This window comes from Microbispora siamensis, from assembly GCF_016863095.1.
GTDB classification, from domain to species: domain Bacteria; phylum Actinomycetota; class Actinomycetes; order Streptosporangiales; family Streptosporangiaceae; genus Microbispora; species Microbispora siamensis.
In genome coordinates, this window is record NZ_BOOF01000070.1 from 1 (window position 1) to 42,574 (window position 42,574).

A 42,574-nucleotide genomic window follows, 5' to 3' on the forward strand; every position below is an offset into this window, starting at 1 on the left:
ATGGGCCCACACCAGCACCCTCACCACCAACCTGACCTCGGTGGACCACGCGCGGATCAAGCGGACCGGGCTCAGCCCGCTCAGCGCCGCGCACGCACTCGCCCTGTTCGACGCCGTCGCCTTCCGCGACCCGGGCCTGCCCCTGGTCGTCCCTGCCGCCCTCACGGCCACGGCCGAGACCCCGCCGCCGCTGCTGCGCGGGCTCGTACGGCAGGCCCGCCCCGCCGTACGCGGCGCGGCGGCCGGAGGACCATCCCTCGCCGCCCGGCTCGCCGGGCTCACTCCGGACCAGCGGACCGAGGCCCTGCTCGACCTGGTCCGCACCGAAGTCGCCACCGTCCTCACCCACCCCAACCCCACCGCCATCCCCGCCGACCGACCCCTCATCGAACTCGGCCTCGACTCCCTCACCGCCGTCGAACTGCGCAACCGCCTCACCACCACAATCACACTCCGCCTCCCCGCCACCCTCACCTTCGACCACCCCACCCCCCAAGCCATCGCGGCGTACCTCGACCGGGAGCTGCCCGGTCCGGCGAGCGGCCCGGCCGGACCGGCCCGCCGTACGGACGCGGGGTCCGGCGGGGGTCTGGCCGCCCTGCACCGGCGGATGCACGAGACGGGCAAGCACGACGAGGCGGCACAGCTCCTGGTGGCGGCGTCGCACGCGCGGAGCCACTTCGGCGCGCAGGACCGGGACCGGTACGCGCTGCCGCCGGTGAGGCTGGCGACGGGACCTGGCCGGGTCTCCGTGGTCTGCTTCCCCGCGCTCAGCGCCATCTCCGGGCCGCACGAGTACTCCCGGTTCGGCCAGGCGTTCCGCGACGACCGGAACGTGTACGTGGTGCCGTCGCCGGGATTCACCGACGGGGAGGACGACGCGCTGCCCGACTCGCTGGAGACGCTGATCCACATGAACGTCGAGGGCCTGCGCGAGTGCGTGGGCGACGAGCCGTTCGTCGTCGTGGGCCGCTCCATGGGCGGCTGCGTGGCGCACGCCGTCACGGTGGCCCTGGAGGAGCAGGGCCTGCGGCCGGCCGGGCTGGCGCTGATCGACAGCTACCCGATCGACGCCTCCGCCCAGGACGGCATGGACTGGTGGCAGGGCGCGATGATCGGCGGCATGCTCGAACGCATCGACCGGTTCGACATGACGCTCCACGACACGAGGCTGACGACGATGGGCGTCTACAACCGGTTGTTCATCGGCTGGCAGCCGAAGCCGGTCGACACCCCGATCCTGCTGCTGCGTGCCGTCGAGCCGCTGCGCGGCACCACGATCGAGGCGGACGACCCGGCCCGCTGGCAGGCGTACTGGCCGGTGCCCCACGAGGCCGTGGACATCCCTGGCGACCACTTCACCACGCTGGAGGAGCACGCGGGCACGACCGCGGAGGCGATCCGCGCCTGGATCGGCACGCTCCGGATCGAGGAGCCCGAGGAGACCGAGGAGACCGCAGCGTGACACGGCCTGCGGCCGTCGTCACCGGCGCGGCGGCGGGCATCGGGCGGGCGGTCGCGGAGCTGTTCGCCGAGCGCGGCTACGGCGTGGTCGCGGTCGACCTCGCCGAGCCGCCGCTCGCCCACCTCGCACGGAACCCCGGGATCGTGCCGCTGGCCGGGGACGTGGCGGAAGAGGCCGTCAACGAGGCGGCCGTCCGCCTCGCGCTCGACCGCTTCGGGAGCCTCGACACAGTGGTGCTCAACGCGGGCGTCGGCGGCACGCCTCCCCTGGAGGCTCCCGGCGCGGTGGAGGGGGAACCTCCATCGACTACGCCGCCCACGGTGTCCGGATCAACGCCGTCGCGCCCGGACTCACCGACACCCCGCGTACGGCGGTGCACCACGACGACCCGGGCCTGGTGGCCGAGCTGACCAGGCGCATCCCGATGGGCCGCTGGGCACGGCCCCGGGAGCAGGCCGAGGCCATCTGGTTCCTCGCCTCGCCGGCCGCGTCCTACATCACCGGAGTGACCCTGCCGGTGGACGGCGGGCTGACCGCGAGCACCGGTTTGCTGCCGCCGCCCCACCGACCTGACGCGCTCCAGCGCCGGGTCAGATGAGAGCCGAGGCCAGGGTTCGCCACCGGCTCAGGGGAAGGGCGCGACAAACGGCGTCGAGGTAGTCGCGCAATACAAGGAGCATCGCTCCGGCTCCGCGACGGGTGTGCCCGGCGGCCGCGGACATCGCAGGCCCGTCTCGCGGCCATCGAGCCGCTGGGCCCGCCGAGCCGGTCCGCGCCGCCCGCGGCGGCGTGAAAGTTTCCGGTCGTCCGGGGGCGGCGGGCGGCCGGTGCCGAGGTCACTCCGGGTGGACCGGCAGTCGGGGTGAGCCGGGCATTGCCCGGGGCCACGGACCATGGCTATGGTCCGGAGGCGCCCGAAGCCGGACGCCGGCGTTACGTCCCCCGCGGGCCGTGTGATGCCACAGCTTCTCCCCTCGACGCGGCATCCCGGGCCGGGGCGGTGTGGCGGCGGCGACCGTGACCCCGCCCCTTCCACCCCGATGAGGCGCCCATGAGACGAATGCTCGCGTGGTTCACGGCGCTCGGCACGGCCGTTCTGACGATGGCCGGGCTGTTCACGCCCACTCCCGGGTTCGCCGCAGCCGCGACGCTACGTCCCGGCGTCCTGTGGTACGACACGGCGGGCAACCGGCTGCAGGCGCACGGCGCCGGCGTGTTCAAGGTCGGTTCGACCTACTACATGGTCGGCGAGGACAAGACCGCCGGAGCCACGTTCACGGCGGTCGCCTGCTACTCCTCCACCGACCTGGCCACCTGGACCCGGGTGGGCAACGCACTGAGCCGGCAGAGCAGCGGCGACCTCGCCGCCGGGCGCATCGTGGAGCGGCCGAAGGTGCTCTACAACTCCGCGACCGGCCAGTACGTCATGTGGGTGCACATCGACAACTCGTCCTACAGCGACGCGCGGGCCGGGGTGGCCACCAGCCCGACGCCGTGCGGGCCGTACACCTACCGCGGCTCCTCGCGTCCGCTCGGGTACGAGAGCCGGGATCTGGGTCTGTTCAAGGACGACGACGGCACCGCGTATCTGCTGACCGAGGATCGCAGCCACGGCCTGCGCATCGATCGGCTCTCGAGCGACTACACCCAGGCCGTGAGCTCGATCGCGGTGCTCGCCGACCTGGAGTCCCCGGCGATGGTCAAGGTGAACGGACGGTACTTCCTGTTCGCCTCGCACCTGACGGGCTGGTCCACCAACGACAACGTCTACGCCACCGCGAGTTCCCTGTCCGGGCCGTGGAGCGGATTCACCACCTTCGCCCCCGCCGGCAGTCGCACGTTCGACTCCCAGACCTCCTCCGTGGTGCCCGTCTCGGGTTCGTCGGGCACCACGTACCTCTACATCGGCGACCGTTGGAACCCCAGCGACCTCAACAGCTCCACCCCCGTCTGGCTGCCGCTGACGATCAGCGGCGCCACCGCGTCGATGAGCGCGTTCTACGACTCCTGGACCATCGACACGGCCACCGGCACGTGGGCCGCCCCGCCGGCCCCGCAGAGCTTCACGCTCGTCGGCGGCCAGTCGGGCCGCTGCCTCGACGTCGCCGGCGGCGCCCCCGCCAACGGCTCGACCGCCCAGATCTACGACTGCAACGGCGGCGCGGGCCAGAAGTGGTCCCTCACCTCCTCGGGCGAACTGCGCACGTTCGGCGCCACCAAGTGCCTCGACGTGTTCGACCAGAAGACCACGGCCGGCGCCACGGTGGGCATCTGGGACTGCAACGGCGGCGCCAACCAGAAGTGGACACTCAATTCCACCGGCACCATCGTCGGCGTCCAGTCGGGCTTGTGCCTGGACGTGAACGGCAACCAGACGGCCAACGGCGCCAAGGTGCAGATCTGGACCTGCAACGGCGGCGCGAACCAGAGGTGGACCCGCGCCTGAGGCCCGGCCGCCGTCTGCCCGCCGGCCGGGCGCGGGACGCTCGCGCGTGCCGTCTGGAGCGCTCGATCAAAGGGATCAGCAGGCGCATGCTCACCCTCACGTTGCGCAAGCTGGAGCGGGACGGCTTGCTCACACGCACCGTCCACCCGGTCGTTCCGCCCATGGTCGAGTACACGTTGACGGAGATGGCCCAGGAACTCCACAAGTCGCTGCTGGAGCTCACCGACTGGGCCAATCGACACGGCGACGCGGTCGCCGCCGCCCAGGCCGACTATGACCGCGAACACAACTGCTGACGGTGACGCGCCGCGGCCGCTGACGCCTTCCTTACCACTCAGCCCGCGCACGTTCACACGACCATCCGGCCGAGCACACCTCCGGTGGCCGCCATCGGCCCGCGGTCCACGAGAACAGGAGACAGTCGTGTCCGGCTTGGACGCGTTCCCCGTCCGCGGGGAGAAGGGAGCGCCCGCACCCCCCTTCTCACCGCGACGTCACGCGTCAGGCGGTGAGCTGCTGCACGATGCCCAGCCGGTCGGGGAGGACCTCGTACTCGACGATCCGCCCGGCGCGGAACCGGATCGTGCTGATGCTCTGGCCGGTGAAGCGGCGGCCGCTCGGCGGAGCGCCGAACACCTCGCCGCGCTGGACCCCCTCGATGGTCCAGTAGACGACGACCCGGTCGCCCTCGGCGACGGTGTCCGTCACAGTCGCGGTCACGCCCTCGACCGCCGAGCGCAGCCAGGTGATGTGCTGCACGAACCCGGCACGCCCCAGGTTGCCCCCGGCGGGCCCGGCCGCGTCCGACGCGTCGTCGGCGACGATCTCGTCGAGGACGTCGAGCCGGCCCTGCGAGACGACCTCCTCGTAGAAGCGTCTGGCCACCGCGCGGTTGATCTCCGTGGTGCTCGTCTCCGTCGTGCTCATGAACGGTCTCCTTCTCTGTGCGAGGGTCACCGGCGTACGGCCGGCAGCGGGAGGATTCCGAGGCTCGCGTCGAGGCCGCCGTCGACGACCAGCGTGGTCCCGGTGACGTACGAGGCGGCGGGCGAGGTGAGGAACCAGACGGCCTCGGCCTGCTCGCGGGGCTCGGCGAACCGCTGAAGCGGCACGCGGCGCTCGATCTCGGCGGTGAGCACCGGGTCCTGGCGGACGCCGGCGTTGATCCGCGTCCAGGTGAGCCCGGGGGCGAGAGCGTTGACCCGGATGCCGTCGGGCGCGTGGTCGATGGCCGCGGCACGGACGAGATTGATCACCGCGCCCTTCGAGGCGTTGTAGGCCCAGTTGCCGGGGTCGGCGCGCAGGCCGGCGACGGAGGCGGTGACGACGATCGCGCCGCCGCCCGCCGCCCGGAGCGCGGGCGCGGCGGCCCGGATGCCCAGGATCGGCCCCCGGAGGTTGACGGCGAGGATGCGGTCGGCGGCCTCCACCGCGCCGGGCGACTCCCAGGGCCGCGTGCCGCCGATGCCGGCGTTGAGCACGACCGCGTCGAGCCGGCCGAACTCCCGCTCCGCCAGCGCGACCGCGGCCACGTTGGTCTCCTCCAGGGACACGTCGCCGGCCAGCGTCACCACGCGGTCGAGCGTGGCGAGCTCCTTGAGCGCGTGCTCGTCGTGGTCCACGGCGAGCACGGCGACGCCGCGCTCGGCGTACAGCTCGGCGGTCGCCCGGCCGATGCCCGAGCCCGCGCCGGTCACGAGGACGGCGCGCGGGCCGGTGGTGGGTGAGGTCATGGGAGGCCCTCCAGATTCATAGCGGGTGCGGCTCGTCCCGCCGTCCGCCCCACGTCGATCCTCGGGACGGCGGCGAGCAGTTCGGCGGTGTAGGCGGCACGCGGGGCGCGGAAGACGTCCGCGACGTCGCCGGTCTCGACCAGGGCCCCGTCCTTCATCACCGCCACCCGGTCGCAGACCTGGCGGACGACGCCCAGGTCGTGGGAGATGAACAGCAGCGCCACCCCGGCCTCGCGCCGCAGCCGGGCGAGCAGGGCCAGGATCTGCGCCTGGACGGTGACGTCGAGCGCCGAGACCGGTTCGTCGCAGACGATCACCTCAGGTCCCGGGGCGAGCGCCCGCGCGATCGCCACCCGCTGGCGCTGGCCGCCGCTCAACTGGGCGGGGCGCCGGTCCAGCAGGGCGTCGTCCAGCCCGACCTCGGCGAGCAGCCCGGCGACCCGGTCGCGCCGCAGGCGGCGCGGCATCCTTCCCGGCACCGCCTCCCCGACGACCCGCTCGACCGTGAACCGGGGGTCGAAGGAGCTGAGCGGGTCCTGGTCGACGAGCTGGATGCGAGAGCGGCGGGCGCGCCGGGCGCGCTCCCGCGGCGCGCTCCACGCCTCGCCGTCGAGCAGCACGGTCCCGGCGTCGGGGGCGATCTCGGCGAGCACGATCCGGGCGGTGGTGCTCTTGCCCGACCCCGACTCGCCGACCAGGCCCAGCGCCTCGCCCGCGCGCAGGTCGAACGAGACGTCGTCCACCGCCGTACGCCACGAGCCGCCCGGGGAGCGGTACCGCTTGGTTATCCCCCGCACCGAGACGACCGCGTGGTCCTTCACCCGGGGCGGCGCCGCCGCACCGGAAGCAGGTGCGGGCCGTTCCCGGCCCGCGTGGAAGCAGCGGACCTCCCGGCCCGGCCCGTACGGCACGGGCGGCGGCGGCTCGGCACGGCAGCGGTCGTCGGCCAGCGCGCAGCGCGGCGCGTACGGGCAGCCGCCGGCGGCGGGAGGGCCGGTGCGGGCGAGGGGCAGCTCCCGCGCCGGACCGTCCACGGCGGGCACGGCGGCCAGCAGGTCGGCGGTGTAGGGGTGGGCGGGAGCCCGCAGCAGCGCGTCCGCCGGTCCCCGTTCCACGACGAGCCCCGCGTAGAGGACGGCGACGTGGTCGGCGAGCCTGGCCACGACCGCCAGGTCGTGGCTGATGAGCAGCACCGCCGTGCCCGCCCGCGCGCGTGCCCTGAGCAGGTCGAGCACCTGCGCCTGCACGGTGACGTCGAGGGCCGTGGTGGGCTCGTCGGCGATCAGCAGCGACGGCCGGGCGGCGATCGCGGAGGCGATCAGCGCCCGCTGCCGCAGCCCGCCGGACAGCTCGTGCGGATACTGCAGGAACCGCACGTCGGGGTCGGGCACGCCCGCCTCCGCGAGCAGCCCGATCACCTGGTCGTCGAGGTCGTCGCGGCCCGCCAGGCCGTGCACCTCCAGCGCCTCCGCCACCTCGTGCCCGACCCGGCGGAGCGGGTCGAGCGAGGTCAGCGCGTCCTGCAGCACGTAGCCGATGCGACGCCCGCGCAGCCTCCGCCACTCGCGGCCGCTCAGCCGGCGCAGGTCGCGCCCCTCGAAGGACAGCGTCCGCGCCCGCACCCGCGCGCCCGCGCCGGCGAGACCGAGCAGCGCCCGGGCGGTGACGCTCTTGCCCGAGCCCGACTCGCCCACGACCGCGAGGCACTCCCCCGCGCGCAGGGACAGGTCGACGTCGCGTACGGCCCGCACCACGCCGCGCCGGGTGGCGAAGTCCACCGACAGCCCGGCGACCTCCAGCAGGGGTGGCTCGGTCATCCGGCCTCCCGCCCTTCGTAGCGGGCCTGCAGGGCCCGCCCCACGACGGTGGCGGACATGACGGTCAGCGTGATGGCGGCCCCCGGGAACAGGGCCAGGGTCCAGCTCGCGTCGAGGTAGTCGCGCGCCTGCGCGAGCATCGCCCCCCACTCGGGGGCGGGCGGCTGCGGACCGAGCCCGAGGAAGCTCAGCGAGGCCCCGGCGATGAGCGCGGTGCCCACGTTGATCGTGGCCAGGATCAGCAGCGGCGCGACGACGTTGGGCGCGATGTGCCGCAGCAGGATCCTCGCCGGCGTCAGCCCCAGGTTGACCGCCGCCCGCACGTACGCCGAGCCGCGCACCACGAGCGCCTGCGCGCGGACGACGCGGGCGAAGCCCGGCGCGAGCGCCACGGTGATGGCCAGGACGGCGTTGCGCGTGCCCGGCCCGAGGACGGCCACGACGAGCAGGGCCATCAGGATGGCCGGGAACGACAGCAGCACGTCGGCCAGCCGCATGGCCGCCTCGCCCACGAGGCGGCCGCCCAGCGCCGCCAGCAGGCCCCAGGCGGAGCCCGCGAGCCCGGCCAGCAGGGTCGAGCCGACGCCGACCAGCAGTGACGGCCGGGCGCCGAAGACCAGCCGGGCCAGCACGTCGCGGCCGAGCTGGTCGGTGCCGAGCGGGTGTCCCGCCATCGGGCCGCGCAGCGCGAGGGCCGGGTTCACCTGGTCGGGGCCGTGGGCGAACAGGCCGGGGGCGAGGGCGGCGAGGCAGACGAGCGCGAAGAACGCGGCGGCCAGCGCCACGCCGGCCTGCGCGGCTCCCACCCGCAGGCGCGGGAGCGCCGCCACGCCGTACGAGCCCGGGGCGGTCATGCGGCGGCCTCCCGGACGCGGGGGTCGACCAGCCCGTAGAGCAGGTCGAGCCCGATGTTGATCAGCGAGAACGTGAGCGCGGAGAGCACGACCACGCCCGTCACGACCGGGAAGTCCCGGCCGCGCACCGCCGCCACCACGACGTGGCCGAGGCCCTGGCGGGCGAAGACGGTCTCCACGACGACGGTCCCGGCGAGGAGCTCGCCGAGCACCCAGCCGGAGAGCGTGAGCACCGGCAGCGCGGCGTGCCGCAGCGCGTGGCGCGCGCGGATGCGGTTCTCGGTGGCGCCCCTCGACCTGGCGGTCAGGGCGAACGGCTGGTCGAGGGCGCGTTCGAGCCCCTCCCTGGTGACCTGGGCCAGCACGCCGGCGATGGGCAGCGCGAGCGCCGCGCACGGAAGCACCAGCGCGGCGGCTCCCTCGTCGCCGAGCACGGGGAACCAGCGCAGGCGGAAGGAGAAGGCGGCCAGCAGCAGGATGCCGATCCAGAAGTTCGGCGTCGAGATCGAGCAGAACTCCAGGACCCGGGAGATCGCCCGTACGCGCGGCCTGCCCGCCGTGAGCAGGGCCAGCGCGACCGCGAGGCAGAAGCCGAGGACGGCCGCCCCCGCCGCGAGCGACAGGGTGGGGCCGAGTTGCTCGCCGATCACGCTGCTCACCGGCCGGCCGAGCTGGTAGGAGCCGCCGAGGTCGGCACGCAGGAGGCGGCCGAGGAACAGGACGTACTGCACACCGACCGGCTCCCGCAGGCCGTACTGGTCGCGGATGGCGTCGAGCACCTCGGGAGTGGCGTTGGCCTGGACCCCGCCCGCGATGATCCGGGCGGGGTCGCCCGGCACCAGCCGCATGCCGGCGAAGGCCAGCGTCGCGGCGCCCCACAGCACGAACAGGGTCAGCGCCAGCCTGCGGGTCAGCCGGAGGGCCAGCGGAGCCACCGGGATCAGGCCTCCAGCCAGGCGCCGTGGAAGACCGGGTAGGTCTGGGCGTCGAAGGCGACGCCGCGCACCTTCGCCGAGAAGGCGGTGAGCTGCACGGGAGTGTAGAGCGGCAGCACGTACGCCTGCCGGAGCACCTCGTGCTGCACGGCGGCGTAATCCGTGGCCGCCGTGGCCGGGTCGGAGGTCTCCGCCGCCTGCTCCACCCATGTGTCGATCTGCGGCGAGTCCACCAGCGCGACGTTGCCGCCGGCCTTGGCGTAGGTGTTGCCCGAGGCGAACGCGAAGCGCAGCACGTCGGGCGTGGGCCGGGCGAAGCTCACGTCCACCAGGTCGTAGCCGCCCCCAACGAGGTACTTGCCGACGAAGGCCCCGGTGTCCACGGCCGGCCGTTCGATCTTGATGCCGACGAGCTTGGCCTGCGCCTGGATGCCCTCGGCGAGCACGTCGCGCTGCTCCTTGTTGCCCTCCGCCCAGTAGGGCCAGACGAGGGTGAGGGTCTTGCCGTCCTTGACGCGGTAGCCGTCGGCGTCCGTCTTCGTCCAGCCCGCCTCGTCGAGCAGCCGCCTCGCCTCGTCCGGGTCGTACGACGCCAGTTCGCTCTCGGCCGTCGGGTCGTAGGCCGCGGTGGTGCGGCTGAGCGGATTGCGCGCGACCGGGAAATGGCCGAAATAAATGTTGCGCACGAGTTCCTCGACGTTCACGGCGGCCGACAGGGCGCGCCGCACCCGCACGTCCCGCAGCGGCCCGCGAGTCTGGTTCAGATAGAGGTTGTAATTCAGGCCCGGCGTCTCCTGGGAATTCAGCGTGAAACCGCTGAGGGACCGCAGCTTTCCCGCGTTCACCGGGGGGACGCCGGCGATCGCCTGCACCTGCCCGCTGGTGAGGGCGCCCCACCGGGTGGCGTCCTCGGGGACGAACTCGAACACCAGGGTGTCGAGGTAGGCCGCTCCCTGGTGGGACGCGCCGGCGGGCGGCGAGGCATAACCGGCGTTCTTGCGCAGCGTGACGCGCTTGTCCTTCTCCCAGGAGACGTAGGAGAACGGTCCGGTGCCGACCGGCCGGTAGTCCGCGACGGGCTTCGCGAGCGCCGCCGGACTCTGGATGCCCAGGTACGGCACCGACAGCGCCTGCAGGAACGGGGTGAACGGCCGCTTCAGCGTCACCTCGACGACGTGGTCGCTCACCACCCGCGACTTCTCGTACGGCGCGATCAGCGAGGCGGCGTAGGCGGACTTGGTCGCCGGGTCCACGACGTGGTCGAGGCTCGCCTTCACGGCCTCGGCGGTGAACGGAGTGCCGTCGTGGAAGGTGACGCCCTCCCTGAGCGTGAACGTGTAGGTCTTCCCGTCGCCGGACACGGTCCACTTGGTGGCGAGCCAGGGCCCGAAGGTGTCCGGGCCGGTCTGCGCGACCAGCGAGTCGAAGACGTTGCGGTCGATCAGGCCGGTCACCGCGGTGGCCGCGACGGCCGGGTCGAGCGACACCTGCGTGCCGGCCAGGGCGTAGGTGAGGGTGCCGCCGGCCACCGGGCCTCCGCCCGCGGCCCGGCCGGCCGGCCGCTCGTCCCCGCCGCCTGCCGAGACGACCAAGACCACGGCGGCGACGGCGATCACCGCCAGGATCGCCCCCAGGACGGCCGGGCGTCTGGAGCGCAGGCTGCGCCTCTTCCTGACCGGCCCGTCGTCGACGCGGGTGGCGGTGTCGTCGCTCAGTGACATCGGTGGAACCTTCTCTGTCGCGCGATGGGCACAAGGGGACACCACGGGGAAACGGGCATGCGGAAGCGAACCCGGAGACCCGGAAAACAACCGTCAGCGAAATTCGAATTTCCGAGCGGCGGCTAGATCACACCATATCCGAGCGGGCCGGTCAATATGAAAGCACCATTATCGCGGCCGATTGTTCTCGCCGATCGATATCAATTCGAATTTCCAATGGAAACCTGTTCGGAACGCGATCCGGAGAAACGCGCGACGGACGAGAAGAACGTGTCGAGGGCATCGCCCGCCCGCGCCTCGATCGCCGGGTCCAGCCCCTGCCGGCTCACCAGGCGCAGCCCGACGGCCTCCTGCCGGGGAAGCGGCGCGATCTCCTCCAGGCCGTCCGGGACGCCGTACGCGGTGGGCAGCAGGGCGAGGCCGAGGCGCGCGCGGGCCGCCGCCAGCACGCCTTCGAGGTTGGTGGCCTCCGTCGTGATGCGTACGGACCAGCCGAGACGTTCCAGCACGCGTACGGCCTGCGCACGCAGGGAGCACGGCTCCTGGAAGGCGACCAGCGGCACCGGCCGGTCCGGCGGCGGGAGGAACCAGCCCGGGGCCCCGAGCCAGCGCAGCGGCAGCGTGGCGACCTGCCTGCCCCCGACGTTCGGCACCACACCGAGGATCAGCGCCATGTCGAGCGTGCCGCGCATGGTGGCCTCCGCCAGTGTGGTGCTGCGGTCCAGCCGGAACACGACGTCCTGCGCCGGGAGCGCGGACATCAGGGCGCCCAGGAGGTCGGGCAGCGCCGCGTATCCCGCGTGCTCGACCGCGCCCACGCTCAGGGCGGCCGGACGCTCGGCGCCGAGGCGGCCCATCGCCTCGTCGTGCACGGCGAGCAGCCGCCGCGCCTCCACCAGCAGCGCCTCGCCCGCGAGCGTGAAGCGGGTCGACCGGCCGGTCCGCTCGACCAGAGGCTGCCCGATGACGCGTTCCAGCGACCGGACGTGCTGGCTCACCGTCGGCTGACTGGTCCGCAGGGCGGACGCGGCCCGCCCGAAGCCGCCGCACTCGGCGATGGCCACGAAAGTTCGCAGTTGCACGAGATCGAGCAATGCTCCCATGGCCGCATCATAGCCTAAAACCCACATTACCTACATAGAAATAGGGCTGTGAGCTTCCGGTCCCGGAGCGGCCGCGTGTGCTCACCCCGGTGCCAGCCACCAGCGGACGGCGGTGGCGGCCGTCTCCGGCGGCACCTGGTGCCCGCCGCGGAACTCCTCGTACGTCACCTCGTAACCGCTCTCCCGCAGGTCGGGGACGAGCCGTCTGCTGCACCGGTCGATCGGCAGCACCCGGTCGGAGACGCCGTGCGAGACGAAGACCCGGGGCCGGCCGTGCCGGATCATCGGCGCCATGAACCCCGGGGAGAACGCGAGCACGGCGTGGAACAGGTCGCCGTTGGCCAGGCCAAGCGACAGGGCGTAGGAGGCGCCGTCGGAGAAACCGGCCACGGCGACCCCGTCGAGTTCGACGGCCGTGTGGGAGAACACCTCCTCCAGCGCGGCGTCGATCCTGGACACGTCCGCGCCGTATCCGCCGACGATCACGTCCCAGGTGGCGGAGACGGCCTGCGGCGCGAGCAGCAGCACGCCGAGTTCCTCGGCCTGGGGCAGCAGCCACTCCAGCGCCTGCTCCGCCGCGCCGCCCGCGCCGTGCAGCACGACGGCGAGCGGGCACGGCCCGGGTCCCGGGTCGGGCGGCACGTGGAACAGGGCGCGCCCGGCGCCCAGGCGGTGCAGCCCCGGCACGAGAGGCGCGGCGTGCCGGGGCGTCACCGCGACGGGACGGGCGGACAGGCGGCCGTGTCGCACGCCCTCCTCGGGCCCCGGATGGGGCCGGCTCCGCTCCGGCGTGGCCATCGGCCTCACCCCCCGCCGAGGGGTCTACCCCTCCTGGCCGCCGGTCACCTCATTCCCGGCGGCCGGAGAGCCGGACGGCCCTCAGCCGCGGGCGGCGGCGATCACCTCCGCGACCAGGGCGGGCGAGGTGACCCTGCGGACGTACTCGGGCTGGCGCAGCTCACCGCCCATGAAGGGGTACGGGTTGCGGTGGACGGCCGGGCTGGGCTCGTCCACGAGGGCGGCAAAGTGGATCTCCCTGGCCCCGGTCGCCTCGACCACCCGGCCCACGTTGCGCCGGGTGATGCCGCCCCCGGGCATGACGACCAGGCGGTCGCCGGCCCGCCGCACCAGTTCGGCGATCAGCGGCGCGCCCTCCAGGGCCGAGCTGTCCTGGCCGGAGGTGAGCACCCGGTCGATCCCCAGGCCGGCCAGCGTCTCCAGCGCGGCGAACGGGTCGGCCGTCATGTCGAAGGCCCGGTGGAAGGTGACCGAGAGCCCGGCGGCCGCGTCGATCAGCCGCTTGGCCACCTCGGTGTCCACCTCCCCGGCCGGGGTGAGCGCGCCGATCACGACGCCCTGCGCCCCGGCGTCGCGCACCGCCGCGACGTCGCGGACCATCGCCGCGACCTCGTGCTCGTCGTAGACGAAGTCGCCGCCGCGCGGCCGGATGATCACGTGGACCCGGATCGACGAGACCGCCGCCAGCGTGGCCTCGACCGTGCCCAGGGTGGGCGTCAGGCCGCCCTCGAACAGCGCGGCGCACAGCTCCACGCGGTGTGCGCCCGCCCGCTCGGCGGCCAGCGCCCCGGCCGTGCTGTCGATGCAGATCTCGTACGTCAGGCTCATGCTCTCCCCCATTTAAAAAGCCGCGTGGATCTCGCCGACCGGGACGCCCCCGCCCAGCACCGGAACGGTCGTGAACTCGGCCGCCGCCGAGACGTCCGCGCCCGCGGCCCGCAGCGCGGCGAGCGCGATCGCGGTCGTCGCCCGGGGACCGCCGTCGATCGCCTTGACGGCCGCCGCGTGCCCGGAGGCGAGCGCCACGACCAGCACTCCCTCGGCGCCGCCCTTCACCACGGCGCCGGGCAGCGCCCGCATCAGGCGGGTGTTCACGTGGCCGGTCCCGCCGACGTACTCCGGGTGCGCCCGCATCGCGTCGGCGACCGCGCGCGGCGGCGTCCCCGGCGCGGACACGACCATCGCGCGTACGGCGCGGGCCAGGCCGCTCAGCGAGATCCCGAACAGCGGGGCGCCGCAGCCGTCGACGGCGACGTGGGCGGCCTTCTCGCCCGACAGCTCCTCCACCACCGACCTGACCCGCTCCTGCACGAGGTGGCCGGGGTCGAGGTAGGTGGCCGTGGGCGCGCCCGCGGCCACGGCGGCGGTGAGCATCGCGGCGTGCTTGCCCGAGCAGTTCATCCGCTCCCGCGACGGCCCGAGGCCCGCCCTGACCAGGGCCTGCCGGGCGGCCTCGTCCTCCGGCCAGTCGGGCGGGCAGCGCAGGTCCTCGAAGCCGAGCCCGGCCTCGCCGAGCATCTCGGCCACGAGCCGCACGTGGAAGTCCTCCCCCGTGTGGCTGCCCGCGGCGATCGCGAGCGCGGGGCCCTGCAGGTGGGCCCCGGCGAGCAGGCAGGCGAGGGCCTGGAACGGCTTGGCCGACGAGCGCGGCAGCACCGGCGCGTTCACCGGGCCGCGAGCGACGGCGACCTCGCCGCCGGCCGAGAGCGCGACGGCGCTGCCGAAGTGGACGCTCTCCACGAAGCCGGACCGCACGACCTCCGCGAGCGGGGCGTATTCAGCGAGGGACACGGGTGATCCTCCTGCCACGGGTGATCCTTCTGCCTGGGCCGCCCCCGCCCGCGACGGAGCGGTCGAGGGAACGGGCGAGCGCGGACAGCGACGCGTTGACCACGAGGTAGACCAGCGCGACGACGATGTACGTCTGGATGAGCAGGCCGTTGTAGTTGGCCAGGACCTTGCCGCTGTAGAGCAGCTCGGCGTAGCTGACGACGAAGCCGAGCGAGGTGTCCTTCAGCAGGCCGACCGACTGGCTGACGATCGAGGGCAGCACCCGGCGGGCCGCCTGCGGCAGCACGACCAGCCGCATCGACTGCCCATGGGTGAGCCCGAGGGCCAGGGCGGCCTCCCCCTGCCCCCGCTCGACCGACATGATCCCGGCCCGGAAGATCTCGGCGAACGCCGCCGCGTTGGACACGGCCAGCGGCACCACGAGCTTCCAGAACAACGGCAGGTCCAGGCCGTACCTCGGCAGCGCGAACAGCACGAGGTAGACCAGCAGCAGCGCCGGGATCGTCCGCACGGCCTCGACGTACGCGGCGGACGGCAGGCGGACCGCCCGGCGCCGCGACAGCCGTCCGAGCGCGAGGGCGATCCCGGCCGCCATCGCGAGCGCGGCGGACACGACGGCGGCCAGCGCGGTGGACCACAGCCCGCCGAGCAGGTAGCGCCACATCGGCCAGGTCGCGTACGGCTGCCAGCGCTCGGCGGCGAGCTGCCCGTTGGCGGCGAACTGGCGCACGGCCAGGGCCAGCAGGGCGAGCAGCACCAGCACGCCCGCGACGGTGGCGAGGCGGATGCGGCGGCGGGCGCGCGGGCCCGGCTCGTCGAACAGCAGGTTGCTCACCGCGCCACCGCCAGCCGCCGTTCGAGCCGCCCGGTCACGAACCCGGCGCAGGCGGCGATCGCCGCGTACGCCAGGCCCGCCCCCACGAAGATCGGGATCGGCTGCGCCTCCAGCAGGTTCACCCGGTTGGCGGCGGCGGTCAGTTCGACCACGCCCACGGCCGCCGCGAGCGAGGTGTTCATCGTGAGCGCGATGAAGATGTTGCCGATCGGCTGCACGACGGTCCGCAGCGCCTGGGGCAGCACGACGTGGCGCAGCGACTGGCCGAACGTCAGCCCCAGGGCGCGGGCCGCCTCGCCCTGACCGGCGGAGATCGCGTTGACGCCCGAGCGGAGGGCCTCGGCGATGTAGGCGCCCTCGTACAGCGCGATCACCACGACGGCCGTGGTGGTCAGGCCGGCCTTGAGCCCGATCTCGGGCAGGCCGAAGACCGCGAGCACGAGCAGCACGAGCAGCGGGAGGTTCTGCAGGGTCTCGACGTAGACGGTCGCGACCGCGCGCAGGACCGGGACCGGCCCGACCCGCATCGCCACGATCACGAGCCCCACGGCCGCGGCGCCGGCGAACGACGCCGCGGTCATCTGGAGGGTCACGACCAGCCCCTGCCAGAACTCGGGCAGGTGATCAAGCAGCGCCGACATCAGGAACCCGGCACCGACCCGATCTCGGGCGGCGTGGGAGCCTCGCCCTGCACGACCGTGCCGAGGGAGTTCTTCCAGATGTCCTGCCAGACGCCGTTCGCCTGGATCTTCTTCAGCCAGTCGTTGACGAACGACTTGAACTGGTCGTCGCCGTGCTTGAGGCCGATGCCGTACGGGTCCTGGGTGAACGGCTTGGTCACGACCTGCAGTTCGGGGTCCTTCTTGGCGTCGGCGACCAGCAGCGTCTCGTCCTGCACGTAGGCGACGCCGCGGTCCTGCTTGAGCGCCTGGACGCACTCGGGGTCGCCGCCGAAGGTGATGATCTTCGCCTGCGGCGCGAGCTTCTTGATCGCGGGGATGGCGGGGGTGTTGGCCCCGGCGATGACGGTCTTGCCGTTCAGGTCCTGGGGCGAGGAGATGCCCGTCGTGCCCTTCTTCACCGCGATGGACAGGCCCGAGGAGTAGTAGGGACCGGCGAAGGCGACCTGCTGGGCCCGCTCCGGCGTGATCGTGTAGGTCTGGAAGACCACGTCCACGGTGCCGTTGCTCAGCAGCGCCTCGCGGGTCTCCGACGCCGAGTTGACGATCTTCACCTTCGGCTGCCCGATGATGTACTTGGCCAGCGCCTTGCCGAGGTCGGCGTCGAAGCCCTCCACCTCGCCGGTGGCCGGGTTCTGCTGGGACAGCAGCGGCGCGTCGAGCGAGCCCCCGACGATCAGTTCGCCGCGCTGCTTGATCTTCTCCATCGTCGAGCCGGGCAGGATGTCCGCGGCGGCGGCCACCGGCGCCTTGGCGAGCACGCCACCGCCGCCGCCCTCGCTCGCGCCCGCGCCCGGCACGGCCGAGCCGGCCGAGTCCGTCCCGGCACAGGCCGTCAGGCCGACCATCGCCACAGCGGCGACAGCGGCCACCCGCTTAATGGACACCATCGGGGTCCACCGTCCTTTGCGATCAGTGCGTGAGTACCTTGGCCAGGAAGTCCCTGGCCCGATCGGTCCGGGGGGAGTCGAAGAAGGCGTTCGGCTCTCCCGTCTCGACGATCCGGCCGCCGTCCATGAACACCACGCGGTCGGCCGCGCGGCGCGCGAACCCCATCTCGTGGGTGACGACGACCATGGTCATGCCGTCGGCGGCCAGGCCCGTCATCACGTCGAGGACCTCGCCGACCATCTCCGGGTCGAGCGCCGAGGTGGGCTCGTCGAAGAGCATGACCTTGGGCCGCATGGCGAGCGCGCGGGCGATGGCGGCGCGCTGCTGCTGGCCGCCCGACAGCCGCGCGGGCTGCTTGCCGGCCTGCTCGGCGATGCCGACCCGGGCCAGCAGCTCGTGGGCGGTCCGCTCGGCCTCGGCGCGGCTCACGCCGCGCACCTTCATCGGCGCGAGCATCACGTTCTCCAGCACGGTCTTGTGCTGGAAGAGGTTGAAGCTCTGGAAGACCATCCCCACGTCGGCCCGCAGCCGGGCCAGCGCGCGGCCCTCCGCGGGCACGGGCTCTCCGTCGACGAGGATCTCGCCCGAGTCCGCCGCTTCCAGCCGGTTGAGGCACCGGCACAGCGTCGACTTGCCGGACCCCGAGGGGCCGATCACCACCACGACCTCGCCGCGCGCCACGTCGAGGTCGACGTCGTGCAGCACGTGGTGCTCACCGAACCACTTGTTGAGGCCTCGTACCCGAATCATCGCCATCTTCCTTCGAAATCGAAGATATGGCGGACCGTAATGGATGATTCTGGGCGAAGTCAACGCGTTGGCGCATAAAGTCAAGTCGTGGTATTCCTTCCTCCATGCCAGGCAAAGAGAGGTTGCCGGTGCGGGGGGCGCAGGGCGACCTCCTGCGCCTCGTCGCCGCCGGCCACGCCGAGTCGCGGGCGGAACTCGCCCGCCTGTCCGGCCTGGCGGCCTCCAGCGTCTCGCTGCGCGTCGAAGAGCTGATCGGCAGCGGGCTGCTGGTGGAGGAGGGCGCGGGCACCTCGCGCGGCGGCCGGCGACCGCGCCGGCTGCGGCTCAGCCCCAGCGCGGGACTGCTCGCGGTCGCCGACCTGGGCGCCCACCACGCGCGCCTCGGCCTCCTCGACCTCAGCGGCACCCCGCTGGTGGTCGAGGAGCGCCCCTGCGAGATCGCGGACGGCCCCGAGGCGACCATCGACTGGATGGCGGCGGCGTTCGAGGACCTGCTGGCCGCGCACGGCCCGCCCGGAGTCCCGCTGCGCGGGGTCGGCACGGGCATCCCCGGTCCTGTGGACCCGGCGACCGGCCGGGTCGTCGCGCCCTCGCGCATGCCCGGCTGGAACAACTTCCCCGTCGCGGAACGCCTCGGCGCGCACTTCGACCTGCCGGTGCTGGTGGAGAACGACGCCAACCTCATGGCGGCCGGGGAGGCCAGGTCGTGGCCGAAGTGCGAGACGCTGATGGTGCTCAAGGCCGGCAGCGGCATCGGCTGCGGCGTGATGGTGAACGGCGCGCTCCACCGGGGGCGGGGCGCGGCCGGGGACATCAGCCACGTGCGGGTCAGGAGCGACTCGTCGGTCACCTGCTCCTGCGGGCACGACGACTGCCTGGAGGCCTACGCCAGCGGCGCGGCCCTCATGAGCGTGCTCAACGAGCAGGGCATCGAGGTGCGGCGGCCCGCCGACGTCGTCGCGCTGGTCGAGGACGGGGTGCCCGAGGCCACCGCTCTGGTGCGCAACGCCGGACGGCTCATCGGCGAGGTGCTGACCGTGCTGGTCAACTTCATCAACCCCGACGCGATCGTGGTCGGGGGCAGCCTGTCGCCGGCCGAGCCGCTGATCGCGTCGATCCGCGCGGCGGTGTACGAACGGTGCCTGCCGCTCGCCACCCGCGACCTGGAGATCTCCACCACCCGCTCGGGCCCCGACGCCGCCCTGCTCGGCGCCGGCTCCCTGCTGCTCGACGCCGTACTCGCCTGAACACCGAAGACGAACGGACAGCCGTACGTGACCCGATACTGCCTTTTCGACCTCGACGGCACGCTGACCGACCCCGAGACCGGCATCGTCGCCTCGATGCGGCACGCCCTTTCCGCAGTCGGGATGCCGGAGGTGGAACACGGGCGGCTCCGCGCCATGATCGGCCCTCCCCTTCAGGACGGCTTCCTCCTGCTCGGCGTGCCGCCGGAGCGTCTCGACGACGCGGTGCTCGCGTACCGGGAGCGCTACACCACCGGCGGAATGTACGAGAACGAGGTCATCCCGGGAATCCCCGCCGTGCTCGAGGCTCTCGTCGCCGGCGGCTGGACCCTGGCGGTGGCGACGTCGAAACCGGCCGTCTACGCGGAGAAGATCCTGGTGCACTTCGGGCTCGACGGCTTCTTCGCGTACGTGGCCGGGGCGACGCTCGACGGGTCGCGGCGGCACAAGGCGGACGTCATCCGCCACGCCCTCGACGTGCTCGGCGCCCCGCCCGAGGCGACCGTCATGATCGGCGACCGCATGGAGGACGTCGCCGGCGCGGCCGCGTGCCGTGTGCCGTGCATCGCCGTGACGTGGGGGTTCGGCGAGGCGTCCGAATTCGCCGATCCCGGCCTCATCGCCGTGGCGGACACGCCCGAACGCCTCCTCGAGGTGCTGTCCCGGACGGCGAGCTAGCGTCGCGGAACGCCCGCTCGACGACCCGGTGGCCGCCTCCGGTGACCGGAGGCGGCCATGCCCGCACGGGCGCCGGAGCCTAGGCCACCTTGCCCACGTTGCCCACTTGGCCCGCCTTGCCCACCTGGCCCGCCGGGGCGGCGGCCGCGAGGCGTACGGCGTTCGCGGCGGCGTCGTCGATCTCGCGCTGCGCGGCGAGGTCGGCCTCCACGCCGGACCGGTAGGCGTCGATCTCCGCGCGCACCCGGTCGTCGTCCCAGCCGAGGACGGGCGCGATCAGCGCGGCGACCTCGGGGGCCGCCGCGAGCCCGTGGTCCCGTTCCTCGATGAAGACGCGGGTGCGGCGGACCAGGACGTCCTCCAGGTGCAGCGCCCCCTCGTGCGTGACCGCGTACACGGCCTCGGCCTTGAGGTAGCCCTCCGCGCCGGGGATAGGCTCGCCCAGGCCGGGGTCGGCCTCGATCAGCGCGAGCACCTCCTCGACGCAGGAGCCGTACCGGCCGAGCAGGTGCTCGACGCGCGCGACGGGCAGCCCCGCGCGCCCGGCGAGGCGGCGCCTGTTGTTGCGCAGCGCCTCGAACCCGGCGGCCCCGAGGACAGGGACGCGGTCGGTGACCGACGCGGGCACGTCCTGGCCGAGACCGGCCACCGCGACGTCGACGGCGTCCTTGGCCATCACGCGGTAGGTGGTGTACTTGCCGCCCGCGACGATGACCAGGCCGGGCTCGGGCCGGATGACCGCGTGCTCCCTGGAGAGCTTCACGGTCTCCGACGACGATCCCGACCCGCCCAGCAGCGGGCGCAGGCCCGCGTAGACGCCCTCGATGTCGTCGTGGGTGAGCGGCGTCCGGAGCACGGCGTTGACGTGCTCCAGGATGTAGTCGATGTCGGCCCGGGTGGGGGCCGGCTCGACCTTGTCCAGGTCCCAGGGCGTGTCGGTGGTGCCGACGATCCAGTGCGGACCCCAGGGGATCACGAACAGCACGCTCTTCTCGGTGCGCAGGATCAGCCCGGTGTCGAGGCGGATCCGCTCCCGCGGCACGACGAGGTGCACGCCCTTGGACGCCTGGACGGTCACCGACCCCCGCGAGCCCGGCGACGCCCCCGCGAGCCGCTGGATCTCGTCGGTCCACACGCCCGTGGCGTTGATCACCTGGCGGGCCCGGACGCGCAGTTCGGCGCCGCCCTCCAGGTCGCGCACCACCGCGCCGGTGACCCGGCCGCCGTCCCGGAGGAAACCGGTGACCTTGGTGCGGGTGGTGACGCAGGCGCCGTACTGCATGGCCGTGCGGGCCACCGTCATCGTGAAGCGGGCGTCGTCGACCTGGGCGTCGTAGTACTGGATCGCCCCGACGAGCGCGTCACTGCGCAGGCCGGGGGCCTCGCGCAGGGCCCGGCTGTGGCTGAGCTGGCGGTGCCGCGGCAGCGCGCGGGCGCCGCCGAGCGTGTCGTACAGCAGCACGCCCGCGCCGACGTACCCACGCTCCCACACCCGGTGACGCAGCGGGAACAGGAACGGCACCGGCCGGACCAGGTGCGGGGCCAGCCGGGTCACCAGCAGGCCCCGTTCCCTGAGCGCCTCCCGCACCAGCCGGAAGTCGAGCTGCTCCAGGTAGCGCAGCCCGCCGTGGATCAGCTTGCTCGACCGGCTCGAGGTGCCGGCCGCGAGATCACGGGCCTCCACCAGCGCGACGGACAGGCCTCGCGAGACCGCGTCGAGCGCGACGCCGGCGCCGACCACCCCGCCGCCGACGACCAGGACGTCGAACTCGTCCTCGGCCAGCCTCCGCAGCGCCGCCTCCCGAGCGCGGGGACCCATGGGTACAGACATATCGGTGTTAACTCCCTCGTTGTTCAGGCAGGTCAGTCGACGTCGACCCAGTCGAGCGTCCGCTGGACAGCCTTGCGCCATCCGGCGTAGCCGCGCTCGCGCTGCTCGTCGTTCCAGGTGGGCTCCCAGCGGCGGTCCTCGTGCCAGTTGCGCTTGAGGTCGTCGGTGGACTTCCAGAAGCCGACGGCCAGCCCGGCCGCGTACGCGGCGCCGAGGGCGGTGGTCTCGGCGACCACCGGGCGCGACACCGGGACGCCGAGGATGTCGGCCTGGAGCTGCATGCACAGCTCGTTGGCCGTCACGCCGCCGTCCACTCGCAGCACGTCGAGGACGACGCCGGAGTCCTGCTCCATCGCGCCGACCACGTCCTTGGTCTGGTAGCAGATCGATTCGAGTGTGGCGCGGGCCAGGTGGGCGTTGGTGTTGTAGCGGGACAGGCCGACGATGGCGCCGCGGGCGTCGGACCTCCAGTAGGGCGCGAACAGGCCGGAGAACGCGGGCACGAAGTAGACGCCGCCGTTGTCCTCGACCTGCCGGGCGAGCGCCTCGCTCTGCGACGCCCCGGAGATGATGCCGAGCTGGTCGCGCAGCCACTGCACGGCCGAGCCGGTGACCGCGATCGACCCCTCCAGGGCGTACACGGGCTTGGCCGAGCCGAACTGGTAGCAGACCGTGGTGAGCAGGCCGTGCTGGGAGCGCACGAGCTCGGTGCCGGTGTTGAGCAGCAGGAAGTTGCCGGTGCCGTAGGTGTTCTTGGCCGTGCCCGGCTCGAAGCACACCTGGCCGACGGTCGCGGCCTGCTGGTCGCCGAGGTCGCCCGAGAGAGGGACCTCGCCGCCGAGCGGGCCGCCGGCGCGTGTCACGCCGTACAGGTCGGGGTTGGAGGAGGGCCGGATCTCGGGGAGCATCTGGCGGGGCACGCCGAAGAACGACAGCAGCTCGTCGTCCCAGTCGAGCGTCTCCAGGTTCATCAGCATCGTGCGGCTGGCGTTGGTGGGGTCGGTGACGTGGACGCCGCCGTCGACGCCGCCCGTCAGGTTCCACAGCAGCCAGGTGTCGGTGTTGCCGAAGATCGCGTCGCCGCGCTCGGCGGCCTCGCGCACGCCGGGGACGTTCTCCAGGATCCACTGAATCTTGCCGCCCGAGAAGTAGGTGGCGGGCGGCAGGCCGGCCTTGCGCCGGATCACCTCGCCCTTGCCCTCCCGCTCCAGCGCCGAGGCGATGCGGTCGGTGCGAGTGTCCTGCCAGACGATGGCGTTGTAGTACGGCCGGCCGGTGCGCCGGTCCCATACGACGGCGGTCTCGCGCTGGTTGGTGATGCCGAGCGCCGCGAGGTCGGAGGCCTGCAGGCCCGCGGTCCGCATCGCGGTCTCGACGACCGCCCGGGTGCGCTCCCAGATCTCGGTCGGGTTGTGCTCGACCCAGCCCGCCTGCGGCAGGATCTGCTGGTGTTCCAGCTGGTGGCGGGCGACCTCGTTGCCCCCGTGATCGAAGATCATGAAGCGGGTGCTGGTCGTCCCCTGGTCGACCGCGCCGACGTAGTCAGCCATTCTCGTTGCGCCTCTCGTTCGGATGAGGTGGACGTTGCTGGTCTCGGCCTGGGGGTGATCAGCCGGCCTGCGCGGCGGGCTCCGGCGTGCGGCCGGGCTCGGGCGCGTCCGTACGCGGCAGGAAGCGGGCGACCAGGAGCTGGTAGAGCCCGGCGCCGATGACGCCGCCGACCAGCGGGCCGATGATCGGCACCCAGAAGTAGAGCCCACCGTACTGGTCGCGGAACGCCGAGCCGTACCCCGTGAAGAACGAGGCGAGGCGCGGGCCGAAGTCGCGGGCGGGGTTGATGGCGTAGCCGGCGTCGGTCCCCCACGCCATGCCGATCGCGACCACGAGCAGGCCGACGATGACCGGCGCGAGGTTGGCGAGCGGCGCCGAGTTTCGCTCGTCGGAGATCGCGAAGATCAGGAACAGCAGGATCGCCGTGCCGATGATCTGGTCACGGAGCGCTCCCCACTGGGTGACCGGCAGCGCGCCGTTGCCGGGAAGGGTGGAGAAGACCCCCTGCGTCTTGATCGTGTGCCCGGGGTCCACCTTGGCCAGGACCTCGGCGTAGTTCCACCGGACGAGCAGCGCCGCCACGAAGGCGCCCGCGGTCTGCGCCAGCGCGTACGGCAGGACCTTCCGCCAGGAGAAGCCCTTGAAGACGGCGAGGGCGACCGTGACGGCCGGGTTGAGGTGGGCGCCGCTGATGCGGGCGGCCGTGTAGACACCGAGGGTCACCCCCAGCCCCCACGCCCACGCGATGCTGTCGTGGTCGCCGATGCCGCCCGCCGCCACCTGGGCGACCACACCGACGCCGAACAGGATGAGGATCGCCGTGCCCGCGAACTCCGCCGCCAACTCGCCGAGTAGCCGCCGGTCGCTTCGCCCTTCCGCCATCTGTCTCCTCCTTGACCACGCCCGTCACATCTCCGAAGTGCTCGGTGTGAGCGCTGCCGGTTGTCCGGACGCTAAACGGCGCCCAAGGGAGCGTCAACGAATGATCGTCGGCATTGTCGAACACTGGTCACATTCAGAACGTCGTACTACGCTCCCCGGGTATGACGCGAACAATCACATTTCGCGCGAACCCGTCCTGTTACCAAAGATCTTTCACCAGCTCAACGCATCGGTCCCGGCCAGGTGTCGGCATTGTCGAACACCGTCCGACGTGGCTAGGATCCGGGGCGTGCCAGGTCCGGTCCAGTCCATCGAGCGCGCCGCCGCGATCCTGCGGCTGCTCGCCCAGGGATCGGGGCGGCTCGGCCTCTCCGAGATCGCGAATTCCCTGGGGCTGGCCCGCGGCACGGCGCACGGCATCCTGCGCACCCTCCAGCTCGTCGGATTCGTCGAGCAGGACGAGGCGACGGGCAAATACCAGCTCGGCGCGGCGCTGCTGCACCTGGGCACCAGCTACCTCGACGTGAACGAGCTCCGCTCGCGGGCGATCAACTGGGCCGACGCCCTGGCCGCGCGCAGCGGCGAGGCGGTGCGGATCGGCACCCACCTCCAGGGCAAGGTCCTGGTCGTCCACCACGTCTTCCGGCCCGACGACAGCCTGCAGACGCTCGACGTCGGCATGCTCCTGCCCATGCACGCCACGGCGATCGGCAAAGTGCTGCTCGCCTATGACGCCAACGCGGCCGCCGCACAACAGGACGCCGTAAAGGACGGGGAGCTGGAGCAGTTCACCCGCCGCACGGTGCGGACGCACAGGGAGATGTCGCGCATGCTCGCGACCGTGCGCGAGCACGGCTGGGCGTCGGACGTCGACGAGGCCGGCATGGGCGAGGCGGGGGTGGCCGCCCCCATCAGGGGGTACGGGGGACTCGTGGTGGGCGCGATGGGCATCTCCGGCGCCACCGAGCGGATCTGCGACTCCGGCGGGCGTCCCCGCCCCGACCTGGTGGGTTATGTGCGCGACGCGGCGCGGGCCGTCTCCCGCGACCTCGGCGCCTCCCGCTGGTGATCCTCCCACCCCTCACACCGCATCCGCCGCCCGAAGGTAGGCCCGCCGTGACCCAGCGTTATGTGATGTCCATCGACCAAGGCACCACCTCGACCCGGTGCATCCTGTTCGACCAGCGCGGCCGTCTGGTGTCGGTGACGCAGCGGGAGCACAAGCAGCACTTCCCGCGTCCCGGGTGGGTGGAGCACGACGCCGTCGAGATCTGGCGCAACCTGGAGCGGATCGGCCCGGAGGCGCTCGCGCAGGCGGGCATCGGGCCGGGCGAGGTCGCCGCCGTCGGCATCGCCAACCAGCGGGAGACGACCGTCCTGTGGGACCGCCGCACGGGCGTGCCGGTCACCCCCGCCGTCGTCTGGCAGGACACCCGGACCGACACCCTGGTGGACGAGCTGTCCCGCCGCCCCGACGCGCACGTGGTGCGGGAGCGCTGCGGCCTGCCCCTGGCCACGTACTTCTCCGCCCCCACCGTCCGCTGGCTGCTGGACGACACCGACGGGCTGCGCGAGCGGGCCGAGCGCGGCGAGGTCCTGTTCGGCACGATGGAGAGCTGGCTCATCTGGAACCTCACCGGCGGCCCGGACGGCGGCGTCCACGTCACCGACGTGACCAACGCCAGCCGCACGCTGCTGATGAACCTGCGCGACCTCGACTGGGACCCGGTGCTGCTCGGCTTCTTCGGCATCCCCCGCGCGATGCTGCCGGAGATCCGCCCGTCCAGCGAGACGTACGGCGTGGCGCGGCGGGTGCTGCCCGGCGTGCGGATCTCCGCCGCGCTCGGCGACCAGCAGGCCGCGCTGTTCGGGCAGACCTGCTTCCACCGCGGCGAGGCCAAGTGCACCTACGGCACGGGCGCCTTCCTGCTGCTCAACACCGGCACCGAGCCGGTCGCCTCCACCCACGGCCTACTCACGACGGTCGGCTACCAGATCGGCGACCAGCCCGCGGTGTACGCCCTGGAGGGCTCCATCGCGATCACCGGCGCGCTCGTGCAGTGGTTCAGGGACCGGCTGGGGATCATCAGCACCGCCCCGGAGATCGAGACCCTGGCCCGCACGGTCGACGACAACGGCGGCTGCTACATCGTCCCGGCGTTCTCCGGGCTGTTCGCGCCCCACTGGCGCAGCGAGGCGCGCGGGGTCATCGTCGGGCTCACCTCGTACATCACCAAGGGCCATCTCGCCCGCGCCGTGCTGGAGGCCACGGGCTGGCAGACCCGCGAGGTGGTGGACGCCATGAACGCCGACGCGGGCATCGCGCTCACCACTCTCAAGGTCGACGGCGGCATGACGTCCGACAACCTGCTCATGCAGTTCATCGCCGACGTGCTGGACGTTCCGGTGGTCCGGCCCATGGTCGCGGAGACCGTCTCCCTCGGCGCGGCGTACGCCGCCGGGCTCGCCGTCGGCTACTGGCCCGACCTGGAGGGCCTGCGGCGCCACTGGCACCGGGCCGCCCAGTGGACGCCGGCCATGGACCCGAAACGGCGCGAGGACGAGTACGACAACTGGCGGCGGGCGGTCGAGCGCGCCTTCGACTGGATCAAACCCACCGCCGGTTGACCACGCCGGGCGAGGTCAGCAGGCGGGCCGGTCCAGCGACAGGTCCAGGTCGTCGAGGCCGAACCACTCACCCGACGGCGGCTGATCGGCCATCGGGTCGCTCCAGCGCAGCCGGACACGGTCTGGGGCGGCCTCGACGATCCTGGCCTCCCGCCAGGCGGGGTCGTCACCCACGCGGGCCCACCAGGGCTCCGACAGGCAGGCAAGCCCCCGGGCATGCAGGGTGCGGACGGCGTCGCCCTGGTCTCCCGCGCCGCCGAGCGGCACGCCGAAGATCGTCACAGCCTGCCAGCCTCCGGCCGTCGGCACCACCCGGCCCAGCAGTTCCCCGTCGTCGCGCCGCACCTCGTGCGGCGCGGGGAAGGCGGGCCGGCTCTCCCCGATCGCCTTGACGATCTTCTCCGCCGAATCCCGCTGCCGGCGTACGCCTTCACGTTCGGCCTCACCGCCGGCGTAGGCGCGAGGATCGACGCGGCGGCCGAGCACCCACACGTCCCGGATCCGCTGCGTCGCCGTGATGTCGGCCGTCGGGTCGCCGACGACGAGGACGAGGTCGGCCCGGCGCCCCTCGGCGATCTCCCCGCGGTCGGCCATGCCGAAGACCTCGGCGGGCGCCGCCGTCGCGGCGGTCAGCGCCTCATCCGGGGTGAATCCGGCGGCGACCATGTGCTGCAGTTCCCGGTGCAGGCTCGCGCCGAACACGAGGCCGGGGTTGGGCGCGTCGGTGCCGGCGAGCACGCGCAGGCCCGACTCCAGGAACGCCACGGTGTTGTACCGCTGCGCGGCTCCGTCGGGGGGCCCGGGCGGCATCCACCGCGTGGCCTGACGCTCGATCACCCGCCGCCACCGAGCGCTCAGCCGCTCCGCCAGGTGCGGCTGAGCGAGCAGTGGCATGACGCCGTCCTCATCCGGAAAGCCGTCGATGATGCTCAGCGTCGCGATGACGGCCACGCCGCACCGGGCCACGTCGCTGATCTGGCGGTCCGTCATGCGGTCGAAGGGCGCGTGAGCCAGGACGTCGGCGCCGCACCGGGCCACGGTCACGGCCCCTGCCGCCGACGAGGCGTGTGCCACCACCGGCAGTCCGCGCTCGTGGGCGGCGGCCACGAGCGCCTCTATCGTCCGGACGTCGAGCGCGGGAATGTCGAGCATCGCACCCGAACCGTCATCGTAGATCACCTTGATGTGCGTCGCCCCCTCGGCGACCCTCCCGGCGACGAAGGACGCCGCGTCCAGCGGTCCGGTCACGTAGGGGAAGGGCGCGTACGCGATCGTCGGGTGCCCGCCCGGAGCGGTCGCACCCACGCTCGATGTGCGCATGTCGGCGAGGACGGGTCCCCGGCCGCGCTCCGAGGCGGCGACCGCGGCACGCTCGGGATCGATGGTCTCGGGCTTGCTGAACATGTCGACGACCGTCGTCACGCCGAATACGGCCGCCAGCTGCGTGCACCCCGGGAGCAGGTGGACGTGCGCGTCGACGAGGCCGGGCAGGAGGGTCCCGCCGGAGCCGTCGACGACCGCGTCGCCCGGCCGCGTCACGGACTCGTCTCCCACGGCGGCGATACGGCCGTCGCGGACGCGGACGTGCGTCACACCGGGGATCAGGCCGCGGCCGCCGAGGACACGGACACCGGTGATGGTGAAGGGCTGATGCGTGCTCATGCCGCCGACGCTAGAAGTTGACGTAACGAGAGGGTCCAGTGATTAGGCTGCGGACGTGGAGCACTCGATCAGCGAGGTGGCCCGCATGTCCGGCCTCACCCCGCGCACGCTCAGGCACTATGACGACATCGGGCTGCTGCGCCCCGCCCGCACCGCGGGTAACGGCTACCGCTGGTACGGGCGCCGGGAGCTGCTGCGCCTGCAGCGGATCCTGTTCCTCCGAGAGCTCGGCGTGCCGCTCGCCCAGATCACCCGGCTCCTCGACGGCGACGGGGACGACGTCGCCGCGTTGCGACGGCACCGCGACGATCTCGTCGCTCACCGCGACCGCCTCGACGAGATCATCCGGACCGTCGACCGCACCATCGCCGACCTCACCGGTCGGACGCACCTCAGCGAGGAGGAGTTCTTCACCGGCCTCGCGGCCCGGCGCGGCGAGCTCCGGCGGGACCTGGAGGCCCGGTACGGGACCCGCGTCGGGGAGCACTTCGCCGAGGCGGACGCGGTGACCGGCCGGTGGACCCGCCAGGAGCACGAGCAGGCGGCGGCGCACGGCCGGCGGCTGCTCCGGCGGCTGTCCGAAGCGCGTTCGGACGGCCTGGCCCCAGACAGCGTCGCGGTCCTGGACCTCATGACCGAGCACTACCAGGGCATCCGGCTGCTGTGGCCCGCCGACGCGGCCGCCTACCACGCGCTCGCGGACGTCGTGACCGGCAACCCCGGTCAGCGGGCCATGATCGAGGAGATCGACCCGCTCCTTCCCCCCTGGCTGGCGAGCGCCATCCGCGCCTATGCCACCCGCCGGCTCGGCTACACCGGGAGCTCCGGGGTCAGCGCCGCGGGCCCGGCCGCCTCCTGACATCGGCCGGTCGACCCGGTCATACCCGCGACGCCCTTGCGCTCAATTTGGTGACCGTATAGTTTTTTCCGGTCAAACAATCAGAGTGGACAGATGACCGGGGTAGCGGATGAGCAGGGTGGGACGGCCTCCGCAGGATCCGGCGCGCCAGGTGGAGCGGGCGCACCGCATCCTCGACTCCGCCGCCGAGCTGATCGGCCGCTGGGGCTACGACAAGACGACGATCGACGACGTCGCCCGGGAGGCCGGTGTCGCCAAGGGCACGATCTACCTGCACTGGAGGACTCGCGACGCGCTCTTCGCCGCGCTGCTGCGCAGAGAGCGGGCGCGCATGATCGAAGAGGTGCGGCGGAGCGGTCCCGCCACACCGCGCGAACTGTTCGCCGGGATCGCCGCGGGCCTGCTGCGCCGGCCGCTGCTCAAGGCGGCGCTGGTCGGCGACTCGGAGGTGCTCGGCAAGCTCGTCAGGCAGAAGCGGCACAGCCCCGGCGCGATGAATCTCGGCGAGGCGTTCGACGCCTACTACAGCACGCTCACGCGGGTGGGCGCGGCCAGGGACCTGTCGGGCGACCACGCCCTGGTGATCGGCTCGATCATGTACGGGTTCCTCACCGTGCCGTGGCTGCTCCCCGGCGGGCCTCCCCCGGAGGAGCGGCTCGCCGCGCTGCTCGCCGACATGGTCGAACACGCCATCGGCACCGGACGGGAACTGCCGGAGGACGCCGTACGCGCCGTGAAACGGGCCACCCTCGACTATCTCGACACGATCGTGGACGTCGCCCGCCGGAAGCTGGCGGACTCCTTGGGCTCTTCGAGGAAGGTGTGACATGAGGGCTGTCATCCCCCTGGACGATGCCGGCGCCGACCTCGCCACGGTGGGCGGGAAGGGCGCTTCTCTGGCCGCCCTCGCAAGGGCGGGGCTGCCCGTCCCCGGTGGCTTCCACGTCACCACCGAGGCCTACCGGGCCTTCGTGGCGGACTTACGCGAGGAGACACTGGCCGCCGCCGCGGCGGGCGACGCCGAGCGGATCGCGGCCCTGTTCGCCGGGCGCGAGGTTCCCGGCCCGATCGCCGCCGAGATCCGCGCCGCGTACGCCGCACTGGGCGACGACGTCCCGGTGGCCGTGCGCTCGTCCGCCACCGCCGAGGACCTCCCCGGCATGTCGTTCGCCGGGCAGCAGGACACGTTCCTGAACGTCACAGCCGACGGTCTGCTGGACGCGGTCAAGCGTTGCTGGGCCTCCCTCTGGAACGCCCGCGCCATCGCCTACCGGGAACAGAACGGCGTGCCGCACGACGACGTCGCTCTGGCCGTCGTGGTCCAGGAGCTCGTGGACGCCGACGCGGCGGGCGTCATGTTCACCGCCGACCCCGTCACCGGCGCCCGCGACAGGACCGTGATCAACGCGTCGTGGGGCCTCGGCGAGGCCGTGGTCGGCGGCCAGGTCATCCCCGACACGGTCGTCGTCTCCGGCGGCGCGGTCGTCGAGGAGCGGACCGGGGACAAGACCGTCATGACCGTCCGCACCCCCGGCGGCACCCGCGAGGAGCCGGTCCCCGAGGACATGCGCCGGATTCCCGTCCTCACCGGGGCGCATGCCCTGGCGCTGGCCGAGCTGGGAGCGCGCGTCCAGGGGCTGTACGGCACGCCGATGGACGTGGAGTGGACGAGGAGCGCCGGCACGTTCGCCCTCGTCCAGGCCCGCCCGATCACCGCTTCCGGGCCCAGGGTGGAAGAGTGGAACGACAGCCTGAAGGGCGACTACCTGTGGACGTCCGGCAACCTCGGGGAAGCCATTCCGGACGTCATGACGCCCATCACCTGGTCGTTCGTCCGCCGGTTCATCGACGAGGCCATGTCGGCGGCCACGGTGCCCGGGTTCGATCTGGTCGGCAACATCGGCGGCCGTTTCTACATGAACCTGAGCATCGCGGTCTCCGTGGCCCGTGCCTTCGGCATGCGGAGCAGGCTCGGCGCGATCGAACAGGTCTTCGGCAAGCTGCCGCCGGGCCTGGAGGTGCCGCCTCTCGAGATGTCCCGCCTGCGGATCATCACGTTGGTGCTGCCCATAGCCGTCCGCATCCAGCGCAAGGTCAGGACGAACCTCAGAGGCATGCGCGCCTTCCTGGCCACCTCGCTGGAGCGGTGCGAGGAGCTGCGCGCCGCGATCCGGTCCACGTCGTCGGCGCCGGAACTGGCCGACCTGTGGTCGCGGGCCGTCGAGCCGCATTTCGTCACGGCCTGCCGCATGCTGGAGGCCGCGGGGCGGCAGGGGGGCAGCATGCTCGTCCTCACCCGCGACAGGCTGCGCAAGATGGTGGGCGAGACCGACGCGGACGCCATGCTGACAGGCGCGAGCGGCGAGGGCGAGCTGGCCAGTCTCGGCCTGATCACGGGACTGAACCGGCTGGCCACAGGCGAGATCACCAGGGAGACCTTCGTCAGGCTCTACGGCCACCGGGGCCCGCACGAGTTCGAGGTGTCCGCCCCACGCCCCGGGGAGGACCCCGCCTGGATCGACGCACAGCTCGCGGCGCTGCAGGACATGCGGGCCGGCGCGGACGGCCTGCTGGCCCGGCAGCGCAAGGCCAGGGAGGAGGCGTGGGCGCGGTTCGCCCGGCGCCATCCCCGCCGGGAGACCGCGATGCGGGCCAGGGTCGAGCGCTGGGCCGGGGTGGTGCGCGACCGCGAGGCCACCAGGTCGGAGGTCATCCGCGCGTTCTGGGTGCTGCGAGCCTTCGTCCTGCGGGCCGGCGAGCTGACCGGCCACGGCGACGACCTGTTCCACCTCTACCTGGACGAACTGCTCGCCGTGCTCCGCGGCGACGCCACCCCGCTGGAGCGGGTGCCCGTCCGGCGTGCGACGTACGAGATGTATGCGGCACTCCCGCCGTACCCGACGCTCATCGTGGGCCGGTTCGACCCGGTTCGCTGGGCGGCCGACCCCGGCAGGCGCGCCGACGTCTACGACGCCCGCGGCACCGTACTGCCGGCCCTGGACACCGTGACCGGCTTCCCCGGCGCGCCCGGCGTGGTCGAGGGAGTCGCCAGGGTGATCGCCCGGCCCGAGGACGGCGATCGGCTCCAGCCCGGCGAGATCCTGGTCACCACACTCACCAACGTGGGCTGGACACCGCTGTTCCCGCGCGCGGCGGCCGTGGTCACCGACGTCGGGGCGCCGCTGTCGCACGCCTCCATCGTGGCCCGCGAGCTGGGCATCCCCGCCGTCGTGGGCACCGGCAACGCCACCATGCGGGTGCGCGACGGTGACAGGATCAGAGTGGACGGCGCCCGCGGCACGGTGGAACTGCTCGGCGCGTGACCGCTCGCCCCGGGCGGGGCGGAGCCGCGTGAGTGCGGTCAGGGCTTTCTGATGAGGTCGTCGAGCTTCCGCGCCGTTTCGGGATCTGTGGTCCTCGCATCGGTCGGGCGCTCGCTCGGAGTCGATGCGGACACCGCCGGCCTGGTGGTCGTTGCCGCCCTGACGGGAAACGCCCTCGCCCAGGTGCTCGTGGTCCCGCTGGTCGACCAGGTGGAGCAGCGCCGGCTCAGCCGGATCGTCCTGGCCGCTCATCTGTCCGGGCCGGCCTACGGCTACACCGACGCGATCATCGGCCTGCTCGGCGCCGCCGGGCGGGTCACCACCGCGTACATGGGATCGAACGTCGTCGCCGGAGCGCTCGGAAGCGCGGCGGCCACCCGACTGTCCTCGTATGCCGGATGGCCGGCGCTCTCCGTAGCCGGTTTCACCTGCGGAGCGCTCGCACTCCTGATCCTGCGGGTGAGCCCTGCGACCGCGTCCGCCTAGGCGGCCGTCCCGTCCGCGAGGAGCCGGCCCGGCTCAGGAGGTCGGGCCGATGTCGGGCTCGGGTTCGGGCATCGCCGACTCGTCGCCCGTCGCCGGCGGCGTCTCGGCGGCCGGCGTCTCGATGTCGGACACTCCGCCGATCATCTCGTCCAGGCCCCCGTCGTCCGGTTCCGGCGTCAGCGGCTCGGGCGAGGCGCCCCTCGCGTCCCGCGCTCCGGATCTGTCCGCCACCACGTCCGCGTCTCCTCCCACGTGTCCTCTCCGTTGTCCGCCGGTCCCCCCGGCCCGCGGATCACGCATGACCGCTCACCTGCCCCCGTCGTACGGCCTTCATTCATCCTCGCAAAGACCCGTCATGCGTACGCCCCGGCCTCCCGGGGGTAGACGAGAGGTGATCGGAGCGAGGAGTGGACGGGATGGACAGGCGTCGGCGTGACCTGGTCGACCGGGACCTCGAGGAGGCGGCGGCCGACCTCCTGGCGCACGACCCCCGGCTGCGCGGTCTGGACGCGCGGGTCCGCTTCGACGGCGGGGTGGCGCACGTCGAGGGCGACGCGCCGGCCGCCGCCGACCTCGCCGTGCTGCGCGAGCGTCTCGGCCGGCTGGCCGGGGTGCTGGCGGTGTGGGACCGGGTGCGGGTGGCCGGCGCCGCGCCCCGGGTCGTCGACCTCGGCTGCGGCGGCACCAAGCAGCACCGCGACAACGTCGGCATCGACCTGCGCCCCGGCCCGGTGGTCGACGTGCTGGCCGACCTGGCGTACGGGGTGCCGCTGGCGGACGAGTCGGTGGACCAGATCTTCGTGGTGCACGTGCTGGAGCACCTGGCCGACTATCTGCCCCTGCTGCGCGAGTGCCACCGCGTGCTGCGGCCGGGCGGCGTGCTGCACGTCCTCGCTCCCTGGTGGCGGCACGTCAACGCGGTGGCCGACCCGACGCACGTCCGGCTGATCGACGTGCAGACGTTCAAGCACCTGTGCCGGCCCGACGACGCGGGCCGGTGCTGGTATCCACTGCTGGTCGCGCGCGACGAGTCCACGGTCTTCGCGGACCTTGTTCCGGCGAAGGACGGCCGGGAGCCCGCCTGCGAGCGGCGGCTGGCCCGCTTCTTCGACTGAGCGGGCGGCCGGCGTGTGAGAGGCTGCCGCTGGAACCGACAGGGCGGGAGAGCGATGACGGGCAAGACCGAAGAAGAGCGCCGCGAGTACGCCCACCGGCTGGCCGCCGAGCACATGGAGAGCGGTGACCCGCTCGGCTGGTTCGAGCCGCTGTACTCGGCGGCCGAGCGTGGTGAGGCGGTCGTTCCCTGGGCCCACCTGGTGGCCAACCCCTACCTGGTCGAGTGGGCGGGCGGCCGCCCCGGCAGGGGGCGCCGCGCGCTGGTCGTGGGCTGCGGCATGGGCGACGACGCGGAGCACCTGGCCGGTTTGGGATGGGCGGTGACCGCCTTCGACGTGTCGCCTACCGCTGTGGAGGCCGCCCGGCGCCGTTTCCCCGGCTCCCCCGTCCGGTACGCCGCCGCCGACCTGCTCGCGCCCCCGCAGGAGTGGCGGCAGGCGTTCGACCTGGTGGTGGAGATCTACACCGTGCAGGTGCTGCGCGGCGAACTGCGCGAGCGGGCCATCCGCGCGGCCGGCACGCTGGTCGCCCCCGGCGGCACGCTGCTGGTGGTCGCCCGCGCGCGGGAGGACGGCGAGCCGCTGGGCCGGATCGCCCGGCCGCTGACCCGGTCCGAGATCGACGCGTTCGCGGCCGGCGGGCTGCGCCCGGTGCGCGTACGGGACGTGTACGACGACGAGACCCCGCCGGTACGCCGCTGGGTCGCCGAGTTCGCCCGAGACTGAGGTAATTCGTTCCTCAAAATGTCATGGCGTTCCTGCTCGCACCACGGGTTATGGCGCATCGTGGATAGGTGGTGCGGGACCACGGGGGTGGGCAGATGGAGCAGGGCATCCCCCCTTCTCATGATGGTGAGCTGGCGCGCGCGCTGTCGGGCATGCTGGAGGACAGCCATCTGGCGGCGTTCGAGGACATCCCGTCGCTGGTCGACCGCCACAAAGGCGAGGCGGGCTTCGAGGAGATCGGCATCTACCTGGCCGACCTGCAGCAGAGCGTGCTGCGCCGGTTGTGGGGCCCCGGCGGGGAGGGCGCCCAGCCGGAGGAGCTGAAGATCGACACCACGCTCGCCGGGCGCGCCCTGCAGGAGGTGCGCATGCTGCGGGGCGGCTCGGAGGGCGACGCCCCGGGCCAGTGGTGGGTTCCCCTGCTGGACGGCACCGAGCGCCTCGGTGTGCTCCACATGACCTCCGAGTCGGAGGGCGACGTCGAGGAGCGCATGCGGCACGTCTCGTCCCTCATCGCGCTGATCGTCGTCAGCAAGCGCTCGTTCAGCGACTGTCACGCGCGGCTCGTGCGGAGCCGCCCGATGAACGTGGCGGCCGAGATGCAGTGGAACCTGATGCCGCCGCTGACGTTCGCCACGCCGAAGGTGACGATCGGCGCGGTGCTGGAGCCGGCGTACGAGATCGGCGGCGACGCCTTCGACTACTCCACCGCGGGTTCGCAGGCGCACGTGGGGGTCTTCGACGCGATGGGCCACGACGTGTCGGCCGGGCTGACCGCGAACCTCGCGGTGGCCGCCTGCCGCAACCATCGGCGGCAGGGCATGGGCCTGGTGCGCAACAGCGAGGCGATCGAGCGGGTTCTGATCGACGAGTTCGGCCGGGGCGACCGCTTCGTCACGGCGGTCATCGGCGACCTCGATCTCGGCACCGGAGTGTTCACCTGGGTCAACCGCGGCCACCACGCGCCGGTGCTGATCCGCCACGGTCGCTGGATTTCCACCCTGAAGTGCCCGCCCGCCCACCCGATGGGCCTCGACCTCGGCCTGCCCGTGACGCTGTGCCGGGAGCAACTGGAGCCCGGCGACCGGATCCTGCTCTACACCGACGGCATCACCGAGATGCGCAGCCCCGACAGCGGCGAGTTCGGGCTGGGCCGGTTCGTCGAGTTCATGATCCGGCAGAACGCCGCAGGGCTACCGGTGCCCGAGACGCTGCGCCGCCTGGTCCGGACCGTGCTGGAGTATCACGACAACCGGCTGCACGACGACGCCACGGTGCTGCTCGTCGAGTGGCACGGCAGCGCGCACGAGAAGCTGAGCACCTAGTCCGCTCCGGCCGAGGCGGTGGGGGGCCGGGGCGGGATCGCGGCCGGGGTCGGGCCGTCCTCGGTCCGTCCGGCGGTGCTCTCGCGTACGACGAGGCGGTAGTCGGCCCGCACCTCGCGCGGCGGGCCGGCGGCCCTGCCGTCCAGGCGGGCCCGCAGCAGGTCGACCGCGATGCGGGCGAGCTGCGCCTTGTCCGGCGCCACCGTGGTCAGCGTCGGCGTGCTGTAGCGGCCGTCCTCGATGTCGTCGAGGCCCGCCAGCGCGATGTCCTCGGGGACCCGCAGCCCGGCGGCGAGGATCGTGCGCATCGCACCGAGCGCCAGCAGGTCGTTGAAGCAGAAGACCGCGTCGGGCAGCCGCGGCGCGGCCAGCAGCCGGGCCATGGCCGCGGCGCCCTCGGCCCGCCGGTACCGCTCCACCTCGGCGATGGTCTGCGGCAGCCCGTGTGCCGTCATCGCCTCGGCGTACCCGGCCAGGCGCAGCGGCGAGGTGCCGCTGACCGAGTTGTCCTGCGCGCCGAGCGCCGCGATCCGCGTGCGGCCGAGCCCGATGAGGTGCTCGGTGACGTCGCGGGCGGCCCGCACGTTGTCGATCGCCACGTGGTCGGCCGGCCCGTCGTAGATCCGCTCCCCCAGCAGGACCAGCGCGGCGTCGTCGGTGCGGGCGGCCAGTTCCTCCACGCCGATCGAGACCGGGCTGAGGATGACGCCGTCCACCCGGTGGTCGCGCACCCCGTCGAGCACCCGGCGCTCCCGCTCCAGGCTGCCGTCGGTCTGCTCGATCACGACGATCCACTTCTGCTCGGCCGCCGCGTCGATCACGAACCGGGACAGCTCCGCGAAGTACGGCGCGTCGAGTTCGGGCAGCGCGAGCGCGATCACCCCGGTACGGCCGAGGCGCAGGTTGCGGGCCGACAGGTTGGGCCGGTAGTCGAGCTGGGACAGGGCCCGCTCGACCTTGGCGCGCGTGACCGGCGAGACGTGCGCGTAGCCGTTGACCACGTTGGACACGGTCTTCACCGACACCCCGGCCAGCAGCGCCACGTCCCGCAGACTCACTCCCACTTCACGCTCACTTCACGCTGCCTCTCACGTCGCACGACGGGCTCGTACGGCAGGTCGCGGCCGTACGGCATCCGATCGTAACGCCCTGGTATCGAGTCTCAGGAGACCTGTTTACAACGTTGAAACAACGTTGTACAAACCCTCGTACCACGCAATGTCGCATCAACAGAGAGGTCGTGCCTTGGCGTCGCCGGCTCGTCTGACCCTTGACCCCGCCTTCCGGATCGCCCCGGTCGAGCCCCGGCTGTTCGGCTCGTTCGTCGAGCACATGGGGCGCTGCGTCTACACGGGCGTCTTCGAGCCCGGCCATCCGGCGGCGGACGCCGACGGCTTCCGCACCGACGTGCTGGAGCTGACCCGCGAGCTCGGCGTCACGCTCGTGCGCTACCCGGGGGGCAACTTCGTCTCCAACTACCAGTGGGAGGACGGCGTGGGCCCGGTGGAGGACCGGCCGCCCCGGCTCGACCTCGCCTGGCGGAGCCTGGAGAGCAACCGGTTCGGGCTGGGCGAGTTCATGGCGTGGGCCGGGAAGGCCGGCGTCGAGCCGATGATGGCGCTCAACCTCGGCACCCGCGGCGTCGCCGACGCCCTCCGGCTGGTCGAGTACGCCAACTACCCCGGCGGCACCCGGATGTCGGAGCTGCGCCGGGCGCACGGCGCCGACAAGCCGTACGACATCCGGCTGTGGTGCCTGGGCAACGAGCTGGACGGGCCGTGGCAGCTCGGGCACAAGACGGCCGCGGAGTACGGCCGGCTGGCGGCGGAGACGGCCCGCGCCCTCAAGCGGTTCGACCCCGGCCTGTCGCTGGTCGCCTGCGGCAGCTCCAACAGCGGGATGCCGACCTTCGCGGGCTGGGAGGCGGAGGTGCTCGAGGCGGCCTACGACATGGTCGACTACGTCTCGCTCCACGCCTACTACGACCCATCCGACGGCGACGTCGACTCCTTCCTGGCCAGCGCCTCGGACATGGACCACATGATCCGCTCCATCGCGGCCACGGCCGACCACGTCGGCGCGAAACTGCGCAACCCCCGGCGGATCGACCTGTCGTTCGACGAGTGGAACGTCTGGTACCAGAGCCGCTTCAAGGGCGAGTCGTCGCTGGAGTGGGCCGAGGCGCCGCGTCTGATCGAGGACACCTACGACGTGACCGACGCCGTCGTGGTCGGCAGCCTGCTGATCGCCCTGCTGCGCAACGCCGACCGGGTGAAGATCGCGTGCCAGGCGCAGCTCGCCAACGTGATCGCCCCGATCCGCACCGAGCCCGGTGGCCCGGCATGGCGACAGACGATCTTCCATCCGTTCGCGCTGACGGCCCGGCACGCCCGCGGCGAGGTGCTGCGGGTCGAGCCCGAGGGGCCGGTGATCTCCACCGCCCGGTACGGCGAGGCCCCGGCGATCTGGGCGACGGCGACCCACGACGACGCCACGGGCGAGATCGCGCTGTTCGTGGTGAACCGGGACCGCCACGGCCCCTGCCGCCTCGACGTGGAGCTGCGCGCGCCCGTACGGCCGGTCGAGCACCTGGAGATCACCGACGACGACCTGTCGGCGGCCAACACCGCCGACTCCCCCGACCGCGTGACCCCGAGGCCCGGCAGCGGCCTGCGGATGAACGGCCGCCGCGCCGAACTCACCCTTCCACCAGTTTCGTGGACTATTGTCCGCTTTGCCCCTGAGTCCCCCCAGGAGTAGCACCATGACACATTCCCTGTCCCGCCGCTCGTTCCTCGGCCTCACCGGCGCCACCGGTCTGGCCGCCGCGCTGTCCGCCTGCGGCGGCGGCACCAAGCTCGGCGCGGGCGAGACCGCGCCGTCGCCCGCGGCGACGTTCTCCGGCGGGGAGTACAGCGGGCCCAAGGTGACGCTCGACTTCTGGAACGGCTTCACCGGGGGCGACGGCCCGCACATGCGCGCCATGCTCGACGCGTTCAACAAGGCCTACAGCGGCCGGATCGAGGTGCGCAACGTCACCCGGCAGTGGGCCGACCTCTACCCGGCCGTGCCGACCGCGATCGCCGCCGGCAAGGGCCCCGACGTCGCCGTCATCCACAACGACTGGATCAGCACGTTCGCCGCCCGGCAGGTGCTGATCCCGCTCGACGACGTGGTCGGCGCGCTTGGGCTCACCGAGTCGGACTTCATCCCGGCGGTGTGGAAGGCCGGCGAGTACGACGGCAAGCGTTACAGCGTCCCGCTCGACGTCCACTGCCTGGGCGACTACTGGAACACCGACCACCTGGGCAAGATCGGCCTGAAGGAGGCCCCGGCCGACAAGGCGGCCTACGGCGACGCGCTCAAGGGCCTGAAGGACGCGGGGATCGAGCATCCCTTCTGGATGCCGAACAAGTGGCCCGCCCACCTGATGTTCATGAGCCTGGTTTGGCAGTTCGGCGGGCAGCTCTACAGCGAGGACGGCCTGCAGGCCCTGTGGGGCTCCGACGCCGGCGAGCAGGCCCTCGCCTGGATGGTCGAGCAGATCGACAAGGGCTTCAGCCCCGAGAAGGTCGCGATCGACAGCCAGTACGCCGCGTTCAAGAACGGCAAGGTGAGCCTCACCTGGGACGGCATCTGGCAGATCAACGACCTCAAGACCAACGCGCCGAGCCTCAAGTGGGACCTGTCTCCCGTGCCGAACATCGGTGGCACCCCGGCCGTGTGGAGCGCCTCGCACAACTTCGTGCTGACCGCCCAGGCGGGCCGGGACGCCAACAAGGTGCAGGCGGCCAAGTTCTTCATCGACTACATGTCCGAGCGGTCCAACGAGTGGGCCAAGGCCGGCATGATCCCCGCCCGCAACTCCGTACGCCAGGACCCGCAGGTGGCCTCGCTGCCGCAGATCGCGCTGGCCGAGAACCTGGACGTCTTCCACTTCATCCCGGCGCTTCCCGGCGTGGGCGACGTGCAGACCAAGGCGCTGGAGCTCGCCGTGGCCAAGGCCGTGCTCAAGCAGTCCTCCCCCGCGGACGCGCTGAAGGAGGGCGTCGCCACGGCGAACAAGCTGCTGGCGGACAACAAGAGGAAGTACGCCAAGTGAGCGTGCTGGCCGGCGCCGCCACGGCCGCGCGGGACCCCGGGGTGTCCGAGACCGCCCCGGGGGCTCCCGTGCGCCGCATGCGCCCCTGGACGCCGTGGGCCTTCCTGGCGCCCTACCTGCTGCTGTTCGCGGTGTTCATGGCGCTCCCCATCGGGTTCGGCTTCTGGACCAGCCTGCACGAGTGGGACATCAACGTCCCCGCGAAGCCGTTCGTGGGCCTGTCCAACTACGCGGAGCTGTTCGACCCGTCGAGCGTGGACGGGTCGAGGTTCTGGACCGCGATGAAGGCGACCGGGATCTTCACGGTGTTCTCGGTGCCCCTGCTGATCGTGCTGCCGCTGCTCGTCGCGCTGCTGATGAACGGCCGGTTCCGCGGCCGCAACCTGTACCGGGCCGTCTACTTCGCGCCGTACGTGCTGGGCGTGGCGGTGGTCGGCCTGCTGTGGCGGTTCCTGCTCGACGGCAACATCGGCCTGGTCAACCACTACCTCGGCCTCGACGTGCAGTGGACCACCGACCTGCCCGGCGCGTGGGTGGCGCTGATCGGGGTGACCGTATGGTGGACGCTCGGGCTCAACTCGGTGATCTTCCTCGCCGGGCTGCAGGACATCCCCAGGGAGCTGTACGAGGCGGCGATGGTCGACGGGGCGGGCGCCTGGCATCGGTTCCGGGCGATCACGCTGCCCGGCCTGCGCCCGGTCACGCTCTTCGTGGTCAACGCCACGATCCTCGCCTCGGCCAACATGTTCGGCCAGTCGTACCTGATCACGGTGGGTGCTCCGGCCGACCAGACCAAGACCGCCATCTACCTCATCGCCGAGACCGGCCTGCGTCAGTTCGACATGGGCACCGCGTCGGCCATGAGCTTCGTGCTGGCCGCCTTCCTGATGGCGGCGAGCGGCCTCGTCTTCGGCGCGTTCAGGAACAGGCGGGCACGATGAGAAAGGATCTTCGCGGGCTGCGGCGATCGCTGCTCCATCTCGTCCTCGCGGCGGTCGCCGCCCTCTACGTCAGCCCGCTGGTCTACATGGCGGTCACCTCGGTCAAAACCCGGGAGGGGGCGGGGTCGACCACCCCGCAGTGGATCCCCCACCCCGTCACGCTCGGCGCGTACCGGGAGATCCTCGGCAGCACGGACTTCCCGGCCGTCTCCTGGTTCCTGAACAGCCTCGCGGCGGCGACAGGGCACGCCGCACTCGTCCTGGTCACCGCGGCCCCCGCGGCGTACGCGCTGGCCCGGCTGAACTTCCGCGGCCGTGGCGCCGTGTTCACGGTGATCGTGGCGACGCTGTTCGTGCCCCCGGTGGTGCTGCTCGTGCCCAACTTCCTCATCGTCAACGAGCTGGCCTGGGTCGACAGCCTGCCGGCGGTCATCGTGCCGGCGGCGGCCAGCGCGTTCGGGGTCTTCTTCCTGCGGCAGTTCTTCTCCACGCTGCCCGGGGAGCTGGAGGAGGCGGCCGAGCTCGACGGCTGCAACCGCTGGCAGACCTTCACCCGGGTCGTGCTCCCGCTCGCCAAGCCCGCCCTGGTGACCCTGTTCGTGTTGTCGTTCCTCACGAACTGGAACGACTTCCTGTGGCCCCTGTTCGTGCTGCTGAGCCCCGAGTCGCTGACGCTGCCCGCCGGTCTCGGCAACTTCCAGAGCGCCAACAACATCCGATACGACCTGGTAATGGCGGGAGCGATGATCGCCAGCGTCCCGGTGCTGCTGCTCTACCTGGTCGCCCAGCGCTGGATCATCGAGGGCATCTCCCGCTCGGGCCTGAAGGGATGAGCGGCGTCCCGCGGGGAACCGGGGCCGAAGACAGGCGGTAACCGCCGTCCGCCGCCGGGGACGCGATCGCGCGGTCCCCGGCGGCGGGCGAGCGTGGACGGTCGGGACCCCGTCTCACAGGTGCGGGCTACCTGGTCCAGGTCCACTTCTGGTTGGTGCCGCCCCAGCAGCTGTAGAGCTGGATCCCGGTGCCGTTGCCGGTGCCGCCGCCGGCGGCGTCCAGGCACAGCCCGGACTGGACACCGACGATGGAGCCGTCGGAGTTGACGCGCCACTTCTGGTTGTCGCCGCCCCAGCAGCTGTAGATCTGGACCCGCGCGCCGTTGCCGGTGCCGGCGGCGTCCAGGCACTTGTTGCCGTACACCCGGATCTCGCCGGCGGAGGTGGAGGTCCAGGTCTGGTTGGTCTGGCCGTTGCAGTCCCACAGCTGCACCTGGGTGCCGTCCGCGGTGCTCGCGCCGGGCACGTCCAGGCAGCGCCCGGAGGCCGCCCCCTTGATCGGCCCGCTACCTCCACCGGGAGTGGGGGTGGCGGTGGGGCTGGGGCTGGGCGAGGGGGACGACGAC

The 42,574-nt window shown here is 72.7% G+C and carries 41 protein-coding genes; 20 read left to right on the forward strand and 21 right to left on the reverse strand.

The features are described from left to right. The 5 genes from Msi02_RS39985 to Msi02_RS43730 form a co-directional block, all read left to right on the forward strand. A partial coding sequence (locus tag Msi02_RS39985; RefSeq protein WP_239109226.1) for a thioesterase domain-containing protein occupies positions 1–1,465 on the forward strand: 1,465 nt, incomplete at its 5' end. Then, positions 1,462–1,875, forward strand: a complete 414-nt coding sequence (locus Msi02_RS39990; RefSeq protein ID WP_204052951.1) for an SDR family NAD(P)-dependent oxidoreductase — start codon at positions 1,462–1,464, stop codon at positions 1,873–1,875. The genes Msi02_RS39985 and Msi02_RS39990, both read left to right, overlap by 4 nt. Further along, a complete protein-coding gene (locus Msi02_RS39995) occupies positions 1,794–2,063 on the forward strand; it encodes an SDR family NAD(P)-dependent oxidoreductase (RefSeq protein WP_239109238.1) in 270 nt (89 codons plus the stop codon). The genes Msi02_RS39990 and Msi02_RS39995 overlap by 82 nt, the downstream gene beginning before the upstream one ends. Positions 2,064–2,516: 453 nt before the next feature. Continuing rightward, the gene (locus Msi02_RS43725; protein WP_239109227.1) at positions 2,517–3,911 is read left to right on the forward strand and encodes a lectin; all 1,395 of its coding nucleotides are present in this window, start codon (positions 2,517–2,519) and stop codon (positions 3,909–3,911) included. Between the two features lie 86 nt (positions 3,912–3,997). Continuing rightward, positions 3,998–4,207 carry a winged helix-turn-helix transcriptional regulator gene (locus Msi02_RS43730; protein WP_239109229.1) on the forward strand — a complete coding sequence of 70 codons (210 nt, stop codon included), beginning with the start codon at positions 3,998–4,000 and terminating at the stop codon, positions 4,205–4,207. Between the two features lie 205 nt (positions 4,208–4,412). Here Msi02_RS43730 and Msi02_RS40010 read toward each other — a convergent pair whose 3' ends face one another. From Msi02_RS40010 to Msi02_RS40075, 14 genes are all read right to left on the reverse strand, one after another. Next, complete coding sequence (locus Msi02_RS40010) at positions 4,413–4,838, reverse strand: ester cyclase (RefSeq protein ID WP_204052952.1); 426 nt, start codon at positions 4,836–4,838, stop codon at positions 4,413–4,415. Positions 4,839–4,864: 26 nt separating this feature from the next. After that, the gene (locus Msi02_RS40015; protein ID WP_204052953.1) at positions 4,865–5,644 is read right to left on the reverse strand and encodes an SDR family NAD(P)-dependent oxidoreductase; all 780 of its coding nucleotides are present in this window, start codon (positions 5,642–5,644) and stop codon (positions 4,865–4,867) included. Beyond that, complete coding sequence (locus tag Msi02_RS40020; RefSeq protein ID WP_204052954.1) at positions 5,641–7,461, reverse strand: dipeptide ABC transporter ATP-binding protein; 1,821 nt, start codon at positions 7,459–7,461, stop codon at positions 5,641–5,643. The genes Msi02_RS40015 and Msi02_RS40020 overlap by 4 nt, the downstream gene beginning before the upstream one ends. Then, a complete protein-coding gene (locus Msi02_RS40025; RefSeq protein WP_204052955.1) occupies positions 7,458–8,315 on the reverse strand; it encodes an ABC transporter permease in 858 nt (285 codons plus the stop codon). The genes Msi02_RS40020 and Msi02_RS40025 overlap by 4 nt, the downstream gene beginning before the upstream one ends. Continuing rightward, positions 8,312–9,250, reverse strand: coding sequence for an ABC transporter permease (locus tag Msi02_RS40030; RefSeq protein ID WP_239109231.1), 939 nt, complete (start codon positions 9,248–9,250; stop codon positions 8,312–8,314). The genes Msi02_RS40025 and Msi02_RS40030 overlap by 4 nt, the downstream gene beginning before the upstream one ends. A gap of 5 nt (positions 9,251–9,255) precedes the next feature. Continuing rightward, complete coding sequence (locus tag Msi02_RS40035) at positions 9,256–10,971, reverse strand: ABC transporter substrate-binding protein (RefSeq protein WP_204052956.1); 1,716 nt, start codon at positions 10,969–10,971, stop codon at positions 9,256–9,258. 200 nt (positions 10,972–11,171) lie between these two features. After that, the gene (locus tag Msi02_RS40040; RefSeq protein WP_204052957.1) at positions 11,172–12,074 is read right to left on the reverse strand and encodes a LysR family transcriptional regulator; all 903 of its coding nucleotides are present in this window, start codon (positions 12,072–12,074) and stop codon (positions 11,172–11,174) included. A gap of 81 nt (positions 12,075–12,155) precedes the next feature. Then, the gene (locus Msi02_RS40045) at positions 12,156–12,824 is read right to left on the reverse strand and encodes an alpha/beta hydrolase (RefSeq protein ID WP_204052958.1); all 669 of its coding nucleotides are present in this window, start codon (positions 12,822–12,824) and stop codon (positions 12,156–12,158) included. Between the two features lie 129 nt (positions 12,825–12,953). Next, complete coding sequence (locus Msi02_RS40050; RefSeq protein ID WP_079320726.1) at positions 12,954–13,700, reverse strand: copper homeostasis protein CutC; 747 nt, start codon at positions 13,698–13,700, stop codon at positions 12,954–12,956. A 12-nt stretch (positions 13,701–13,712) separates the two neighbouring features. Further along, positions 13,713–14,663 carry an asparaginase gene (locus tag Msi02_RS40055; RefSeq protein ID WP_239109232.1) on the reverse strand — a complete coding sequence of 317 codons (951 nt, stop codon included), beginning with the start codon at positions 14,661–14,663 and terminating at the stop codon, positions 13,713–13,715. Further along, the gene (locus Msi02_RS40060; RefSeq protein WP_204052960.1) at positions 14,650–15,498 is read right to left on the reverse strand and encodes an amino acid ABC transporter permease; all 849 of its coding nucleotides are present in this window, start codon (positions 15,496–15,498) and stop codon (positions 14,650–14,652) included. Before Msi02_RS40060 ends, Msi02_RS40055 begins: the two co-directional genes overlap by 14 nt. Next, positions 15,495–16,139 (reverse strand): amino acid ABC transporter permease, encoded by a 645-nt coding sequence (locus tag Msi02_RS40065; protein ID WP_204052961.1) that lies wholly within the window; start codon positions 16,137–16,139, stop codon positions 15,495–15,497. The genes Msi02_RS40060 and Msi02_RS40065 overlap by 4 nt, the downstream gene beginning before the upstream one ends. Further along, entirely contained in the window at positions 16,139–17,068 is a 930-nt protein-coding gene (locus tag Msi02_RS40070; RefSeq protein ID WP_204052962.1) for a glutamate ABC transporter substrate-binding protein, read from the reverse strand. Before Msi02_RS40070 ends, Msi02_RS40065 begins: the two co-directional genes overlap by 1 nt. 22 nt (positions 17,069–17,090) lie before the next feature. Continuing rightward, positions 17,091–17,819, reverse strand: coding sequence for an amino acid ABC transporter ATP-binding protein (locus Msi02_RS40075; RefSeq protein WP_079320491.1), 729 nt, complete (start codon positions 17,817–17,819; stop codon positions 17,091–17,093). 104 nt (positions 17,820–17,923) lie between these two features. Here Msi02_RS40075 and Msi02_RS40080 point away from each other — a divergent pair, with 104 nt between their 5' ends. Both Msi02_RS40080 and Msi02_RS40085 read left to right on the forward strand, forming a co-directional pair. Next, entirely contained in the window at positions 17,924–19,066 is a 1,143-nt protein-coding gene (locus Msi02_RS40080; RefSeq protein WP_220506223.1) for an ROK family protein, read from the forward strand. 27 nt (positions 19,067–19,093) lie between these two features. Beyond that, a complete protein-coding gene (locus tag Msi02_RS40085) occupies positions 19,094–19,744 on the forward strand; it encodes an HAD hydrolase-like protein (RefSeq protein WP_204052963.1) in 651 nt (216 codons plus the stop codon). Between the two features lie 79 nt (positions 19,745–19,823). Here Msi02_RS40085 and Msi02_RS40090 read toward each other — a convergent pair whose 3' ends face one another. From Msi02_RS40090 to Msi02_RS40100, 3 genes are read right to left on the reverse strand one after another with little or no spacing between them, the layout of a single operon-like run. Next, positions 19,824–21,563 (reverse strand): glycerol-3-phosphate dehydrogenase/oxidase, encoded by a 1,740-nt coding sequence (locus Msi02_RS40090; protein ID WP_204052964.1) that lies wholly within the window; start codon positions 21,561–21,563, stop codon positions 19,824–19,826. 44 nt (positions 21,564–21,607) lie between these two features. Continuing rightward, the gene (glpK, locus tag Msi02_RS40095) at positions 21,608–23,125 is read right to left on the reverse strand and encodes a glycerol kinase GlpK (RefSeq protein ID WP_079320487.1); all 1,518 of its coding nucleotides are present in this window, start codon (positions 23,123–23,125) and stop codon (positions 21,608–21,610) included. Between the two features lie 58 nt (positions 23,126–23,183). Then, complete coding sequence (locus tag Msi02_RS40100) at positions 23,184–24,008, reverse strand: MIP/aquaporin family protein (protein ID WP_079320486.1); 825 nt, start codon at positions 24,006–24,008, stop codon at positions 23,184–23,186. A gap of 289 nt (positions 24,009–24,297) precedes the next feature. Between Msi02_RS40100 and Msi02_RS40105 the strand changes: the two genes are divergently transcribed. Both Msi02_RS40105 and glpK (Msi02_RS40110) read left to right on the forward strand, forming a co-directional pair. After that, positions 24,298–25,077, forward strand: a complete 780-nt coding sequence (locus Msi02_RS40105) for an IclR family transcriptional regulator (protein WP_079320485.1) — start codon at positions 24,298–24,300, stop codon at positions 25,075–25,077. 47 nt (positions 25,078–25,124) lie between these two features. Then, positions 25,125–26,636, forward strand: coding sequence for a glycerol kinase GlpK (gene glpK / locus Msi02_RS40110; protein ID WP_204052965.1), 1,512 nt, complete (start codon positions 25,125–25,127; stop codon positions 26,634–26,636). A gap of 15 nt (positions 26,637–26,651) precedes the next feature. Here glpK (Msi02_RS40110) and Msi02_RS40115 read toward each other — a convergent pair whose 3' ends face one another. After that, positions 26,652–28,298 carry an amidohydrolase family protein gene (locus tag Msi02_RS40115; RefSeq protein WP_204052966.1) on the reverse strand — a complete coding sequence of 549 codons (1,647 nt, stop codon included), beginning with the start codon at positions 28,296–28,298 and terminating at the stop codon, positions 26,652–26,654. Between the two features lie 55 nt (positions 28,299–28,353). Between Msi02_RS40115 and Msi02_RS40120 the strand changes: the two genes are divergently transcribed. The 4 genes from Msi02_RS40120 to Msi02_RS40135 all read left to right on the forward strand — a co-directional run bounded on the left by Msi02_RS40120 (position 28,354) and on the right by Msi02_RS40135 (position 32,966). Continuing rightward, positions 28,354–29,157, forward strand: coding sequence for a MerR family transcriptional regulator (locus Msi02_RS40120; RefSeq protein ID WP_204052967.1), 804 nt, complete (start codon positions 28,354–28,356; stop codon positions 29,155–29,157). 109 nt (positions 29,158–29,266) lie between these two features. Further along, positions 29,267–29,983, forward strand: coding sequence for a TetR/AcrR family transcriptional regulator (locus tag Msi02_RS40125; RefSeq protein ID WP_204052968.1), 717 nt, complete (start codon positions 29,267–29,269; stop codon positions 29,981–29,983). Position 29,984: 1 nt separating this feature from the next. Beyond that, complete coding sequence (locus Msi02_RS40130) at positions 29,985–32,480, forward strand: PEP/pyruvate-binding domain-containing protein (protein ID WP_204052969.1); 2,496 nt, start codon at positions 29,985–29,987, stop codon at positions 32,478–32,480. 87 nt (positions 32,481–32,567) lie between these two features. Beyond that, a complete protein-coding gene (locus Msi02_RS40135) occupies positions 32,568–32,966 on the forward strand; it encodes a hypothetical protein (RefSeq protein WP_204052970.1) in 399 nt (132 codons plus the stop codon). A gap of 33 nt (positions 32,967–32,999) precedes the next feature. Here the strand turns inward: Msi02_RS40135 and Msi02_RS40140 are convergent, their stop codons facing one another. Then, complete coding sequence (locus Msi02_RS40140) at positions 33,000–33,200, reverse strand: hypothetical protein (RefSeq protein ID WP_204052971.1); 201 nt, start codon at positions 33,198–33,200, stop codon at positions 33,000–33,002. 182 nt (positions 33,201–33,382) lie between these two features. On the opposite strand from Msi02_RS40140, the gene Msi02_RS40145 reads away from it, so the two are divergent. From Msi02_RS40145 to Msi02_RS40155, 3 genes are all read left to right on the forward strand, one after another. After that, positions 33,383–34,081 (forward strand): class I SAM-dependent methyltransferase, encoded by a 699-nt coding sequence (locus tag Msi02_RS40145; RefSeq protein ID WP_204052972.1) that lies wholly within the window; start codon positions 33,383–33,385, stop codon positions 34,079–34,081. Between the two features lie 54 nt (positions 34,082–34,135). Continuing rightward, entirely contained in the window at positions 34,136–34,807 is a 672-nt protein-coding gene (locus tag Msi02_RS40150) for a class I SAM-dependent methyltransferase (RefSeq protein ID WP_204052973.1), read from the forward strand. A gap of 95 nt (positions 34,808–34,902) precedes the next feature. Beyond that, the gene (locus Msi02_RS40155) at positions 34,903–36,132 is read left to right on the forward strand and encodes a PP2C family protein-serine/threonine phosphatase (protein WP_239109234.1); all 1,230 of its coding nucleotides are present in this window, start codon (positions 34,903–34,905) and stop codon (positions 36,130–36,132) included. On the opposite strand, the gene Msi02_RS40160 is transcribed toward Msi02_RS40155, so the two are convergent. Continuing rightward, the gene (locus Msi02_RS40160) at positions 36,129–37,196 is read right to left on the reverse strand and encodes a LacI family DNA-binding transcriptional regulator (protein WP_079321009.1); all 1,068 of its coding nucleotides are present in this window, start codon (positions 37,194–37,196) and stop codon (positions 36,129–36,131) included. The genes Msi02_RS40155 and Msi02_RS40160 overlap by 4 nt on opposite strands. 181 nt (positions 37,197–37,377) lie before the next feature. On the opposite strand from Msi02_RS40160, the gene arfA reads away from it, so the two are divergent. The 4 genes from arfA to Msi02_RS40180 are packed head-to-tail and all read left to right on the forward strand — an operon-like array spanning position 37,378 to position 42,008. Beyond that, positions 37,378–38,892 (forward strand): arabinosylfuranosidase ArfA, encoded by a 1,515-nt coding sequence (gene arfA, locus Msi02_RS40165; RefSeq protein WP_239109236.1) that lies wholly within the window; start codon positions 37,378–37,380, stop codon positions 38,890–38,892. A 4-nt stretch (positions 38,893–38,896) separates the two neighbouring features. Further along, positions 38,897–40,234: an ABC transporter substrate-binding protein gene (locus Msi02_RS40170; RefSeq protein ID WP_204052975.1), complete on the forward strand. Its 1,338-nt coding sequence runs from the start codon at positions 38,897–38,899 to the stop codon at positions 40,232–40,234. Continuing rightward, entirely contained in the window at positions 40,231–41,175 is a 945-nt protein-coding gene (locus Msi02_RS40175; RefSeq protein WP_204052976.1) for a carbohydrate ABC transporter permease, read from the forward strand. Before Msi02_RS40170 ends, Msi02_RS40175 begins: the two co-directional genes overlap by 4 nt. Further along, positions 41,172–42,008 carry a carbohydrate ABC transporter permease gene (locus Msi02_RS40180; protein WP_204052977.1) on the forward strand — a complete coding sequence of 279 codons (837 nt, stop codon included), beginning with the start codon at positions 41,172–41,174 and terminating at the stop codon, positions 42,006–42,008. The genes Msi02_RS40175 and Msi02_RS40180 overlap by 4 nt, the downstream gene beginning before the upstream one ends. A 127-nt stretch (positions 42,009–42,135) precedes the next feature. Here the strand turns inward: Msi02_RS40180 and Msi02_RS40185 are convergent. Beyond that, a partial coding sequence (locus tag Msi02_RS40185; RefSeq protein ID WP_204052978.1) for an RICIN domain-containing protein occupies positions 42,136–42,574 on the reverse strand: 439 nt, incomplete at its 5' end.

Bases quoted from the DNA above. Each gene is read 5' to 3' on its own strand.
- Msi02_RS43725 (WP_239109227.1), top strand. From the start codon at position 2,517: ATGAGACGAATGCTCGCGTGGTTCACGGCGCTCGGCACGGCCGTTCTG.
- Msi02_RS43730 (WP_239109229.1), top strand. From the start codon at position 3,998: ATGCTCACCCTCACGTTGCGCAAGCTGGAGCGGGACGGCTTGCTCACA.
- Msi02_RS40010 (WP_204052952.1), bottom strand. From the start codon at position 4,838: ATGAGCACGACGGAGACGAGCACCACGGAGATCAACCGCGCGGTGGCC.
- Msi02_RS40015 (WP_204052953.1), bottom strand. From the start codon at position 5,644: ATGACCTCACCCACCACCGGCCCGCGCGCCGTCCTCGTGACCGGCGCG.
- Msi02_RS40020 (WP_204052954.1), bottom strand. From the start codon at position 7,461: ATGACCGAGCCACCCCTGCTGGAGGTCGCCGGGCTGTCGGTGGACTTC.
- Msi02_RS40025 (WP_204052955.1), bottom strand. From the start codon at position 8,315: ATGACCGCCCCGGGCTCGTACGGCGTGGCGGCGCTCCCGCGCCTGCGG.
- Msi02_RS40035 (WP_204052956.1), bottom strand. From the start codon at position 10,971: ATGTCACTGAGCGACGACACCGCCACCCGCGTCGACGACGGGCCGGTC.
- Msi02_RS40040 (WP_204052957.1), bottom strand. From the start codon at position 12,074: ATGGGAGCATTGCTCGATCTCGTGCAACTGCGAACTTTCGTGGCCATC.
- Msi02_RS40050 (WP_079320726.1), bottom strand. From the start codon at position 13,700: ATGAGCCTGACGTACGAGATCTGCATCGACAGCACGGCCGGGGCGCTG.
- Msi02_RS40065 (WP_204052961.1), bottom strand. From the start codon at position 16,139: ATGTCGGCGCTGCTTGATCACCTGCCCGAGTTCTGGCAGGGGCTGGTC.
- Msi02_RS40070 (WP_204052962.1), bottom strand. From the start codon at position 17,068: ATGGTGTCCATTAAGCGGGTGGCCGCTGTCGCCGCTGTGGCGATGGTC.
- Msi02_RS40075 (WP_079320491.1), bottom strand. From the start codon at position 17,819: ATGATTCGGGTACGAGGCCTCAACAAGTGGTTCGGTGAGCACCACGTG.
- Msi02_RS40080 (WP_220506223.1), top strand. From the start codon at position 17,924: ATGCCAGGCAAAGAGAGGTTGCCGGTGCGGGGGGCGCAGGGCGACCTC.
- Msi02_RS40090 (WP_204052964.1), bottom strand. From the start codon at position 21,563: ATGGGTCCCCGCGCTCGGGAGGCGGCGCTGCGGAGGCTGGCCGAGGAC.
- glpK (WP_079320487.1), bottom strand. From the start codon at position 23,125: ATGGCTGACTACGTCGGCGCGGTCGACCAGGGGACGACCAGCACCCGC.
- Msi02_RS40100 (WP_079320486.1), bottom strand. From the start codon at position 24,008: ATGGCGGAAGGGCGAAGCGACCGGCGGCTACTCGGCGAGTTGGCGGCG.
- Msi02_RS40115 (WP_204052966.1), bottom strand. From the start codon at position 28,298: ATGAGCACGCATCAGCCCTTCACCATCACCGGTGTCCGTGTCCTCGGC.
- Msi02_RS40125 (WP_204052968.1), top strand. From the start codon at position 29,267: ATGAGCAGGGTGGGACGGCCTCCGCAGGATCCGGCGCGCCAGGTGGAG.
- Msi02_RS40130 (WP_204052969.1), top strand. From the start codon at position 29,985: ATGAGGGCTGTCATCCCCCTGGACGATGCCGGCGCCGACCTCGCCACG.
- Msi02_RS40145 (WP_204052972.1), top strand. From the start codon at position 33,383: ATGGACAGGCGTCGGCGTGACCTGGTCGACCGGGACCTCGAGGAGGCG.
- Msi02_RS40150 (WP_204052973.1), top strand. From the start codon at position 34,136: ATGACGGGCAAGACCGAAGAAGAGCGCCGCGAGTACGCCCACCGGCTG.
- Msi02_RS40155 (WP_239109234.1), top strand. From the start codon at position 34,903: ATGGAGCAGGGCATCCCCCCTTCTCATGATGGTGAGCTGGCGCGCGCG.
- Msi02_RS40170 (WP_204052975.1), top strand. From the start codon at position 38,897: ATGACACATTCCCTGTCCCGCCGCTCGTTCCTCGGCCTCACCGGCGCC.
- Msi02_RS40180 (WP_204052977.1), top strand. From the start codon at position 41,172: ATGAGAAAGGATCTTCGCGGGCTGCGGCGATCGCTGCTCCATCTCGTC.